The organism is Streptomyces sp. NBC_00370 (assembly GCF_036084755.1).
GTDB lineage: Bacteria > Actinomycetota > Actinomycetes > Streptomycetales > Streptomycetaceae > Streptomyces.
In genome coordinates this window covers 6,899,076-6,956,746 of sequence record NZ_CP107968.1, presented here as the reverse complement: position 1 = coordinate 6,956,746, position 57,671 = coordinate 6,899,076, and the positions used below count along the sequence as shown (strand labels likewise).

The 57,671-nt window shown below is 70.7% G+C and carries 44 protein-coding genes (2 of these 44 cut by a window edge); 12 read left to right on the top strand and 32 right to left on the bottom strand.

Going from position 1 to position 57,671, the window contains the following annotated elements; genetic code table 11:
• The 3 genes from OHS57_RS31030 to sucC all read right to left on the bottom strand — a co-directional run.
• Window positions 1-1,409, bottom strand: the 5' portion of a protein-coding gene (locus OHS57_RS31030; RefSeq protein ID WP_328584038.1) for an aldehyde dehydrogenase family protein. It extends 163 nt beyond the left edge of the window; only the first 1,409 of its 1,572 coding nucleotides appear in the window; the start codon lies at window positions 1,407-1,409; its stop codon lies off the left edge, out of view.
• 145 nt (window positions 1,410-1,554) lie between these two features.
• The gene (gene sucD / locus OHS57_RS31025) at window positions 1,555-2,442 is read right to left on the bottom strand and encodes a succinate--CoA ligase subunit alpha (RefSeq protein WP_328584037.1); all 888 of its coding nucleotides are present in this window, start codon (window positions 2,440-2,442) and stop codon (window positions 1,555-1,557) included.
• A gap of 11 nt (window positions 2,443-2,453) precedes the next feature.
• A complete protein-coding gene (gene sucC, locus OHS57_RS31020; protein ID WP_328584036.1) occupies window positions 2,454-3,587 on the bottom strand; it encodes an ADP-forming succinate--CoA ligase subunit beta in 1,134 nt (377 codons plus the stop codon).
• Window positions 3,588-3,733: 146 nt separating this feature from the next.
• Between sucC and OHS57_RS31015 the strand changes: the two genes are divergently transcribed.
• The 4 genes from OHS57_RS31015 (at window position 3,734) to OHS57_RS31000 (ending at window position 10,302) form a co-directional block, all read left to right on the top strand.
• The gene (locus OHS57_RS31015; RefSeq protein ID WP_041992768.1) at window positions 3,734-5,416 is read left to right on the top strand and encodes a thiamine pyrophosphate-binding protein; all 1,683 of its coding nucleotides are present in this window, start codon (window positions 3,734-3,736) and stop codon (window positions 5,414-5,416) included.
• 12 nt (window positions 5,417-5,428) lie between these two features.
• A complete protein-coding gene (gene frc / locus OHS57_RS31010) occupies window positions 5,429-6,685 on the top strand; it encodes a formyl-CoA transferase (RefSeq protein WP_328584035.1) in 1,257 nt (418 codons plus the stop codon).
• The gene (locus OHS57_RS31005) at window positions 6,685-8,829 is read left to right on the top strand and encodes an acetate--CoA ligase family protein (protein WP_328584034.1); all 2,145 of its coding nucleotides are present in this window, start codon (window positions 6,685-6,687) and stop codon (window positions 8,827-8,829) included. The genes frc and OHS57_RS31005 overlap by 1 nt, the downstream gene beginning before the upstream one ends.
• Before the next feature lie 69 nt (window positions 8,830-8,898).
• Window positions 8,899-10,302, top strand: coding sequence for an OFA family MFS transporter (locus tag OHS57_RS31000; protein ID WP_041992764.1), 1,404 nt, complete (start codon window positions 8,899-8,901; stop codon window positions 10,300-10,302).
• Between the two features lie 91 nt (window positions 10,303-10,393).
• Here the strand turns inward: OHS57_RS31000 and OHS57_RS30995 are convergent, their stop codons facing one another.
• The 19 genes from OHS57_RS30995 to OHS57_RS30905 all read right to left on the bottom strand — a co-directional run bounded on the left by OHS57_RS30995 (window position 10,394) and on the right by OHS57_RS30905 (window position 33,475).
• A complete protein-coding gene (locus OHS57_RS30995; RefSeq protein WP_328584033.1) occupies window positions 10,394-11,440 on the bottom strand; it encodes a sugar phosphate isomerase/epimerase family protein in 1,047 nt (348 codons plus the stop codon).
• A gap of 19 nt (window positions 11,441-11,459) precedes the next feature.
• Window positions 11,460-12,863 carry a nucleotide pyrophosphatase/phosphodiesterase family protein gene (locus OHS57_RS30990; protein WP_328584032.1) on the bottom strand — a complete coding sequence of 468 codons (1,404 nt, stop codon included), beginning with the start codon at window positions 12,861-12,863 and terminating at the stop codon, window positions 11,460-11,462.
• Window positions 12,860-14,029: a metabolite traffic protein EboE gene (eboE, locus tag OHS57_RS30985; RefSeq protein ID WP_328584031.1), complete on the bottom strand. Its 1,170-nt coding sequence runs from the start codon at window positions 14,027-14,029 to the stop codon at window positions 12,860-12,862. Before eboE ends, OHS57_RS30990 begins: the two co-directional genes overlap by 4 nt.
• Window positions 14,030-14,033: 4 nt before the next feature.
• Window positions 14,034-14,882 carry a TatD family hydrolase gene (locus OHS57_RS30980; RefSeq protein ID WP_041992754.1) on the bottom strand — a complete coding sequence of 283 codons (849 nt, stop codon included), beginning with the start codon at window positions 14,880-14,882 and terminating at the stop codon, window positions 14,034-14,036.
• Window positions 14,882-15,481: an EboA domain-containing protein gene (locus OHS57_RS30975; protein WP_328584030.1), complete on the bottom strand. Its 600-nt coding sequence runs from the start codon at window positions 15,479-15,481 to the stop codon at window positions 14,882-14,884. The genes OHS57_RS30980 and OHS57_RS30975 overlap by 1 nt, the downstream gene beginning before the upstream one ends.
• On the bottom strand, window positions 15,478-16,332 hold the full coding sequence (locus OHS57_RS30970; RefSeq protein WP_041992748.1) for a sugar phosphate isomerase/epimerase family protein: 855 nt from the start codon (window positions 16,330-16,332) through the stop codon (window positions 15,478-15,480). Before OHS57_RS30970 ends, OHS57_RS30975 begins: the two co-directional genes overlap by 4 nt.
• Window positions 16,329-17,210, bottom strand: coding sequence for an SCO3242 family prenyltransferase (locus OHS57_RS30965; RefSeq protein WP_328584029.1), 882 nt, complete (start codon window positions 17,208-17,210; stop codon window positions 16,329-16,331). Before OHS57_RS30965 ends, OHS57_RS30970 begins: the two co-directional genes overlap by 4 nt.
• Window positions 17,207-18,334 carry an inositol-3-phosphate synthase gene (locus tag OHS57_RS30960; RefSeq protein ID WP_328584028.1) on the bottom strand — a complete coding sequence of 376 codons (1,128 nt, stop codon included), beginning with the start codon at window positions 18,332-18,334 and terminating at the stop codon, window positions 17,207-17,209. Before OHS57_RS30960 ends, OHS57_RS30965 begins: the two co-directional genes overlap by 4 nt.
• Window positions 18,335-18,450: 116 nt before the next feature.
• Complete coding sequence (locus OHS57_RS30955) at window positions 18,451-22,149, bottom strand: ThuA domain-containing protein (RefSeq protein ID WP_041992745.1); 3,699 nt, start codon at window positions 22,147-22,149, stop codon at window positions 18,451-18,453.
• 311 nt (window positions 22,150-22,460) lie between these two features.
• Window positions 22,461-23,465 (bottom strand): sugar phosphate isomerase/epimerase family protein, encoded by a 1,005-nt coding sequence (locus OHS57_RS30950; protein WP_041992742.1) that lies wholly within the window; start codon window positions 23,463-23,465, stop codon window positions 22,461-22,463.
• A 9-nt stretch (window positions 23,466-23,474) separates the two neighbouring features.
• On the bottom strand, window positions 23,475-24,701 hold the full coding sequence (locus OHS57_RS30945; RefSeq protein WP_041992739.1) for a Gfo/Idh/MocA family protein: 1,227 nt from the start codon (window positions 24,699-24,701) through the stop codon (window positions 23,475-23,477).
• A gap of 52 nt (window positions 24,702-24,753) precedes the next feature.
• The gene (locus tag OHS57_RS30940) at window positions 24,754-25,791 is read right to left on the bottom strand and encodes a substrate-binding domain-containing protein (RefSeq protein ID WP_041992736.1); all 1,038 of its coding nucleotides are present in this window, start codon (window positions 25,789-25,791) and stop codon (window positions 24,754-24,756) included.
• Between the two features lie 124 nt (window positions 25,792-25,915).
• Window positions 25,916-26,983: an ABC transporter permease gene (locus OHS57_RS30935; RefSeq protein ID WP_041992733.1), complete on the bottom strand. Its 1,068-nt coding sequence runs from the start codon at window positions 26,981-26,983 to the stop codon at window positions 25,916-25,918.
• A complete protein-coding gene (locus tag OHS57_RS30930) occupies window positions 26,980-28,512 on the bottom strand; it encodes a sugar ABC transporter ATP-binding protein (protein WP_041992731.1) in 1,533 nt (510 codons plus the stop codon). Before OHS57_RS30930 ends, OHS57_RS30935 begins: the two co-directional genes overlap by 4 nt.
• 243 nt (window positions 28,513-28,755) lie before the next feature.
• On the bottom strand, window positions 28,756-29,937 hold the full coding sequence (locus tag OHS57_RS30925) for an ROK family transcriptional regulator (protein ID WP_328584027.1): 1,182 nt from the start codon (window positions 29,935-29,937) through the stop codon (window positions 28,756-28,758).
• A 235-nt stretch (window positions 29,938-30,172) separates the two neighbouring features.
• A complete protein-coding gene (locus OHS57_RS30920; RefSeq protein WP_078863774.1) occupies window positions 30,173-30,850 on the bottom strand; it encodes a GntR family transcriptional regulator in 678 nt (225 codons plus the stop codon).
• Between the two features lie 99 nt (window positions 30,851-30,949).
• The gene (locus tag OHS57_RS30915; RefSeq protein WP_041992724.1) at window positions 30,950-31,897 is read right to left on the bottom strand and encodes a beta-ketoacyl-ACP synthase III; all 948 of its coding nucleotides are present in this window, start codon (window positions 31,895-31,897) and stop codon (window positions 30,950-30,952) included.
• Between the two features lie 113 nt (window positions 31,898-32,010).
• A complete protein-coding gene (locus tag OHS57_RS30910) occupies window positions 32,011-32,154 on the bottom strand; it encodes an MFS transporter small subunit (protein WP_198533340.1) in 144 nt (47 codons plus the stop codon).
• Window positions 32,120-33,475, bottom strand: a complete 1,356-nt coding sequence (locus tag OHS57_RS30905; RefSeq protein ID WP_328584026.1) for an OFA family MFS transporter — start codon at window positions 33,473-33,475, stop codon at window positions 32,120-32,122. The genes OHS57_RS30910 and OHS57_RS30905 overlap by 35 nt, the downstream gene beginning before the upstream one ends.
• 193 nt (window positions 33,476-33,668) lie before the next feature.
• Between OHS57_RS30905 and OHS57_RS30900 the strand changes: the two genes are divergently transcribed.
• Window positions 33,669-34,640 carry a 2-dehydropantoate 2-reductase gene (locus OHS57_RS30900; protein WP_328584025.1) on the top strand — a complete coding sequence of 324 codons (972 nt, stop codon included), beginning with the start codon at window positions 33,669-33,671 and terminating at the stop codon, window positions 34,638-34,640.
• 180 nt (window positions 34,641-34,820) lie between these two features.
• Window positions 34,821-35,660 (top strand): formate dehydrogenase accessory sulfurtransferase FdhD, encoded by an 840-nt coding sequence (gene fdhD, locus OHS57_RS30895; RefSeq protein WP_041992715.1) that lies wholly within the window; start codon window positions 34,821-34,823, stop codon window positions 35,658-35,660.
• Window positions 35,661-35,750: 90 nt separating this feature from the next.
• On the opposite strand, the gene OHS57_RS30890 is transcribed toward fdhD, so the two are convergent.
• Window positions 35,751-36,785 (bottom strand): bile acid:sodium symporter family protein, encoded by a 1,035-nt coding sequence (locus OHS57_RS30890; RefSeq protein WP_328585209.1) that lies wholly within the window; start codon window positions 36,783-36,785, stop codon window positions 35,751-35,753.
• Between the two features lie 125 nt (window positions 36,786-36,910).
• Here OHS57_RS30890 and OHS57_RS30885 point away from each other — a divergent pair, with 125 nt between their 5' ends.
• Complete coding sequence (locus tag OHS57_RS30885; RefSeq protein ID WP_443042996.1) at window positions 36,911-37,777, top strand: LysR substrate-binding domain-containing protein; 867 nt, start codon at window positions 36,911-36,913, stop codon at window positions 37,775-37,777.
• Between the two features lie 36 nt (window positions 37,778-37,813).
• On the opposite strand, the gene OHS57_RS30880 is transcribed toward OHS57_RS30885, so the two are convergent.
• Entirely contained in the window at window positions 37,814-38,803 is a 990-nt protein-coding gene (locus OHS57_RS30880) for an Lrp/AsnC family transcriptional regulator (protein ID WP_328584023.1), read from the bottom strand.
• Window positions 38,804-38,919: 116 nt separating this feature from the next.
• Between OHS57_RS30880 and OHS57_RS30875 the strand changes: the two genes are divergently transcribed.
• The 3 genes from OHS57_RS30875 to OHS57_RS30865 all read left to right on the top strand — a co-directional run bounded on the left by OHS57_RS30875 (window position 38,920) and on the right by OHS57_RS30865 (window position 43,402).
• Entirely contained in the window at window positions 38,920-40,410 is a 1,491-nt protein-coding gene (locus OHS57_RS30875; RefSeq protein ID WP_328584022.1) for an MFS transporter, read from the top strand.
• Between the two features lie 223 nt (window positions 40,411-40,633).
• Entirely contained in the window at window positions 40,634-42,460 is a 1,827-nt protein-coding gene (locus OHS57_RS30870) for an AMP-dependent synthetase/ligase (protein WP_328584021.1), read from the top strand.
• A 114-nt stretch (window positions 42,461-42,574) separates the two neighbouring features.
• The gene (locus OHS57_RS30865; RefSeq protein WP_328584020.1) at window positions 42,575-43,402 is read left to right on the top strand and encodes an aldo/keto reductase; all 828 of its coding nucleotides are present in this window, start codon (window positions 42,575-42,577) and stop codon (window positions 43,400-43,402) included.
• On the opposite strand, the gene OHS57_RS30860 is transcribed toward OHS57_RS30865, so the two are convergent.
• Window positions 43,395-44,360: an AraC family transcriptional regulator gene (locus OHS57_RS30860; protein ID WP_328584019.1), complete on the bottom strand. Its 966-nt coding sequence runs from the start codon at window positions 44,358-44,360 to the stop codon at window positions 43,395-43,397. The two genes, OHS57_RS30865 and OHS57_RS30860, sit on opposite strands and share 8 nt — an antisense overlap.
• Window positions 44,361-44,370: 10 nt before the next feature.
• Window positions 44,371-44,676: a 4a-hydroxytetrahydrobiopterin dehydratase gene (locus tag OHS57_RS30855; protein ID WP_041992694.1), complete on the bottom strand. Its 306-nt coding sequence runs from the start codon at window positions 44,674-44,676 to the stop codon at window positions 44,371-44,373.
• A gap of 137 nt (window positions 44,677-44,813) precedes the next feature.
• Here OHS57_RS30855 and OHS57_RS30850 point away from each other — a divergent pair, with 137 nt between their 5' ends.
• A complete protein-coding gene (locus OHS57_RS30850; RefSeq protein WP_328584018.1) occupies window positions 44,814-45,620 on the top strand; it encodes a helix-turn-helix domain-containing protein in 807 nt (268 codons plus the stop codon).
• Between the two features lie 41 nt (window positions 45,621-45,661).
• On the opposite strand, the gene OHS57_RS30845 is transcribed toward OHS57_RS30850, so the two are convergent.
• From OHS57_RS30845 to OHS57_RS30825, 5 genes are read right to left on the bottom strand one after another with little or no spacing between them, the layout of a single operon-like run.
• Window positions 45,662-48,757 carry an alpha-mannosidase gene (locus tag OHS57_RS30845; protein WP_328584017.1) on the bottom strand — a complete coding sequence of 1,032 codons (3,096 nt, stop codon included), beginning with the start codon at window positions 48,755-48,757 and terminating at the stop codon, window positions 45,662-45,664.
• On the bottom strand, window positions 48,750-50,732 hold the full coding sequence (locus OHS57_RS30840; RefSeq protein WP_328584016.1) for a DUF2264 domain-containing protein: 1,983 nt from the start codon (window positions 50,730-50,732) through the stop codon (window positions 48,750-48,752). The genes OHS57_RS30845 and OHS57_RS30840 overlap by 8 nt, the downstream gene beginning before the upstream one ends.
• The gene (locus OHS57_RS30835; protein WP_328584015.1) at window positions 50,729-52,348 is read right to left on the bottom strand and encodes an extracellular solute-binding protein; all 1,620 of its coding nucleotides are present in this window, start codon (window positions 52,346-52,348) and stop codon (window positions 50,729-50,731) included. Before OHS57_RS30835 ends, OHS57_RS30840 begins: the two co-directional genes overlap by 4 nt.
• A gap of 46 nt (window positions 52,349-52,394) precedes the next feature.
• Window positions 52,395-53,336: a carbohydrate ABC transporter permease gene (locus OHS57_RS30830; RefSeq protein ID WP_041992672.1), complete on the bottom strand. Its 942-nt coding sequence runs from the start codon at window positions 53,334-53,336 to the stop codon at window positions 52,395-52,397.
• The gene (locus OHS57_RS30825; RefSeq protein ID WP_078863773.1) at window positions 53,333-54,313 is read right to left on the bottom strand and encodes an ABC transporter permease; all 981 of its coding nucleotides are present in this window, start codon (window positions 54,311-54,313) and stop codon (window positions 53,333-53,335) included. The genes OHS57_RS30830 and OHS57_RS30825 overlap by 4 nt, the downstream gene beginning before the upstream one ends.
• 294 nt (window positions 54,314-54,607) lie before the next feature.
• Between OHS57_RS30825 and OHS57_RS30820 the strand changes: the two genes are divergently transcribed.
• Entirely contained in the window at window positions 54,608-56,851 is a 2,244-nt protein-coding gene (locus OHS57_RS30820) for an ROK family protein (RefSeq protein WP_328584014.1), read from the top strand.
• Between the two features lie 38 nt (window positions 56,852-56,889).
• Here the strand turns inward: OHS57_RS30820 and OHS57_RS30815 are convergent, their stop codons facing one another.
• Window positions 56,890-57,671 carry the 3' portion of a hydroxyacid dehydrogenase gene (locus OHS57_RS30815; RefSeq protein WP_328584013.1) on the bottom strand. 220 nt of this gene lie beyond the right edge of the window, so only the last 782 of its 1,002 coding nucleotides appear in the window; the start codon falls outside the window, past its right edge; the stop codon is at window positions 56,890-56,892.

Genomic DNA, 57,671 nt, shown 5'->3' with positions numbered 1-57,671 from the left:
CCGTGGCCGACCTTGAACGCCCGGATCTGGGGTGCCAGCCGGGCGTAGACCGCCGGGTCGTCGGTGGACAGGGTGGCCACGAGCGCGCCGTTCGACGCGTTCATCGCGGCCAGCAGCTCCGCCTCCGTGTCGACCAGGACGATGGTGTCGACCGGGCCGAAGGGTTCCGCGTGGTGCAGCGGCGACGAAGGGGGCGGTGCGAGCAGGGTGACCGGGGCCAGATAGGCGCTGGTGTCCTGGCCCGGCAGGAAGCGGCCCGCCGACAGCGTCCCCCGGTGCAGGGGTACGGCGCCGCGGTCGACGGCGTCGGCGACCTGGTCGCCGAGTTCCCTGGCCTTGGCCGCGTTGATGAGCGGGCCGAAGTCCAGTTCCGGCAGGGGGTCGTCGGGGTGTTCGACGGCGAGCGGGTGGCCGAGGCGTACGTCGCGTACGGCCGGCAGGTAGGCGGCGAGGAAGTCGGGGAACAGCGAGCGCTGCACGACGAAGCGCGGGTACGCGGTGCAGCGCTGTTTGCCGTAGTCGAAGAGCTTGGGGACGACGGCGGTCAGCGCCGGCCAGTCGGTGAAGTCCCAGATTCCCCAGGTGTTGAGTCCTTCCTGTTCGAGGACATGGCGCTTGCCGAGGTCGGCGACGGCGGTGGCGATGCCGGCGCCGGTGTCCCGGCCGCCGACGAAGGAGACACAGCCGATCTCCGGTGCGGCCACGAGCGGTTCGGACAGTTCCCTGCCGCTGCCGCTGACCAGGGTGACCGGCAGCCCTTCGCGGACGGCGAGCGCACAGGCCAGGGTCAGACAGGCCACTCCGCCGTCGGTCGGGGCTTTGGCGATGACCGCGTTGCCGGCCAGCGCCTGGACGAGCATGGCGTGGACGAGCACGGACATCGGGTAGTTCCAGCTGGCGATGTTGGAGACGGGCCCGGCGAGTGGAACGCGGCCCGCCAGCATCGGGTCGATCCCCTCGACGTACCAGCGGACGCCGTCGATCGCACGGTCGACGTCGGCCTGGGCGAGCCGCCACGGCTTGCCGATCTCCCAGACGAGGAGCAGGGCGAGCAGTTCGCGGTGTTCGGTGAGCGCGTCGAGGGTGGCGGCGACGCGCGCCGTGCGCTCCGGCAGCGGGACGTGCCGCCAGGCACGGTGCTGGTCAAGACCGGCGCGCACCGCCTGCTGGGCGGTGGGCGCGTCGATCCGGGGCGGTCCCGCGATGGGACTGCCGTCGACGGGGCTGGTCGCGGGCAGGGCGCGGCCTTCGCGCTGCCAGGTCGCCGCCCACAGGTTGCGTACGCGGTCGTCGTCGAACGCTTCGGGGGCGACGGCGAGGCAGCGCTGCCACGCGTCGGACCAGGACGTGCCTGGTTTGACCGCGAGGGCCGGGGTGGAGGTCGGGGTCGACAGGAGGGTGGGTGCCATTGAGGGTCTCCGCTCGGACTGGGCGGGAGGTGCGTGGCCCGGCAGGTGTCGGCCGGTGTGACGTGTGCGGTGCGGACCTGTCGTTCGGATCAGGCCGGACGAGGCACCAGACCCCGCGAGCCCGGCAAGATCCGAACGACAGCGCCTAGGTGCGCGCCGCCAGTTGGTCCAGGACCAGTCGGGCGGTCTCCGACGGTGTGGAGCCGACCCGTACGCCGACGGCTTCCAGCGCCCGCTTCTTGGCGTCGGCCGTGCCTGAGGATCCGGAGACGATGGCGCCCGCATGCCCCATCGTCCGGCCCTCGGGCGCGGTGAATCCGGCGATGTACCCGACGACCGGTTTGCTGACACGCTCGGCGATGTAGGCGGCGGCGCGCTCTTCGGCGTCCCCGCCTATCTCGCCTATCAGCACGATGAGTTCGGTGTCGGGGTCGCTCTCGAAGGCCGCGAGGCAGTCGATGTGGGTGGTGCCCACGACGGGGTCACCACCGATGCCGACCGCCGAGGAGAAGCCGATCTCCCGCAGCTCGTACATGAGTTGGTAGGTGAGGGTGCCGGACTTGGAAACGAGGCCGATCCTACCGGGCTTGGCCGCGATGTCCGCCGGAATGATCCCGGCGTTGGACTGGCCCGGGCTGATGAGTCCCGGGCAGTTGGGGCCGATGACGCGGGTGTGGTGGTTCCTGGCGTAGGCGTGGAAGGCGACCGCGTCGTGGACGGGGATGCCTTCGGTGATGACGACGGCGAGCGCGATGCCCGCGTCGACCGCCTCGACGACGGCGGCCTTGGCGAAGGGCGGCGGTACGAACAGGACGGTGACGTCGGCGTCCGTCGCCTCGATGCCCTCGGCGACCGAGCCGAAGACGGGCACGGCCCTGCCGTCGAAGTCGACGCTGCGGCCCGCCTTGCGCGGGTTGACGCCGCCGACCACGTCGGTGCCGGCCGCGAGCATGCGGCGGGTGTGCTTCATGCCCTCGGCGCCCGTCATGCCCTGGACGAGGACCTTGCTCTCCTTGGTCAGGAAGATGGCCATGGTGTCTCTCCTTATCGGGCGTTCGCCAGGTCGGCGGCCTGTCGGGCGGCGCCGTCCATCGTGGTGGCCTGCTGGACGAGGGGGTGCGCGCGCTCCTGGAGGATCGCCCGGCCACGGGCGGCGTTGTTGCCGTCGAGCCGTACGACGAGGGGTTTGGTCAGCCGCACCGACTCCAGGGCCTGGACGATGCCGCTCGCGACGGCGTCGCAGGCGGTGATCCCGCCGAAGACGTTGACGAAGACGGATCTGACGGCCGGGTCGGAGAGGATGACGGAGAGCCCGTCGGCCATCACCTGCGCCGACGCGCCGCCGCCGATGTCGAGGAAGTTGGCGGGCCGCGCGCCGCATCCGGCGACCACGTCGAGGGTGGACATGACCAGTCCGGCGCCGTTGCCGATGATGCCGACCTCGCCGTCGAGCTTCACGTAGTTGAGGCCCTTCGCCGCCGCCTCCGCCTCCAGCGGATCGGCGCCGGGGTCGGGTTCGGCCTCGCCCCAACGTGCCTGCCGGAAGCGGGCGTTGTCGTCGAGGGTGACCTTGCCGTCGATGGCGAGGATCCGTCCTTCGGTGGTGCGCACCAGCGGGTTGACCTCGACCAGCAGGGCGTCCTCGCGGATCAGCACCTGCCAGAGCGCCTGGAGGACGGGCGCGGTGTTGGCCGGCAGTCCGGCGGCCGATGCGATCTCGGCGGCCTTGGTGGCGGTGACGCCGACGGCCGGGTCGACAGGGATCCGGGCCACCGCGTCGGGCCGGCCGGCAGCGACCTCCTCGATCTCCATGCCGCCCTCGGCCGACGCGATGGCGAGGAAGGTCCCCGCCGCCCGGTCGAGGACGTAGCTGACGTAGAACTCGGCCTCGATGTCCACGGGTTGCGCGAGCATCACCGTGCGGACCGTGTGGCCCTTGATGTCCATCCCGAGGATCTGACGTGCGGTGAGTTCGGCCGCCGCCGGGTCGGCGGCGAGCTTCACCCCGCCCGCCTTGCCCCGGCCGCCGGTCTTCACCTGGGCCTTGACGACGACCCGGCCGCCGAGCCGTTCGGCGGCGTCACGGGCGTCGCTGGCGGCCGTCACCACCTCGGCTCCCGGTACCGGGATGCCGTGGTCCGCGAAGAGTTCCCTTGCTTCATGTTCGTACAGATCCATGCCGCTCCCTTTTGAGATAAGTGCCGCACGCCCCCTGGACACCGTCCGCCAGATGCGGGATAACAAGCTTCATACAGTATTCGTAGACTGTAGACAATATACCGGGAGCGCATTGGCGCTCACCTACGAAGGGACAGGTCTCGCTCATGCCCGACGACAGCCAGGAACTCATCTCCGGTGGTCATCTGGTCGCCAAGGCGCTGAAGGCGGAGGGTGTCGAGGTCATCTACACCCTCTGCGGCGGACACATCATCGACATCTACGACGGCTGCGTCGACGAGGGCATCGAAGTCGTCGACGTACGGCACGAACAGGTGGCCGCCCACGCGGCCGACGGCTACGCGCGGATCACCGGCAAGCCCGGCTGCGCCGTCGTCACGGCGGGTCCGGGGACGACGGACGCCGTCACCGGCGTCGCCAACGCGTTCCGCGCCGAGTCACCGATGCTGCTCATCGGCGGCCAAGGGGCCCTGAGCCAGCACAAGATGGGCTCGCTCCAGGACCTGCCGCACGTCGACATGATGACCCCGATCACCAAGTTCGCCGCGACCGTGCCCGGCACGGCGCGGGCGGCCGACATGGTCTCGATGGCCTTCCGCGAGTGCTACAACGGCGCGCCCGGGCCGTCGTTCCTGGAGATACCGCGCGACGTGCTGGACGCCAAGGTGCCGCTGTCCAGCGCCCGGATCCCGCAGGCCGGCGGCTACCGCGCGTCGACCCGCTCCCCCGGCGACCCGGCGGCGATCGAGAAGCTGGCCGATCTGCTCGTGCACGCCGAGAAGCCGGCGATCCTGCTCGGCAGCCAGGTCTGGACGACCCGGGCCACGGACTCCGCGATCGACCTGGTGCGGACGCTCAACGTGCCCGCGTACATGAACGGCGCCGGGCGCGGCACCCTGCCCCCCGGCGACCCGCACCACTTCCAGCTCTCGCGCCGCTACGCCTTCTCCAACGCCGACCTCATCATCATCGTCGGCACGCCCTTCGACTTCCGGATGGGCTACGGCAAGCGGCTCTCGCCGGACGCGACCGTCGTCCAGATCGACCTCGACTACCGCACGGTCGGCAAGAACCGCGACGTCGACCTCGGCATCGTCGGCGACGCCGGACTCGTCCTCGCTGCGGCGACCCAGGCGGCGAGCGGGCGTGTCAACGGCGGTTCCGCCAAGCGCAAGGCCTGGCTGGACGAGCTGCGGGCCGCCGAACAGAGCGCGATCGAGAAGCGGTTGCCCTCGCTGAAGTCGGACGCCTCCCCCATCCACCCGTACCGGCTGGTCAGTGAGATCAACGACTTCCTGACCGAGGACTCGATCTACATCGGCGACGGCGGCGACATCGTCACCTTCTCCGGGCAGGTCGTGCAGCCCAAGTCGCCGGGCCACTGGATGGACCCGGGCCCGCTCGGCACGCTCGGCGTCGGCGTCCCCTTCGTCCTCGCGGCGAAGAAGGCACGCCCCGACAAGGAGGTCGTCGCGCTGTTCGGCGACGGCGCGTTCTCGCTGACCGGCTGGGACTTCGAGACGCTGGTCCGCTACAACCTGCCGTTCGTCGGCATCGTCGGCAACAACTCGTCGATGAACCAGATCCGTTACGGCCAGAAGGCCAAGTACGGCGACGAACGCGAGCGGGTCGGCAACACCCTCGGCGACGTCCACTACGACAAGTTCGCCCAGATGCTGGGGGGTTACGGCGAGGAGGTACGCGACCCCGCCGACATCGCCCCCGCACTGCGGCGCGCCCGCGAGTCCGGGCTGCCGTCGCTGATCAACGTCTGGGTCGACCCCGACGCGTACGCCCCCGGAACGATGAACCAGACCATGTACAAGTAGAGGAGCCCTCACATGACCCAGGCTCTACAGGCCACGGAAACGACCAAGGCGCTGGCAGGCGTCCGCGTTCTCGACATGACCCATGTGCAGTCAGGTCCCTCCGCCACCCAGCTGCTCGCCTGGCTCGGTGCGGACGTGGTGAAGCTGGAGGCGCCGACCGGCGACATCACCCGCAAGCAGCTCCGCGACATCCCCGACGTCGACTCGCTCTACTTCACCATGCTCAACTGCAACAAGCGCTCGATCACACTCAACACCAAGACACCGCGCGGCAAGGAGATCCTGACCGAGCTGATCCGCCGCTCCGACGTGCTGGTGGAGAACTTCGGCCCCGGCGCCGTCGACCGGATGGGCTTCACCTGGGAGCGGATCCAGGAGATCAACCCGCGCATCGTCTACGCCTCCATCAAGGGCTTCGGCGAGGGCCCGTACACCAACTTCAAGGCGTACGAGGTCGTCGCGCAGGCGATGGGCGGTTCGATGACGTCGACCGGCTTCGAGGACGGTCCGCCGCTCGCGACCGGCGCGCAGATCGGCGACTCGGGCACCGGGGTGCACGCCGTCGCCGGCATCCTCGCCGCGCTCTTCCAGCGCGAGAGCACCGGGCGCGGCCAGCGGGTCAATGTCGCGATGCAGCACGCGGTGCTCAATCTGTGCCGGGTCAAACTGCGGGACCAGCAGCGGCTCGCGCACGGTCCGCTCGCCGAGTACCCCAACGAGGACTTCGGCGACGAGGTGCCCCGCAGCGGCAACGCCAGCGGCGGCGGGCAGCCGGGCTGGGCGGTCAAGTGCGCGCCCGGCGGACCCAACGACTACGTGTACGTCATCGTGCAGCCCGTCGGCTGGAAGCCCCTCACCGAGCTGATCGGCCGGCCCGAGCTGACCGAGGACGCCGACTGGGCGACCCCGGAGGCCCGGCTGCCGAAGCTCGGCAAGATGTTCCAGCTCATCGAGGAGTGGACGACCACCCTGCCCAAGTGGGCGGTGCTGGAGAAGCTCAACGCGCACAACATCCCGTGCGGCCCGATCCTCTCCACCAAGGAGATCATCGAGGACCCCTCGCTCGCGGCCAACGAGATGGTCGTCGAGGTCGCACACCCCCAGCGGGGCTCGTTCACCACGGTCGGCAGCCCGCTGAAGCTCTCCGACTCGCCGGTGGACGTGGTGAGTTCACCGCTGCTCGGCGAACACAACGAAGAGGTGTACGTCGGCGAGCTGGGTCTCGACGACGCGGAACTGCGCCTGCTCAAGACGAACGGAGTCATCTAGTGGCGGACCGTACGAAGACCGATCAGCAGGCGGTGCGCGAGGTGCTGCGGGCGGCGCTCGCGGACGGACGTACCGCACTGACCGCGCCCGAGGGCAAGGCGGTCACCGACGCCTACGGCATCCCGACCCCGGCCGAGGCGCTGGCCGAGAGCGCGGACGAGGCGGTCGCGCTCGCCGACCGGATGGGGTTCCCGGTCGCGATGAAGATCGTCTCACCGCAGATCCTGCACAAGACCGACGCGGGCGGGGTGCGGATCGGGGTGACGTCGGCCGCCGAGGTGCGGACCGTCTTCACCGAGATCGTCACCAACGCCAAGGCGTACGACGCGGACGCCCGCATCCTGGGCGTACAGGTCCAGCAGATGGTGCCGGCCGGCACCGAGGTGCTGATCGGCACGGTCACCGACCCGACCTTCGGCAAGATCGTGGCCTTCGGGCTCGGCGGTGTGCTGGTCGAGGTGCTGAAGGACGTCACGTTCCGGCTCGCGCCCGCGTCCAGGGACGACGCGCTGTCGATGCTCGACGGGATACGCGCCGCCGAGATCCTGCGCGGTGTGCGCGGCGCGCCGCCCGTCGACCGGGAGGCGCTCGCCGGCCTCGTCGTCAAGGTGTCCCAACTGGCTTCGGACTTTCCCGAGATCGCCGAGGTCGACCTCAACCCGGTGTTCGCGTCGCAGGACGGGGTGATGGCGGCGGACGTACGGATCCTGCTGGCCACCGAAGCCCCGGTGGAGCGGCGGAAGTTCGGCCGCGAGGAGATCCTCGTGTCGATGCGCAGGCTGATGAAGCCCGCCTCCGTCACGGTGATCGGCGCCTCCAACGAGCAGGGCAAGATCGGCAATTCGGTGATGCGCAATCTCATCGACGGAGGTTTTCCGGGCGAGATCCACCCGGTGAATCCCAGAGCCGATGACATTCTCGGCCGCAAGGCGTACAAGAGCGTGATGGACGTGCCAGGGGAGCCCGATGTGGCGGTCTTCGCGATCCCCGCGAAGTTCGTCCCCGCCGCGCTGGAAGAGGTCGGCCGCAAGGGCATTCCCAACGCCGTGCTGATCCCGTCCGGTTTCGCCGAGACCGGCGAGCACGAACTCCAGGCGAAGATCGTGGCGATAGCCGAGGAGTACGGCGTACGGATGCTCGGGCCGAACATCTACGGCTACTACTCCACCTGGCAGGATCTCTGCGCGACCTTCTGCACCCCGTACGACGTCAAGGGCGGCGTCGCGCTGACCTCCCAGTCGGGCGGCATCGGGATGGCGATCCTCGGGTTCGCCAGGACCACCAGGACGGGTGTGTCGGCGATCGTCGGGCTCGGCAACAAGTCGGACCTGGACGAGGACGATCTGCTGACCTGGTTCGGCGAGGACCCCAACACCAAGTGCATCGCGATGCACCTGGAGGACCTGAAGGACGGCAGGGCGTTCGTCGATGCGGCGCGGGCGACCGTGCCGAAGAAGCCGGTCGTGGTCCTCAAGGCGGGCCGCACGGCGGCCGGCGCCAGGGCGGCGGGCTCGCACACCGGCGCGCTGGCGGGTGACGACGCGGTGTACGACGACATCCTGCGCCAGGCGGGTGTGATCAGGGCGCCGGGGCTGAACGAGATGCTGGAGTACGCCAGGTCGCTGCCGGTGCTCCCCACGCCGAAGGGCGACAACGTCGTCATCATCACCGGGGCGGGCGGTTCGGGGGTGCTGCTGTCCGACGCCATCGTCGACAACGGCCTGTCCCTGATGGAGATCCCGCCGGACCTGGACGCGGCGTTCCGTGAGTTCATCCCGCCGTTCGGCGCGGCGGGCAACCCCGTGGACATCACCGGCGGCGAGCCGCCGTCCACGTACGAGAAGACCATCCGGCTGGGTCTTGAGGACCCCCGGATCCACGCGCTCGTGCTGGGCTACTGGCACACCATCGTCACTCCCCCCATGGTCTTCGCCGAACTGACGGCGCGGGTCGTGGCGGAGTTCCGGGAGCGCGGCATCGAAAAGCCCGTGGTGGCTTCCCTTGCGGGCGACACCGAGGTCGAAGAGGCGTGCGCGTACCTCTTCGAGCGCGGTGTTGTCGCCTATCCGTACACCACCGAGCGGCCCGTCGAGGCGCTGGGTGCGAAATACCGCTGGGCTCGGGCGGCGGGGCTGCTCACCTGACCCGCCTCCTCAGGAACGAAAGGTTTGGACAGGGGGCGCTGGCCAGTTCTTTCGAGACCAAGGGGAGACATGAGTACAGAGAACGAAGGGTCAGCGACCGCCGAGGCGGTCGCCTACCGGGAAGTGACGGACAGCAAGGGCCGGGTGTACCGGGTCGGTGAGAGCGACCGGCAGATCCTCGGCCACTCACGCAAGCTGATGGTGTACCTGCCGTGGCTCGCGATGATGGGCATCAGTGTTTTCGAGTACGCGTACGGTTCGGCGGAGGACGTCCTGTCGGACGCCCACGGCTGGACGCAGAGCAACACGTTCTGGATCCTCTCGGTGTGGACCTTCTTCCAGGCCGGGGTCTCGTTCCCGACCGGCTGGATGCGGGAGAAGGGCATCCTGTCGGCCCGCGCGGCGATGATGATCGGCTCGGTGCTGGCGCTGCTGGGCTTCCTGTCGATCTCCCACTTCGACAGTGTGTGGCTGGCCATCATCGGCTTCGGTGTGCTGGGCGGGGTCGGGTCCGGCTTCGTCTACTCCACCTGTATCAACATGGTGGGCAAGTGGTTCCCCGAGAAGCGCGGCGGCAAGACGGGGTTCGTCAACGGCGGCTTCGCCTACGGCGCCGTTCCGTTCATCTTCATCTTCAACTTCGCCTTCGACACCAGCAACTTCCACACGGTGCTCGACCTGATCGGGGTGTGGGTGCTGGTCGCGGTGGCGATCAGCGGCTGGTTCTTCAAGGACCCGCCGAAGAACTGGTGGCCGGACACCGTCGACCCGCTGAAGGCACGGGTCGGCAAGTCGGCGCGCAGCCTGATCAAGAACCCGCCGGCGATCAAGCAGTACCGGCCGATGGAGGCCATCAGGACCGGTCAACTGCCGCTGATATGGCTGTTGTTGGTGATCACTGCCGGTGTCTCCATCTTCGGCATCTCCTTCCAGGTGCCGTTCGCCAAGGAGGTCGGCTTCGGTCCGCTGGTGGCCGCCAACTCGGCCGGCATCCTGTCGGTGGTCAACGGGGTGGGACGCGGCGTCGTCGGCTGGCTCTCCGACCTGTGGGGCCGTAAGAACGCGCTGATCTTCGTCATCCTGGTGCTGGGGTTCTCCCAGTTCGGTGTGTTGTGGGCGGGCAACGCCAACAACGAGGTGATGTTCCTGGTGTTCGCGTTCTTCTCCGGATTCGGCGGTGGCGCGTTCTATCCGATGTTCGCCTCGATCACACCGGACTACTTCGGGGAGAACTACAACGCCACCAACTACGGCATCGCCTACAGCGGCAAGGTGATCAGCGGACTGTTCGGCGGCGGGCTCGGCTCCGAGGCGGTGGACGCCTGGGGCTACGACGGTGCCTATGTGATCGCCGGTGTGCTCTCGCTGGTCGCTGCCGGGCTGGCGCTGTTCCTGCGACATCCGGGGCTGCCGCGCGGCCGCAAGGGCGGGATCGAACCCAATCCCCAGCCGGTCAGCAGGGAGGCCGTCTGACCGGCGGCATCCTGCCCCACGGCGCGGGAAGGCGGCCCCCGGTACGGCTCATGACGAGCCGTACCGGGGGCCGCCCGGTGTGCGGGGTGGGTCAGCCCTTCTTCTTCTCGGTCAGCGCGTGCAGGTGGTCGGCCGACTTGCGGGCGAACGCGATGGAGTCGACCGGCTGGTCGTGCTCCACCTGCCAGTGGTGGTACGTGCGGCCCTTGTTGGTCTTGTTGACCTTCTGGATGAAGGTCTTGTAGTCGATGTCGCCGTCCCCGACGTCCGTCATGTCGTACCCGTCACGGGAGTCCGGGTCGTGCACGCCGTCCTTGACGTGGAACAGCGGGTAGCGGTGCGGCTGCTGCACCACGTAGTCGATCGGCTCGAACGGCCGGGGCTTGCCCTCCGGGGTGACACTGAAGCGGAACTGCCCGGTGTAGGCCCAGTAGATGTCCATCTCCAGGAAGACGAACTTCGGGTCGGTCTCCTCCAGCAGCACGTCGTAGAGGCGCACGTTCGGGTTGTCCGTCGCGAAGGCGAACTCGTCCCCGTGGTTGTGCTGGTAGAACTTCATCCCGCGGGCCCTGGCCGCTTCGCCGTAGGTGTTGAACTCCTCGGCCGCGCGCTTGTACGCGTCGACGGTGTTGCCGTAGCGCGCGGGGCTCGAAGCGGTGCCGATGTGTTCGAGACCCAGGGCCTCGGCGTCGTCGAGCACCTGCTCCAGCTTGGTCGCGAAGCTGTACCCGTCCGGGTTGCTGTCGGCGTAGTTGACATGGCTGCCGATGCCGTTGAGCCCGTAGCTCTTGGCGAGCCTGGCGAGCTGCTTCACGCTGATGTTGCCGATGCCCTGGGTGTAACCCGCGTACTCGATCTCGTCGTACCCGAAGCTCTCCAGCTCCTTGAAGACGGCGGCGAAACCGATCTCGGCGATCTTGTCGCGCAGCGAGTAGAGCTGGATGCCGAGGCGGTTCGGGGGCAGGACCGGCTGGGTCGCGCCGGCGCCCTTCCCCTGGGCCGCGCTCCCGACCGCTCCCGCGGTACCGGCCGAGAGGCCGAGCAGGGCCGCGGCGCCGGCTCCCGCCGTGACGCCGAGCATGTTGCGTCTGCTGAGGCGGTGGGAGAGCTCGGGGTCGACGGACTTCTTGCGGCTCATATGCGGAACTCCTTCGGTGTCAGTGCAGTCCTGCGAGGGTCAGCAGCAGGGACTTCACATCGGTGGCCGCGACACGGTCACCGACGGCGTGGGGGGCCGAGCACAGGATGAGCGGACCTTCTTCGTCGCTCGCCGGAAGGCGGCCGTGGCTGCCCCGGATGGGGGCGGGGTCGAGCGGTACGACGGCGAGGCGGTAGCGCATGCCCAGCTTCTTGCGGGCGATGGCCGTGGCCGCCTTGACCTTGACGTACGGGTCGAGGGGGTCCATGAACAGTTCGACGGGGTCGTAGCCCGGCTTGCGGTGGATCTCGACGAGCTGGGCGAAGTCGGGGGCCCGGTCGTCGTCGAGCCAGTAGTAGTACGTGAACCAGGCGTCCGGTTCGGCGACGGCCACCAGCTCGCCCGAGCGCGGGTGGTCGAGGCCGTAGCGCTTCTTGCCCTCGTCGTCGAGCAGTTCCTCGATCCCCGCGAGGTCCTTCAAGGCCTCGCGCGTGGCGTCCATGTCCTCCGGGCGCCGTACGTAGACGTGCGAGATCTGGTGGTCGGAGACGGCGAAGGCGCGGGAGGCCATCGGGTCGAGGTACTCCATACCGTCCTGGGTGTGCACCTCCAGCAGACCGGCCCTGCGCAGCGCCCGGTTGATGTCGACCGGGCGGGAGACCCGGGTGATGCCGTACTCGGACAGTGCGACGACGACCCGGCCCTCGGCCTTCGCGTCGTCCAGCAACGGCGCGAGCGCGGCGTCGAGTTCGGCGGCGGCCCGCAGCGAGCGCGGGTCGTCGGGCCCGAAGCGCTGGAGGTCGTAGTCGAGGTGCGGTACGTAGCACAGCGCCAGGTCGGGGGTGCGGGTGCGGATGATGTGCCGGGTCGCGTCGATGATCCACTGCGACGAGACGAGGTCGGCGCCGGGGCCCCAGAAGTGGAACAGCGGGAACGTGCCCAGTTCGGCTTCGAGTTCGTCGTGCAGCTCCGGCGGCCGGGTGTAGCAGTCGGGCTCCTTGCGGCCGTCGGCGTAGTACACCGGACGGGGCGTGACGGTGTAGTCGGTGTCTGCGCCCATCGCGTACCACCAGCACACGTTGGCGACGGTGTAGCCGGGGTGGGCGCGGCGGGCCGCGTCCCACAGCTTGTCGCCGGAGACCAGACCGTTGTGCTGGCGCCAGAGCAGCACGTCGCCGAGTTCGCGGAAGTACCAGCCGTTGCCGACGATGCCGTGCTCGGCGGGGAGGGTGCCGGTGAGGAAGGTCGACTGGGCGCTGCAGGTGACGGCGGGCAGCACCGTGGTCAGCGGGGCCTGTGAGCCGGCTCCGGCGAGCTTCTTCAAATGCGGCATGTGGTCGAGCAGTTGGGGGGTGAGTCCGACGACGTCCAGCACCAGCAGCGGGGTGGGCGAGGCCGGTGCGGTGGGCCCGGTGTCGGTCATGGCAGCTCCTTCAGGCCGAGGTCGACCAGCAGGTCGCGGGCCAGGGTGAGTTCGGCGGCGATGCCGTCGGCGAGCTGCCCGCGGCTGCGGGGGCGCAGTTCGGCCGGCAGCGCCTGCCAGGTGTAGGTCTCGACCTCAAGGTGGCGGGTGCGCGGTTCGGCGACGCCGACGAGGCGGGCGAGGGTGTCCTGGAGCACCGGCAGGGTCGAGGTGAGCGGTGGCGCGGGCGGTGCGTGCAGCGGGACGTGGAAGTGCGAGCGCCAGGGCGCGCCGTCCGGGAGTGTGCCGCCGCCCAGCGCCTCGTCCAGGTCGTCGGTGCCGCGCAGTCCCGCCGCCGTGCGGGTGCGGGTCTGGTGCAGGAAGCGGGGTTCGGCGAAGGCGCCGAGGGCTTCGCGCACCTCGGGCAGATGCGGGTCTTCGGCGTGCAGGGCGGCGGAGAGCTGCGCCTTGGGGATGACGATGTGCGCGGCTTCCAGTGCGGCGAGCGCGGTCGCCGGGTCCTCGAAGGAGGTGGCGAGGTGGCAGGTGTCGACGCAGATGCCGATCCGGTCGCTCGCGATGTCGGTGAGCGGGCCGATCGCGTCGCCCGTGGTCTCGACGGTGCAGCCGGGTTCGGGCTCCAGCGCGATCCTGATGGATTTGCCGGTCAGTTCCTCCAGCGCGTCGAGCCGTTCGGACAGGGTGCGCAGCGCGGTCCGCGCGGTGTCGGCGGCTGCCTCGTCGAAGGTGGTGCGCCAGGCGAGCGGCAGGGTGGAGACGGAGCCCTCGGTGACGTCGTCGGGCAGCAGGGCCGCCAGCAGCCGGGCCAGGTCGCTGGTGTGCGAGAGCCGTTCGGGATCGGCCCAGTCGGGCTTGTAGACCCGGTACTTGACCTCCTCGGCGCCGAATCCCTCGTAGGGGAATCCGTTGAGGGTGACGACTTCGAGGCCGCGCCGGTCCAGTTCGGCCCGCAGGCCGCGCAGTTGGGCCGGGTCGTTGATCAGGGCCTGGGCCGCGCCCTTGGCGAGCCACAGTCCGATGCCGAGCCGGTCGCGGCCGAGCCGCTTGCGTACCGGCTCGCAGTGGTCGCGCAGTTGGCCGAGCACGCCTTCCAGGTTCTCGGCGGGGTGCACGTTGGTGCAGTAGGAGAGATGGACGGTGGAGCCGTCGGGGTGGCGGAAGCGCATGGGCTCACTCCCCGCCGCGGAGAATGGAGTTGCCCTCGTGCAGGGCCTCCGGGGCGGGCACGTCCAGCTGGAGTCTGCCGCTGAGTCCGTAGAACGCGACGGGGTTGCGCCAAAGCACCTGGTCGACGTCGTCCTCGGTGAAGCCGGCGGCGAGCATCGCGTCGGCGACCTTGCGGGTCTTGAGCGGGTCGCTCTTGCCCCAGTCGGCAGCGGAGTTGACCAGGACCTTCTCCGTGCCGTGCGCCTTGAGCACGGCGACCATCCGGTCCTCGTCCATCTTGGTGTCGGGATAGATGGAGAAGCCGAGCCAGCTGCCGCTCTCGGCGGCGTCCTTGACGGTCGTCTCGTTGAGGTGGTCGAGCAGCACCCGGTCGGGGGCGAGGACGGACTCCCGGATCACGTCGACGGTGCGGCGCAGACCGGCGAGCTTGTCCCGGTGCGGGGTGTGCACGAGCGCCGGCAGCCCGTGGTCGGCAGCCAGCTGCAACTGCGCGGCGAGCGCCAGGTCTTCGGCCGGGGTCATCGAGTCGTAGCCCAGCTCGCCGACGGCGACGACGCCGTCCTTGACGAGATAGCGGGGCAGCTCCTCCAGGACGGGCAGACAGCGCGGGTCGTTGGCCTCTTTGGGGTTGAGACCGAGGGTGCAGTGGTGGGCGATGCCGTACTGCGCGGCGCGGAACGGCTCCCAGCCGAGCAGCGCGTCGAAGTAGTCGTAGAAGCTGGCGGGTGAGGTACGGGGCTGGCCGAGCCAGAAGGACGGCTCGACCAGGGCGCGGACACCGGAGGCGTACATCGCCTGGTAGTCGTCCGTGGTGCGGGAGGTCATGTGGATGTGGGGGTCGAAGATGCGCATCAGGACTCCAGTCCCGTCAGGGTCAGTACGCGGTGCAGGTCTGCCGGTACCTCCCGGCCGGCCGCTGTGCGCTCGGCGGCGAAGTCGCCCAGCATCCTGGCCAGTTCGGCGTCCCCTGCGGCCCGTTCGACGAGTCGGTCGACGGCGTCGACGGGGACTCCGGTGAACAGGCACTTGAGGATGGCGTGCCGCCAGCCGTGGGCGTCGAGGTGCGCCGCCGCGTACGGTCCGACGGCCGCTGCGACGAGCCGGGTGTCGTTGGTGCGCAGGGCGTCCTCGGTGAGCGGCAGCGCGTCGGGTCCTGGCACGCGGTAGGGCAGGGAGAGCAGGACGGCGCGCCGCTCGGCCGCGTTGCCCTGGTGGTAGAGCCTGTTCAGGGTGTCGACTCCCGCGCCGGCCCGCTGGAGCAGCAGGGTACGTACGTCGTCGGCGTTGTCCTGGCCGCAGTGCCGGCCGGCGGCGGCGAAGCGCAGCTCCCAGGGGGCGAAGGCAACGTTGTCGGGGGCGGCCTCCGCTTCGGTGAGCGCGCCGTCGAGCCAGGCGCGCGCGTCCGGGCCGAGCCGGGCGGCCAGCGTGTCGCGGGTGAGGGGCGGGGTCATGCCGGTACTCCCTTCGTGACGATGCCGCGCAGGAACTCCAGGGAGGTGCGGGCCATTTCGGGTCCCGCGTGGGAGTGCCGCGGCAGCTCCACGACGGTCAGCCCCTGGTAGTCGGCCTCCGCGAGCGCTTCGAGCAGCGGCGGGAAGTCCATCTCGCCGTCGCCGAACGGCAGATGCTCGTGCACACCGCGCCGCATGTCCTCGATCTGCACATGCCGCAGCCAGGGCGCGGCGGCGCGCACGCAGTCGGCGGGCGGCAGCGGCTCCAGGCACTGGCAGTGGCCCAGGTCGAGGGTGAGGCCGAGCAGTCCGGGATCGCCGAGTCTGCGCCGGAGTTCGTGGAACCCCGCGAGGTCGCCGACGAGATGCCCCGGCTCCGGCTCGACGGCGAGCGGGACCCCCGCCGCCTCGGCGGCCGCCAGCACCGGCGCCATGGTCTCTTCGAGACGTTCGAAGGCGGTGTCCGTGCCGGTGCCCGGCGGGGTGATCCCGCTGAAGCAGTGCACGGCGTGCGCGCCGAGGTCGGCCGCCACCCGCACGGCCGTGACCAGCAGCCCGACCCGGGCGGCGCGTCCCTCGGGGTCCGGGTCCAGCAGGGAGGGGCCGTGTTTGCGGCGCGGGTCGAGCACGTAGCGGGCGCCGGTCTCGACGGTGACGCCGAGCCCCAGTTCGCCGAGTCTGCGCCCGACCTGCCGGGTGCGGGCCGCGAGGTCGTCGGCGAGCGGGTCGAGGTGCATGTGGTCGAGGGTCAGCCCGACCCCTTCGTACCCGAGGTCGGCGAGCAGCCCGAGGGCGTCGTCGAGCCGCAGGTCGGTGAGTCCGTTGGTGCCGTATCCGAGGCGCAGGCTCATGTGACGCTCACCTTCCGGCCGAAGACGCGGGCGAGCGGTACGAGCCCCATGACGGCGAGGGCGCTGCCGAGGGCGCCGCCGCGCGCTGCGAGGGCGGCCTGGAGCGGGATCATGGCCCGGATGCCGCCGCCGACCGCGCGCTGGGTGAGCGGCGGTGACGGGTTGAGGACGGCGTGCGCGAGGGGCCTGGCCGCGGTCGCGACATAGGCGGCGCCCAGCGCGGGCGTCGTCCTGCCCGCCGGGGTCGGCGCCGGCCGGCGGGCCACCGTGGCACCGAGGGCCACGGTCGCGGCGAGCGCGGCGAGCGGCGCCGCCGCCGAGCCGCCCTGCGCCTCGTGCCGGGAGACGGTCGTGACGGCGACGGTGTGCGCGCCGAGCAGCGCCGCTGACGGCAGGCTCCGGGCGGCCGCGGATCCGCCGCCGCCCCGGGCCGCCGCCGTGGCGACGGCGCCGAGCACCAGGTCGAGTGAGCGGGCGGCGCCCATGGCGACGGGGCCCGCCACCGTGTGCTTCAGCCGCAGGTCGTACGCCCAGACCGTGGCGGCGAGCGCGGAGGACACCGCCAGTGAGGCGCGCCCCGCGCGGGCGGACAGCGCGAGGCCCGCCGCCGTCAGGGCCCCGGCCGCCGTCAGGGCGGCGGCCGGGGAGATACGGCCCGACGGGATGGGCCGGTGCGGACGCTCGATCGCGTCCTCCTCGCGGTCCGCCCAGTCGTTGAGCGCCATGCCCGCCTCGTACAGACACAGCGCGGCGCCGACCGAGAGCGCCGTGCCGCGGTTCGGCCGCAGGCCGGTCGCCGCCGCGCCGGCCAGGGCGTCGCCCGGGACGGTGAACAGGGCGGAGACCCGCAGCAGTTCGGCCCAGGCGCGCAGGCTCACCTGGTCTCCTTCAGCCGGTCGGCGAAGGCCAGCAGTATCTCGAACTGCTCGGAGAGACCGGCGGGGCCGGAGTCCGGGTCCTTGAAGTAGAAGCCCAGCTCGGGCAGGGGTCCGCTGAGGCCCAGCTCGTGGGCGCGGGCGACCAGCCGGGCCAGGTCGAGGACCAGCGGAGCGGCGAGCGCCGAGTCGCAGCCCTGCCAGATGGTCTGGAGGATCATCCGCGAGCCGAGGAAGCCGTCGAAGGCGATGTGGTCCCAGGCGGTCTTCCAGTCGCCGAGCGCGGGGACGTCGTCGATGTGCACCTCGCCCTCGGGGGCCGCGCCCAGGGTGTCGGCGAGCACCCGCTCCTTGCCGGCGTTCTTGGCGGCTGCCGCCGCCGGGTCGGCCAGCGCCGCCCCGTCCCCGCCGCCCAGCAGATTGGTGCCCGACCAGGCCCGTACCGTCAGGGCGCGCTGGACGAACATCGGGGCGAGCACGGCACGGAGCAGCGTCTGGCCTGTCTTGCCGTCGCGGCCGGCGTGGGGAAGCCCGCCTGCCGAAGCGGCGTCGGTGAGGGCGGCGGTGCGCAGCCCGGTGGACGGGGTGAAGTTGACGTAGCCGCAGCCGGCCCGGACGGCCGCCGCCGCGTACAGCGAACTGGCGGGCAGCCGTGGGTCGTCGGGGCCCGGCTGGGGTTCGGTGGACGAGACGTTGACGACGACGACCCGGGCGACGCCGGTGCGGCGCCGGAAGCCGGCGATGTCCTCGGCGAAGGCGGCGATCAGCTCGTCGTCGTCGCGGGTGTCGCCGGCCTGCGGACCGCCGGGGCGTATCTCCTCGTCGGCGGCGGCGAGTTCGGCCCCGACCGCGGCGGGCAGGCCGTGCGGCAGGACGCCGGCGGCGGTCAGCTCCTCGGCGCGCTTGGGCAGCGGGCAGCTGGCCGTGTCGTGTCCGCCGAAGACGAGGGTGGACAGGGCGGGGAGGCCGGCTGCCGCGAACGGCGGGGTCTCGGTGACCATGCCGGTCGGCGGGTGGAGCCCGGCGGTGACCGCCGCGCATCCCGCGACGGCGGTCGTGGCGACGGAGCCGCGCGCTCCGACGAACCAGACTCCGGTACGTGCTGCAGTCGATTCGGTGATGGTCACGGGCTGCCTCCCTGCCGTTGATGTGCCTGTCGTGCTGTGGTTGTTGGTGGGCGGCGGGCGGGGGGTACGGCGCCTCCCCGCCCGCCGCCGGCTAGCGGCTGCCCGTCCTGGATTTCCTAGGAGGGCAGTTCCCTGAGCTGGATGTTCCGGAAGGCGGCCTGGTCGTCGGCACCGTGGTTCTGGATGCCGAGGTAGCCGTCCTTCAGGCTCCGCGCAGGGTCGGTGTTGGTGAAGTCGTTGATCTTCACTCCGTTGAGGAAGACCTGCAGACGCTCACCCTGGACCTTGATCTCGTAGCTGTTCCACTGGCCGGGCGGCCGCAGCACCCGGTCTCTGGCCTTGATGTCGGCCGCCTTGAAGGTGTAGATCGAGCCGGTGGTGCGGTCCGGCGCGTCGGTCGCGTCGATCTGCACCTCGTACCCGTTGTCCACCGCCGACCAGGGGTCGTCGGACTCGGGGAAGCCCACGAACACACCGGAGTTGTCGTCCCCGTCGAGCTTCCAGTCGAGCTTCAGCGAGTAGGAGCCGAGCTGCTTGGGCTGGTACCAGAGCATGCCCAGGCCGCCCTCGCTGCGCAGTTCACCGTCGGCGATGTTGAACTTGCCGGGGCCCGCCTGCTTCCAGCCCTCCAGTGTCTGCCCGTTGAAGATGGTCCGGTAACCCGTCTTCGGCGCGCAGTCGGCCTTGACCTGTCCTGCCGCGTACCGCAGTCCGCCGAGCAGGTGCTGACGGAAGTCGGGGTCGGCGTAGGACTCCTTGGTGTGGCCGAGTCCGGTGTAGAAGGACCGGCCGCCCTCGTAGGACTGGCACCAGGCGATCGGGTGGTCGCCGCGCATCGTGCCGCCCTGGTACGTGGTTTCGTCGAGGGTGGCCAGCACGCGGACCTTGGAGCGCGGGTTGGTGCGGTAGTTGTACAGCTCGTCGGTGTGCGCCCAGGTGTCACCGAAGTGCGCGGTGGCCGGGTTGGTGTGGTCCTCGACGCGTACCGTGGCCGGCTGGATCTGCGGGTGGCCCTGGAAGTAGGCGCCGACCAGGCCGCCGTAGAACGGCCAGTCGTACTCGGTGTCGGCCGCCGCGTGGACGCCGAGATAGCCGCCGCCGGTGGAGATGAAGTTCTCGAAGGCGGCCTGCTGGGCCCCGTCGAGCACGTCGCCGGTGGTGGACATGAAGACCACCGCGTCGTAGCGGGCGAGGTTGTTGGTGGTGAACTGGGCCGCGGTCTCGGTGGTGTCGACCGTGATGTTGTTGTCCTTGCCCAGTTCCTTCAGGGCCGCGATGCCCTCGGGGATCGCGTCGTGCCGGAAGCCGCCGGTCTTGGAGAAGACCAGCACCCGCTTCTGGATCTTGCCGGGCGCCTGGTCGCTGATCTGGAAGTCGTCCAGGTCGTAGAGCGCGCCCGTGCCGCCCTTGAAGACGAGGAACAGTTCCGTGGACTTCTTCGGTACGGCCCGCAGCGGGACGTCGACGTCCTGGAAGGTGTCCCAGCTGCCGGTGACCGGGATGGGGGCCGAGCCGAGCAGGTTGCCGTCGGGCGATCCGGTGCGCACTTCGAGGAAGCCGCCGGCGCCGGCGGAGGAGATCCGCGCGGTCAGTGTCTTCGAGCCGGTCAGGTTGTACGGCGCGAACGAGATCCAGTCGTCGTTGTCGATGTCGCCGACCGTCTTGCCGCCGTTGGCGCTCGTCTTGGCCGGGGTGCTGATCCCGGACGAGTTCGTGAAGTGCTCGGCCTGCCGGTGACGGGGCTGGAGCTGCGCCTCGTCGTGGCTGGTGAGTGCCGCCTGGCCGCCGCCTCCGCCGTCGGTGTACTCGGCGTCGATCACACCGAAGATGTTGGCGTTGGGATCGTGGTCGGCGTCCGCGGGCGCCGTGATGGTGCCTTCGCAGCCGTTGGCCGAGGTGATCGGATGGCCGTGGTTGTCATGGCCGAGGATGTAGCGGACGGTGACCTTGGCGCAGTCGATCGCCGTGCCGTCCTCGGGGTCGGTGACGGTGACCTTGAAGGGGATCGCGTCGCCGAAGCTGAACAGCGCTCCGTCGGCCGGTAGTTGCAGGGTCACCTTGGGCGCGGTGTTGCCGACGACCACCCGTACGGACGCGGTGCCGGTGTGGCCTGCCGGGTCGGTCGCGGTGAGGGTCGCGGTGTAGGTGCCGTTCTTCTTGTACGGGTGGGCCGGGTTCGGCTCGGTCGAGGTGGTTCCGTCGCCGAAGTCCCACGCGTAGGTCAGCTCGTCGCCGTCCGGGTCCTGGGTACCGGCGGAGGAGAAGTTGACCCGCAGGGTCGCGGTGCCCGAGGTCTTGTTGGCCGAGGCGACCGCGACAGGGGAACGTCCGCCGGTGATGTTCTCGATGCGGTAGACGGCGGAGTTGTCGTCGCCGCCGAACCAGGAGAGCCCGTAGTCGAGTACGTAGAGCGCGCCGTCGGGGCCGAACTCCATGTCCATGACCTGGGTACCGGTCCACGGGAAGTCGTTGATCTTGGAGACCGTACCGTCGGCGCCCTGCTCGATCCGCTTGATCCACTGCCGGCCGAACTCACCGGCGAAGAAGTCGCCGTCGTACTCCTCGGGGAACTTCACCGCGGAGTCGGATTCGGCGTCGTAGCGGTAGACGGGTCCGCCCATCGGGGACTCGGAGCCGCTGCCGAACTCCGGGACGCTGCCGCCGTCGTAGGGGATCCAGGCCGCCTGGGCCGGCGGCAGGTCGGTGAGACCCGTGTTGTGCGGCGAGGTGTTCTTCGGCGCTGCGCAGTCGAAGGCGGCGCCCGACGTCCCGGTCGCGAAGTCGTAGTCCAGATACGGGTCGTTGTTGCCCGTGCAGTACGGCCAGCCGAAGTTGCCCGCCTCGGTGATCCGGGCGAACTCGACCTGGCCGCCGGGACCGCGGGTCGGCGAGGCCGCCCCCGCGTCGGGGCCGTAGTCGCCCACGTAGACGACGCCGGTCTTCTTGTCGACCGACAGCCGGAACGGGTTGCGGAAGCCCATCGCGTAGATCTCGGGGCGGGTCTTGTCCGTGCCGGGAGCGAAGAGGTTGCCCTCGGGGATCGTGTACGAGCCGTCGTCGGCGACCTTGACGCGCAGCACCTTGCCGCGCAGGTCGTTGGAGTTTCCGGCGCTCCGCCGCGCGTCGAACGCCGGGTTGCGGTCCGGGCGTTCGTCGATGGGCGTGTAGCCGTCGGAGGCGAAGGGGTTGGTGTCGTCGCCGGTCGACAGGTACAGGTTTCCTTCGCCGTCGAACGCGATGTCGCCGCCGACGTGGCAGCAGGTTCCGCGTGACGTCGCGACGTCGAGGACCTTCTTCTCGCTCGCCTTGTCGAGGGTGCCGTCCGCGTTCAGTGTGAAGCGCGAGAGGCGGTTGTACCCGTCGAAGGGTGCGAAGTCGGCGGCGGTGCCGTTCTCGGGGGCGTCGCCGTCGGGGGTGTTCAGCTTGGGCGCGTAGTACAGGTAGATCGCGCGGTTCTGCGCGAAGCCGGGGTCGACGCCGACGCCCTGCAGACCTTCCTCGTCGTGGCTGTAGACCTCCAGCGTGCCGGCGACCTTGGTGGTGCCCGCCGCGTCGGTGATCCGCAGTGTGCCGTCACGCGAGGTGTGCAGCACCTGCCGGTCCGGCAGGACCGCGAGCGACATCGGCTCGCCCACCTCGTCGGCGCCCTTCGCGAGGGTCACCTGCTGGAAGCTGGGGTCGGCGGCCGGCTCTTCCTCGTGGCGGGTGGTCGGGTCCGCCGCGACGGCGGGGACGGCGCTGAGGCTGCCGACGGCGAGCAGCGCGCCGGTGAGCAGTGCGAGGAGTGGTCTGGCTCTGAGACGTTTTCTGTGCACGAAAGTCCTCCAGAAGTGGGCTGTTCGTACCTGCGGGTCACCGAGGAGCGCGAGGCGCTCTCTTGGCACCGGCGTGCGCCGTCACACCGGGGACCATCTGTGTACCGGGGACCATCTGTGTCCTGTACACCTCAGGGACGGTAGCCGGGTTCGTCCGGGACGGAAAGACCTTGCGCAGAGGTGAAGTTGCACTTTTTCCCGCATCAGGACAAAGAGAGTCGCGGGCATGCCGGACCGCCCGGCGGCGGTGTGCACCACCGGGCTGTCCGTGCGGGCGCGGCCGGGGAGGCCCGGCCCGGGCCTGCCTGTTCCTACTCGCCGCCGCCGAAGGCGGCGTCGAAGGACGCGGTGGGCGGGTCGAAGTCGAAGCGCTTCAGGTCCCTGAGCGCCTCGGGTGCCCCGGCCAGCCGGTCCATGCCCGCGTCCTCCCACTCGACGGAGACGGGGCCCTCGTAGCCGATCGACCGCAGCATCCGGAAGACGTCCTCCCACGGCACGTCCCCGTGCCCGGCGGAGACGAAGTCCCAGCCGCGCCTGGGATCGCCCCAGGGCAGGTGCGAGCCGAGCCGGCCGTTGCGGCCGTCGAGCCGCTTACGGGCCTCCTTGCAGTCCACGTGGTAGATCCGGTCCCGGAAGTCGTAGAGGAAGTTGACCGGGTCCAGGTCCTGCCACACGAAGTGGCTCGGGTCGAAGTTCAGCCCGAACGCGGGCCGGTGGTCGACCGCTTCGAGCGCCTGCTTGGTGGTCCAGTAGTCGTACGCGATCTCGCTCGGGTGCACCTCGTGGGCGAAGCGCACCCCCTCGGCGTCGAAGACGTCCAGGATCGGGTTCCAGCGCTCGGCGAAGTCCTCGTAACCCCGCTCGATCATCCCGGCCGGCACCGGCGGGAACATCGCCACCAGATGCCAGATGGAGGATCCGGTGAAGCCGATGACCGTGTTGACGCCGAAGGCCGCCGCGGCCCGCGCGGTGTCCTTGATCTCGGCGGCGGCGCGCTGCCTGACGCCCTCGGGCTCCCCGTCGCCCCAGATACGGCCGGGCAGGATGCCCTGGTGGCGCTCGTCGATGATGCTGTCGCAGACCGCCTGGCCCACCAGGTGGTTGGAGATCGCCCAGCACTTGAGCCCGTACTTGTCGAGCAGTTGGTGGCGGCTGTCCAGGTATCCCGGGTCGGCCAGGGCCTTGTCGACCTCGAAGTGGTCACCCCAGGTGGCGAGTTCCAGGCCGTCGTAACCGAAGTCACGGGCGAGCCTGCAGACCTCTTCCAGGGGCAGATCGGCCCACTGGCCGGTGAACAGTGTGAACGGACGTGGCATTCGGACCTCCTAGGCGGGTGTCCCCGGCGGGGGCGGCACGGGTGTGTAGACGGCGTTCTTCGCCGCGCTCTCCTCGACGGCTGCGAGCACCCGCTGGACCTGCAGTCCGTCGGCGAACGACGGCACGGGGTCGGTTCCGGCGGCGATGGCCTCGACCAGATCGCGGGCCTGGTGGATGAAGGTGTGCTCGTAGCCGAGGGCGTGGCCCGGCGGCCACCACGCCTCCAGGTACGGGTGTTCCGGCTCGGTGACCAGGATCCGGCGGAAGCCGGACGAGGGCGCCGGTTCGGTGTGGTCGTGGAACTGCAGCTCGTTCAGCCGCTCCAGGTCGAAGGCGAGCGAACCGCGCTCGCCGTTGATCTCCAGCTTCAGCGCGTTCTTGCGGCCCGAGGCGAACCGGGTCGCCTCGAACGAGGCCAGCGCGCCCGAGGCGAGCCGGCCGGTGAACACGGCGGCGTCGTCCACGGTCACCGGACCGTGCTCGGCACCGCCCGACGCCGAGAGACCTGCCGAGGCCCCCGCCAGCACCGGACGCTCCTTGACGAAGGTCTCCGACAGCGCGGAGACCCCCGCCAGCGGCTCGCCCGTCAGGAACTGGGCGAGGTCGATGATGTGCGCCCCCAGGTCACCGAGCGCCCCGGACCCGGCGTGCTCCTGCTGGAGCCGCCAGGTGAGCGGGAACTCCGGGTCGACCAGCCAGTCCTGGAGATAGGTGACACGCAGATGCCGCAGTGTGCCCAGCCTGCCCTCGGCGATGAGCCGACGGGCGTACGCGACAGCCGGCACCCGGCGGTAGTTGAACCCCACCATCGCCAGCTGTCCGCGCGACCTGGCCGCCTCGGCGGCCCTGACCATCTCCTCCGCCTCGGCGACCGAGTTGGCGAGCGGCTTCTCGCACAACACGTGCTTGCCCGCCTCCAGCGCGGCGATGGCGATCTCCGCGTGGCTGTCCCCCGGTGTGCAGATGTCGACCAACTGCACATCGTCCCGGGCGATGAGGTCCCGCCAGTTCGTCTCGGCGGCGGCCCAGCCGTGTTTGGCCGCCGCCGCGCGCACGGAGTCGGCGTCACGTCCGCAGATCGCGGCGAGCGCCGGCCGCATCGGCAGGTCGAAGACGTGTCCTGCGGTGCGCCACCCCTGTGAGTGGGCGGCGCCCATGAACGCGTATCCGACCATGCCGACACCGAGTGTCGGCGGCGCACCGGCCTCTTTCTCCGACGCTTCCCTGGGGGTCATACGGGACACTCCTCGTCTCTCATTCAGTGGGGGACGGACGCACCAGGGCCGGTCAGCTGAAGCCCGACGGCAGGTACTGATCGATGTTCGTCTTGTCTACCACGGCGGAGAAGACGGTGATCTGGGTGGGTATCTCCGTTTCCGAGATCCCGCTGATGCCCTTGGACTGGGCGAGCGCGCGCGCCAGGTCGATGGCGGAGGCGGCCATCGTGGGCGGGTAGAGGACGGTCGCCTTCAGCACACTGTTGTCCGCCTTGATGGCGTCCATCGCCGACTTGGCGCCCGCGCCGCCGACCATCAGGAAGCCGTCACGGCCGGCCTGGTCGATGGCGCGCAGGGCGCCCACGCCCTGGTCGTCGTCGTGGTTCCAGATGGCGTCGAAGCTGGGCTGGGCCTGGAGCAGCTGCGCCATCTTGGCCTGGCCCGACTCGACGGTGAACTCGGCGGCCTGCCGGGCGACCTTCTTGATGTTGGGGAAGTTCTTCAGGGCGTCGTCGAAGCCCTTGGTGCGCTGGGTGGTCAGTTCGAGACCGTCGATGCCGGCCAGTTCGATGACCTTGGCGTTGGCCTTGCCCTTGAGCTTCTCGCCGATGTAGTTGCCGGCGTTGAGGCCCATGCCGTAGTTGTCGCCGCCGATCCAGCAGCGGTACGCCTGCGGGGTGGCGAAGATCCGGTCCAGGTTGATGACCGGGATACCGGCCCGCATGGCCTTGAGGCCGGCTTGGGTGAGGGCCTTGCCGTCGCCCGGCAGGACCACCAGTACGTCGACCTTCTTGTTGATCAGTGTGTCGACCTGGCCGATCTGGGCAGCCGTGTCGTTGGAGCCCTCGGTGGCCTCCAGTGTCACGTCGGAGTACGTGGCGGCGCGTGCCTTGGCCTGCTCGTTGATGGCGTTGAGCCAGCCGTGGTCGGCCTGCGGTCCCGCGAAGCCGATGGTGACGTGCTTGCCCGGCTTGTCGGTCGTGGCCGGCTTGGTGTCGGCCGCCGCTTCCTTCTTGTCGGGCTCGTTGCTGGTGCAGGCGGTGAGGAAGGCACCCGCCGAGACGGCGGCGGTGCCGAAGAGCAGTCCTCTGCGGCTGGTTTCTGGCATGGCGGTTGAACCCTTCGGATAGGGCGTTCTTCGGACCGGGCTGTGGGGCTTGGCGGGTGCCGTCGTCACCACACCTGGCAGGTGCCATGAAGACGACAGGACGGCTGCGGGAGCGGGAGCGAGGTCAGCCCTCGCCACCCCGCGCTGTGCGCCGCTGGACCAGGACCGCGGCGACGATGATGACGCCCTTGGCGATCTGCTGGACGTCGCTCTGCAGGTTGTTGAGGGCGAAGATGTTGGTGATCGTGGTGAACACCAGGACACCGAGTACGGAGCCGACGATGGTGCCGCGGCCGCCGCTGAGCAGGGTGCCACCGATGATCGCGGCGGCGATGGCGTCGAGTTCGTAGAGGTTTCCGTTGGTGTTCTGACCCGAACCGGCCAGCACCACCAGCAGGAAGGCGGCGATGCCGCAGCAGAGGCCGGAGAGCAGGTACAGGTACAGCCGCTGCCTGCGGACGTCGATGCCGGCGAGCCGCGCGGCCTCCGGGTTGCCGCCGACCGCCACCGTGCGCCGGCCGAAGGTGGTGCGGTTGAGCACCAGCCAGCCGACGACCGTCACGGCGGCGAACACGATCACGAGCGGCGGTATGCCGAGAACGTAGGAGTCCCGGCCGCCGAGGTCGAGCACCGACTGGACGGTGACGATCTGGGTCTTGCCGTCGGTGAGTTGGAGAGCGAGACCACGGGCGGACGCCAGCATCGCGAGGGTCGCGATGAAGGGCACCATCCCGCCGTACGCGATCAGCACACCGTTGACCAGGCCGCAGGCGAGACCCACCACCATGGCGGTGAACAGGATGCCCCAGAAGCCGAACTCCTGGGTGGCGACCGTCGTCGCCCACACCGACGCCAGCGCCACGATCGCCCCGACGGACAGGTCGATCCCGCCGCTGGTGATGACGAAGGTCGCGCCGACCGTGACCACACCGATGACCGAGGCCTGGGTGAGCACGAGTTGGAGGTTGTTGACGTCGAGGAACTGCTCGGGCTTGGTGATGCCCCCGACGATGATCAGTGCGACCAGCACACCGAGCAGCGAGAGGTTACGGACGTCGAGCCGCAGCCCGAGACCGGGCTTGCCGCCCTTCTGCGGACCTGACTTGGCGGTGCTGACAGCGGACGTCGGCTGCTCGGGTGCGGCCGCGGCGTCCGGCCCGCCCTGCTGCGCCTCAGAGGCAGGCTGCTTCATGGCGTCGGGCTCCCTTCCATCACAAGGTCGAGTACACGGTGTTCGTCGAGCTCCTCGGCCGGCGCCCGGTGGACGACCTGGCCTTCACGGAGCACCAGCACCCGGTCGGCGAGGCCCAGGACTTCGGGGACCTCGCTGGAGACGAGCAGTACGGCGAGGCCGTCGTCGGCCAGCCGGCGGATCACGGAGTAGAGCTCGGCGCGCGCGCCGACGTCCACACCGCGGGTGGGTTCGTCGAGGAGCAGGACCCGGCAGCCGCGCAGCAGCCAGCGGGCGAGTACCGCCTTCTGCTGGTTGCCGCCGGAGAGGGTACGGATCCGGGCGTCCGGGTTGTCGGGGCGCAGGGACAGTTCCCTGGTGGCCGCCTGGGCCGCCGAGCGCTCGGCCGACCGGTCGAGCCAGCCGGCCCGCGAGAAGCGGGAGAGGGTCGAGACCGACACGTTGCGGGTGACGGATTCGAGCATCAGCAGGCCCTGGGCCTTGCGTTCCTCGGGCGCGAGCCCGATGCCGGCCCGTACGGCTGCGCGCACACTGCCGGGGCGCAGTGGTTTGCCCGCGACGAAGACCTGACCGGTGCTCGGCTTGCGGGCACCGTAGATGGTCTCCAGGATCTCGGAGCGCCCGGAGCCGACGAGTCCGGCGAGGCCGACGATCTCGCCGGGCCGCAGTTCGAGGTCGACGGGGGCGAACTCGCCCTCCCTGGACAGGCCTTCGACCCGCAGGACGGGCTCGGTCGTCGCGGCCGGGGGCGCCGCCTGGTGCTCGGGGAAGACGTACTCGACGTTCCGTCCGGTCATCAGGGCGACGATCTCGCGGGTCGGGGTCTCCTTGGCCGGCAGCCCCACGGCGACGGTCTTGCCGTCCTTGAGCACGGTGACCCGGTCGCCGATGCGGCGGATCTCCTCCAGCCGGTGGGAGATGTAGACGACGGCGACCCCGTCGGCGATCAAAGTGGCCACGATCCGGAACAGGTTGTCGACTTCGTCCGGGTCGAGGGCCGCTGACGGTTCGTCCATGACGATGAGGCGTACGTCGTGGGAGAGCGCGCGTGCCATGGAGACGATCTGCTGCTGGGCCGCGGAGAGCGAGCCCACGGTGCGGTGGGCCTGGATCTCCGGGTGGCCGAGCCGCTTCAGCAGCGCCTCGGCGTTCTTCCTGGCCTCCCGGCCCCTGACGACGAACCCGGCGCTGGTGGGTTCATGGCCGAGGAAGATGTTCTCGGCGACCGAAAGCCCTTCCACCAGGTCGAGTTCCTGGTAGATGGTGGCGATGCCGAGCCGCATGGCGGCGATGGGTGACTTGAGCGCGACCGCTTCGCCGCGCCAGGTGATCACACCGTCGTTGGGCTGGTGGGCACCGGCCAGCACCTTGATGAGTGTGGACTTGCCTGCGCCGTTCTGGCCCAGCAGACAGTGCACCTCGCCGGCCCTGACCTCCAGGTCCACACCGTCGAGGGCGCGAACTCCGGGGAAGGACTTGGTGATGCCGGACATGGTGAGCAGTACGGATTCGGGTGGTGCTGGTGCCATGGCGTATCCCCTCGGCGGAACCGGCCGCCCCGCGGGCAGGGCAGGTCAAGGGCAGGGTGGAGCACGGTGCGGCTCTTGCGTGTGTGCGGCTCTTGCGTGTGCGGTGCTGGTGCTGTGCCGTGGTGCCGTTGCGTGCCGTGGTGCTGGGCCGTGGTGCTGTGCCGTGTTGTGCGGTGTTGTTCTCTGTTGTGCGGTGTTGCTTTGTTGTGCGGTGCGGTGTGCTTACGGTGATGCGCGCCGGCGTCAGGCCGGCGAGAACAGGTGGTCGCTGATGAGCCGGGCCGCGCCGGTGACACCGGCGACGGGGCCCAACTCCCCCAGGACGATGGGGAGGTTGCCGGTGGCCAGCGGCAGGGACTGCCGGTAGACCTGGGTACGGACCGAGGCCAGCAGGGTGTGGCCGAGGCCGGTCACACCGCCGCCGATCACCACGAGTCCGGGGTTGAAGAAGCTGACGAGCCCGGCGATGACCTGGCCGACCCGGTTGCCGCCGTCGCGGATGAGATCGAGTGCGGCGGTGTCGCCGGCCGCTGCGGCCGCCGCGACATCGACGGCCGTCAGTGTGCCGCCGGCGGCGAGCCGGGCGGCGAGTTCGGGTGAGCGGCCGTCGCGGGCCGCGTCGTCGGCGTCGCGGGCGAGCGCGGCGCCGCTGAAGTGGGCTTCCAGGCAGCCCCTGTTGCCGCACGCGCAGGCACGTCCGTCGGGCTCGACCTGGATATGACCGATGTCGCCCGCGCTGCCCGTCGTACCGCGGTAGACCTCGCCGCCGACGACGATGCCGCAGCCGATACCGGTACCGATCTTGACGCAGAGGAAGTCACCGACGGAGCGTGCGACGCCCGCGTGCTGCTCCCCCATCGCCATCAGGTTCACGTCGTTGTCGACCATGACGGGGCAGCCCAGTTCCTGGCTGAGCGCCTCACGGACCGGGAAGCCGTCCCAGCCGGGCATGATCGGCGGTGCTACGGGCACACCCTCGGGGAAGCGGACAGGACCGGGGACCCCGATGCCGGCGCCGTCGAACTCGTCGGCGAGACCGGACACCTTGAGCTTGCCGGCCATCGTGAGCACCTGCTCGAAGACGGCGACCGGGCCCTCGCGGACGTCCATCGGGTGGTTGAGATGCCCGAGCACCTCCAGCTCCGCGTTGGTGACGGCCACGTCGATCGAGGTGGCGCCGATGTCCACGCCGAGGAAGCGCAGGGCGGGCGCCAGCCGGATGTTGTGGGAGCGGCGTCCGCCGCGCGATGCGGCGAGTCCGTCGGCGACGACGAGTCCGGTCTCCAGCAGCCGGTCGACCTCGACGGCCAGCTTGGACCGCGAGAGGTCGACCTGATCACCGAGCTGGGCACGGGAGTTGGGGCCACCGTCACGCAACAGCCTGAGCAGTCGCGCCTGGTGCGCGTTCGCGGGTCGTGCGGTCATTCGTCTCACGCGCCCCTCCCCGCCTTGTCGGCTACGTGCCTTGTCGGCTCTGTTTCTTGTGCTTTCGAGGGGAACGTAGCAGCGCTTGCCCGCAGGGGGAAGAAGTTGCGCGTGAATCCGTCATAACTTTCTCCACACCGAAGACAAAGCGATGGCGAGATTGGACCGGAGACTGGCGCGAAGACGGGTCGACGGCGCAGTATGGGGCGCGATCCGACCTCAAATGACGGCTGGATCAGGCCTGTTCACGGTCGTGGTAGGTGGTACGGGTGTGCTCGGTGTGCGCCCGCATGACTTCCGTGGCGCGCCGCTCGTCCCGGTCGGCGATGGCGGCGATCAGCGCGCGGTGCTCGATCCAGGACTGCTTGCCGCGCTGCCGGGCGACCGGCGTGTAGTACCAGCGGACCCGCCGGTCCACCTGCGCCGCCAGCTCGGCCAGGACGACATTGCCGGCCAGCTCCATCACCTTGGCGTGGAAGGCCGCGTTGGTGGCGACCGTCAGATCCACGTCGTCGTCGGCGACCGACTGCTCGCCCCTGGCGCACAGCTCCTCCAGGGCCGCGATCCCCGCCGTGCCGGAATTGGCGGCGGCGAGCCGGGCCGCCTCCGCTTCGAGGAGGGTGCGCACGGACAGCAGCTGGTCCGCCTCGTCCTCGGTCGGCTCGTGCACGAACGCGCCCTGGGCCGGGCGCAGATCGATCCACCCCTCGGTGTTCAGCCGCTGCAGGGCCTCCCGTACCGGCTGCCTGGACACGCCCAGGTGGCCCGCGAGTTCACTCTCGACCAGATGCTGCCCCGGGCGCAGCGCGCGCGTCGTGATCAGCTCCAGCAGCGCCTCGTAGACCCGCTCACGCAGCGGACCCTGTCGTTCGAGCCTGGGCACGGCCCCCTGCGGCAGTCCTGGCGACAACATTGCGCTCCCCCTTCTGGCGTGCGGTGACGACGACCGTGCCGATCGGTGAACGCCTCGGCACATTGGTTATCGTCTACAGTCTACCGAAGGGCACCGCGTTCATGGACATCGGATGACCTGGCCCGCGTAAGAGAGATTTCCGCCAAAGCCGAACAGCAGCGCGGGCGCTCCGGAGGCGACTTCACCGCGGTCGACCAGTTTGGACAGCGCCATCGGGATCGACGCGGCCGAGGTGTTGCCCGAGTCGACCACGTCACGGGCGACCACCGCGTTGACGGCCCCGATCTTGCGCGCGAGGGGCTCGATGATCCGCAGGTTCGCCTGGTGCAGTACGACGGCGCCGAGCTCCTCCAGCCCGACACCCGCCCGCAGACAGACCTCGCGCGCGAGCGGCGGGAGTTGGGTGATGGCCCAGCGGTAGACGGCCTGGCCCTCCTGGGCGAAGACCGGCGGGCTGCCCTCGATACGTACCGCGTGGCCCATCTCGGGCACGGAGCCCCACAGCACGGGACCGATCCCCGGCTCCTCGCCGGGCCCGGTCGCCTCGACGACGGCGGCGCCCGCCCCGTCCCCCACCAGTACGCAGGTGGAGCGGTCGGTCCAGTCGGTGACGCCGGCCATCTTGTCGGCGCCGATGACCAGGACCCGGGAGGCGGCCCCGGCCCGTACGGTGTGGTCGGCGGTGGCGAGCGCGTGGGTGAAACCCGCGCAGACCACGTTGAGGTCCATCACGGCCGGTGAGCCCATGGACAGCCGGGCGGCGACCCGGGCCGCCGTGTTCGGCGAGCGGTCGATCGCCGTGGACGTGGCGACCAGGACCATGTCGATGTCGGCGGGGACGAGACCGGCCGCGGCCAGCGCCTTCGCCCCGGCGTGCGCGGCCAGCTCGTCCACCGGTTCGTCGGGGCCCGCGACATGCCGGGTCTTGATCCCGACCCGGCTGCTGATCCACTCGTCACTGGTGTCGACCAACGCCGCGAGGTCGTCGTTGGTGAGCACCTTGGCGGGCTGGTAATGGCCGAGCGCGGTGATACGAGTGCCGGTCATACCGGGGACCCCCTCTGCTTCGACGTCAGGCGTCCTCCAGTCTCGTCAGCGACCGGCCGGTACGAAGACAGGTGAACCAACAGGATTCGCCCGCGCCGCTTGGAGAGTCCGCATCATCCGGTGAACAGCTGTCGGGCCTTGAGGACAAGCTCGTACACACCGTACGCCAACGGAATCCCCACCCAGAGCCAGGCGAAGACGATCAGCCCGGTGCGCCGGGACTCAGGTGCCGTGCTGCTCGGTGACGGCGTGGTCATCGGCTGCCTCCCTCGGGGCCGGGATGTGGTGGTGACGCGGGTCGACGGGCCTGATCAGCTCGTTCGCGACGAAGCCGACGGCCAGCAGACAGATCATGATGACGAACGACACCCCGTAGAGCGAGGGGCCGCTCTTGCCGGCGTCCGCCTGGCTGTCGGCGACCCGGTTGACGATCAGCGGGCCGAGGACGCCGGCGACGGACCACGCGGTCAGCAGCCGGCCGTGGATCGCGCCGACCTGGTACGTGCCGAACAGGTCCTTGAGATAGGCGGGCAGCGTGGCGAAGCCGCCGCCGTAGAACGACAGGATGACCATCGCACAGATCACGAACAGCGGTTTGGCGGAGTCACCGGTCAGGAAGATCAGCACGTACATGACGATTCCGACGAGCAGGTAGAACCGGTAGATGTTCTTGCGGCCGATCACGTCCGAGAGGGACGACCAGCCGATCCGGCCCGCCATGTTGGCCGCGGAGAGCAGCGCGACGAAGCCGGCGGCCGCCGAGACCGAGACCGGGGCCGAGGTGTCGGAGAAGAAGTCGGTGATCATCGGCGCCGCGCGCTCCAGCACCCCGATGCCCGCGGTCACGTTCATGCACAGCACGACCCACAGACACCAGAACTGCGGGGTGCGCAGGGCGGATCCGGCCGACACCTGGACGCCGGAGACCGCCTCGGCCGCCACGACGGGTGCCCCGGCCCTGCCGGGCCGCTCGCCCGGCCGCGGCACCCGGATCAGCAGCACGCCGAGCGACATGAACACGGCGTAGACCAGGCCGTGCACCAGGAAGGCGAGCGCGATGCCCCCGCTGTCGCTGCCGAACGACTTCAGCATCTGCGCCGACCACGGCGAGGCGATCAGCGCGCCGCCGCCGAAGCCCATGATGGCGATGCCGGTCGCCATCCCCGGCCGGTCGGGGAACCACTTGATCAGCGTGGAGACGGGCGAGATGTAGCCGATGCCCAGACCGATGCCGCCGACGAACCCGTAGCCGAAGACGATCAGCCAGTACTGCTCGGTCGCCGCGCCGAGCGCGGCGAGCAGGAAGCCGGAGGAGAAGCAGGACAGCGCGACGGTCATCGCCCAGCGCGGACCGTTGCGTTCGACGAGGGTGCCGCCGAAGGCGGCCGACAGGCCGAGCATCACGATGCCGAGCTGGAAGGGGAGGGCGCTGGCCGTCCCCGACAGGTCGAGCGCGGATTCCAGTGGGGGCTTGAAGACGCTCCAGGCGTAGGCCTGGCCGATCGACAGATGGACCGCGAGCGCGGCGGGCGGCACCAGCCAGCGGCTCCAGCCTGCCGGCGCGATGGGTGGGGTCATGCTCGCGAACTCTAGGAACCTGTCGGCCGGTTGGGAAGATCCTTCACCGAATCTGTCGACAGTATGCGGTGACAGAAGCCTTGTCGACCGGAACTCCATACTGTAGACAATATATCGTCGACACTGACAGGGAGCATGCTTCCGCTCCCCCGGCCCTCTCGGTCTCCCTCAAAACCGAACGGAGAGCCTCACGGTGAAAGTCGCAGTTGTCGGCGCCGGAGCGATCGGCGCCTATGTCGGAGCCGCGCTCGACCGAGCCGGCGCCGACGTCCATCTCATCGCCCGTGGACCGCATCTCGCGGCCATGCGGCAGCACGGAGTCCGGGTGTACAGCCCGCGCGGCGATTTCACCGCGCGGGTGCACGCCACCGACCGACCGGACGAGATCGGCCCGGTCGACTATGTGTTCCTGGGGCTCAAGGCCAACTCCTACGCGGCGTGCGGTCCGCTGGTGACGCCCCTGCTCAAGGACACCACGGCGGTCGTCGCCGCCCAGAACGGCATCCCCTGGTGGTACTTCCACGGCCTGGGCGGCCCGTACGACGGCAGACGGATCGAGAGCGTCGACCCCGGCGGCTCGGTCAGTGCGGTGCTGCCGCCCGAGCGAGCCGTCGGATGTGTCGTCTACGCGGCGACGGAACTGGCGGGACCCGGCATCGTCCGGCATCTGGAAGGGACCCGCTTCTCGATCGGCGAACCCGACCGCTCGATGTCGCGGCGGTGCCTCGACCTCAGCGCGGCCATGCGGAGCGGCGGGCTCAAATGTCCCGTCGAGACCGAGCTGCGCGACGACATCTGGATCAAGCTGCTCGGCAACATCTCGTTCAACCCGATCAGCGCCCTCACCCGCGCCACCATGCGGGAGATGTGTCAGCACCGCAGCACACGCGAGGTCATCGAGCTGATGATGGCGGAGACCCTGCGCGTCGCCGAGGCGCTGGGCTGCCGCCCCGACATCTCCGTCGAGCGGCGCATCGCAGGCGCCGAACGCGTCGGGGACCACCGGACGTCCACCCTCCAGGACCTGGAGAAGGGCAAACCGCTGGAACTCGACGTGCTGCTCGCCGCCGTCGTCGAACTCGCCGACGTCACCGGCGTACCGGTACCGACGCTCCGTACGGTCGGCGCCATCTCCGATCTGCTGGCTCGCGGCGCCGCCGCCTGATCTCCCCGTCCGCCCGCGCCGGCGGCCACGACAAATAACGGTCCACGGGGTTCCCCTGGGCCATCGCAGACAGAATACTGTATGCGATGAGTCGTGGCCGCCGGCCAATGGCATCGTGGAGCGCGAGGGCCGGCACCGGCTCCACAGGCACAGCGGTACTGGACGGGTAGGACGGATCACATGGGACGGGTCACCGAGCGCCGGCGCACCATCCGGATCAGGGACGGGCAGATCACCACCCGCCCCGACACACTGGTGGCCGAGGAGCCGCTGGAGATCCGGCTGAACGGCAAACCGCTCGCCATCACGATGCGCACCCCGGGCGACGACTTCGCGCTCGCGGCCGGGTTCCTGGTCAGCGAAGGCGTGCTGGCCGCCGCCTCCGACGTGCAGTCGATCGTGTACTGCGCCGGGGCCAAGGACGACGGCACCAACACGTACAACATCGTCGACGTACGCCTCGCGCCCGGTGTCCCGATGCCCGACATCAGCCTGGAGCGCAACGTCTACACGACCTCGTCGTGCGGACTGTGCGGCAAGGCGAGCCTGGACGCCGTACGCACCACGGCCCGCTTCCCGATCTCCGACACTCCCCCGGTCCTGGTCGAGCCCGCGCTGCTGTCCGGCCTCCCCGACCGGTTGCGGGCGGCGCAGCAGGTCTTCGACAGGACCGGGGGCCTGCACGCCGCCGCGCTGTTCTCCGAGACCGGCGAGATGTACGACATCCGCGAGGACGTCGGCCGGCACAACGCGGTCGACAAGCTCGTCGGCCGGGCGCTGCGGGAGGATCTGCTGCCGCTGTCCCGCTCGATCCTGCTGGTGTCGGGCCGCGCGTCGTTCGAGCTGGCCCAGAAGGCCGTGATGGCGGGCATCCCGATGCTCGCGGCGGTCTCGGCGCCGTCGTCGCTGGCGGTCGACCTGGCGGCGGAGGCCGGGCTCACCCTGGTCGGTTTTCTCCGCGGCACCTCCATGAACGTGTACGCGGGCGATGAGCGGATCGCCCTGCACACCGGGGTATGACCCGCCCCGCTGCACGGGACGGGACCCGGCCGGCGGGGAGCGCCCCCTGCGCCGGCCGGGTTCGCCGTCCGCCGCCGGCGGACGCCCCGGCTACGAACGCACCGGGTCACCCGGTGCGGCGGCGGGTACGGGCGCGGCCTCGGCCGCTCGCGGCTGCGGGTCGCCCGCGCGGCGCTTCGCGATGACCGCGCACACCATCAGCTGCATCTGGTGGAAGAGCATCAGCGGCAGCACGGCGAGGCTCGCGTGCGCGCCGAACAGGACGCTCGCCATCGGCAGCCCGGCCGCCAGGCTCTTCTTCGACCCGGCGAACTGGATCGCGATCCGGTCGCCCCGTACGAAGCCGAGCCGCTTCGCCCCGTACCAGCTGACCGCCAGCATCGCGGCGAGCAGCACCGCCTCCACCGCCAGCAGCCCGGCGAGGCGCGCCACGGTCACCTGGTGCCAGATCCCGGCGACCATGCCCTCGCTGAACGCCGTGTAGACCACCAGCAGGATCGAGCCGCGGTCGACGAGGCTCAGCAGCTTCTTGTGCCGGGTCAGGAAGCCGCCGACCCAGCGGCGCAGCAACTGGCCCGCGACGAAGGGCAGCAGCAGCTGCGCGACGATCTTGAGCAGGGAGTCGGCCGAGAAGCCCACGGCGCCGCCGCCGATCAGCGAGGCGGCCAGCAGCGGGGTGACCACGATCCCCACGATGCTGGAGAACGATCCGGCGCAGATCGCGGCCGGTACGTTGCCGCGCGCGATGGACGTGAAGGCGATGGACGACTGGATGGTGGAGGGCACCAGGCACAGGAACAGCAGGCCGTCGTAGAGCTGGGGCGTCAGCACGAACGGCACGAGCCCCCTGGCGGCGAGGCCCAGCAGCGGGAAGAGCACGAACGTACAGCCGAGGACGGTGACATGCAGCCGCCAGTGCCGCAGCCCGTCGAGCGCCTCCTGCGTCGACAGTCGCGCTCCGTAAAGGAAGAACAGCAGCGCCACGGCGCCGGTCGAGGCCCCGCCCGCCACCTCGGCGGCCCCTCCGGAGGCGGGCAGCAGCGCCGCGAGGGCCACGGTCCCGACGAGCGCGAGGATGAACGGGTCGATCGGAAGCCAGGACGGAAGGGTGACGCGGCGGTTCATGTGCTCCACTCGGACTCGGTACGGGGCGTGCCGCCCCATCGTCCCGCTGATCAGGGCAATCGGGAATCCCGTACGCCGCTCTGACTGTGATCGCGATTCGCGATGGCCGGGTAATCTTGGGGTTTGTGTACGACCCAGGACAGCTGCGTACGTTTCTCACCGTGGCCCAGACGCTCAGTTTCACCCGGGCCGCCGGGCGGCTCGGAGTGCGCCAGTCGACCGTGAGCCAGCATGTGCGCAGGCTCGAACAGGCCGCCGGCCAACCGCTGTTCAGCCGCGACACACACAGTGTGGAGCTCACGGAGAGTGGCGAGGCGATGCTGGGCTTCGCCCGGACGATCCTGGCGGCCCACGAGCGCGCGTCGGCGTTCTTCGGCGGCACCCGGCTGCGCGGCAGGCTGCGGTTCGGGGTCTCCGAGGACTTCGTCCTCACCCGGCTCCCCGAGATCCTCCGGTCGTTCCGGCAGGAGCATCCGGAGGTCGATCTGGAGCTGACGGTCGAGCTGTCCGGCACACTGCACGAACAGCTGGCGGCGGGGCTGCTCGATCTCGTCCTGGCCAAGCGGCGCGCCGGCGACATCCACGGCGCGCTGGTGTGGCGGTCGTCGCTGGCCTGGATCGGCGCGCCACGGCTGCGGGTCGATCCGGACCGTCCCGTGCCGCTGATCCTCTACCCGCCCCCGGCGATCACCCGGTCAAGGGCGTTGGACGCGCTCGGGGCGCAGGGCAGGGCCTGGCGGGTGGCGTGCACCAGCTCCAGCCTGAGCGGTCTGACGGCGGCGGCCCACGCGGGTCTCGGCGTGATGGCACATACCCGGGGTCTGGTCCCGCAGGGCCTGGTGCCGGTGACGGCGCGGGCCGGGCTGCCGGAGCTGGGCGAGGTGGACTTCGTGCTGGTGCACGGCCGCAGGCCGGCGGGCGCCCACGAGGCGGCGGACGCGCTGGCCGACGCGATCCTGACGGGCGGCGACCGGCTGCAACGCCCGGCCTAGGGACACGGCTCAGGGACGGCCGCTCAGGAACGCGGCTCAGGGGCGGCGGCGCTCCTCGTAGGTGAGCTGTTTGACCGTACGCAGCACCGGCGCGCATTCGACGTGCTGGACGCCGTCGAGGCGCCCCACGCCCTCGCTGAGATAGCGGTAGACCGAGGCGGTGTCGCTGCACACGATCACCGCGACCAGATTGCAGTGGCCCGCCGTCGCCGAGGCGAACGCCACCTCGGGGTGGGTGGCGAGCGCGCGGCCGACGGAGTCGAGGGCGGCGGGCGCCGCGGTGATCCAGAGGATCGCTCTCAACTCGTACCCGAACACACCCTGGTTGAAGGTGACGTCGATGAAGAGCGCCCCCGAAGCCAGCAGTTGGTCGAGCCTGCGGCGTACCGCCGACTCGGAACGCCCGGTGGCCCGCTGGAGTTCGGCGAAGGTCGCCCGGCCGTCACGTTCGAGCGCGGCGACCAGGGGTTCGTCCTCGGCGGTGAGGACGGCGGACGACCGCGGCTCGCGCGGCTCGTCGGGGACAGGACCGCGCAGCGCCGCCACCTGCTCGTCGGTCAGCGACCTGCTCTTCGCGAGCCAGCCCGAAGGGCCGCCGTAGAAGCGGTGCAGCAGCTGGTGGGCCCTGATCTCGGCGACGGCCGGGGTGCGCGGGAGCCGGCCGAGCAGCAGCTCCTCCTGCTCGCCCTTGCTGCGCGCCCGGGTCGTGCAGACGACTTCGGTGCCGCCCGAAGTGAGCCCGATCCAGGCGGTGTCGGGCCGGCGGGCGAGCGCGCGGGCCAGCGGGTCGGCGGCGTCGGGGGTGCAGCGCAGCCGCAGCATCCAGCTGTCGTGGCCGAGCCGGGCGGCGTCGCGTACCCCGACGACCCGGACCCCCATGTCGGTGATCAGCCGCCGGTAGCGGCGGGCGACGGTCTGGTCGGAGACGCCGAGCACCTCGGCGATCCGGCTGAAGGGGGCGCGCGCGTCGGTCTCCAGCGCGTGCAACAGCTGCCAGTCGAGGTGGTCGTACGGGTCGCTTTCCATCGGCTGATTCCCGGATCGTGTCGGATTCCGGCGCTTTCGATGTTCTGGCTGCCGGATATCGGGGTCGTTGCCTGATCGTACGGGAGGAAAGAGAACCGTTCGATGGGGAGAACATCATGCGTAAGTGGGGGCCGCTCGTCGCGGTCTGTCTGGGCACCTTCATGCTGCTGCTGGACGTGACCATCGTGATCGTGGCGCTGCCCGCCATGGCGGGCGGGCTCGACGCCTCGCTCAGCGAGCTCCAGTGGGTCATCGACATCTACGCGCTGGTGCTGGCCGCGCTGCTGCTGGGGGCCGGCGCCGCGGCCGACGTGCTGGGCAGGCGGCGGGTGTACGCGGTGGGCACCGGGCTTTTCGCGCTGGCCTCGCTGGGCAGCGGCCTCGCGCAGAACGCCGGGGAGCTGATCGCGCTGCGCGGATTGCAGGGCGTGGGCGCCGCCGCGATGTTCGCGACGACGCTGTCCATACTCGGCGCGGCCTACCAGGGCCGTGACCGGTCGTTCGCGCTGGGCATCTGGGGCGCGGTGAGCGGGGCGGCCGCCGCGCTCGGCCCGGTGCTCGGCGGGGTGCTGACCGAGGGGCTCGACTGGCGCTGGATCTTCTTCATCAACCTGCCGGTGAGCGTGCTGGCGATCTGGCTGACGCTGCGCGCCGTGCACGAGGGGCGCGGCGAGCAGGGCCGCCGGATCGACTGGGCGGGCACGGGCTGCTTCGCGCTGTTCGCGGGCGCCCTGACCTTCGCCGTGGTGCGGGCGGGCACCGAGGGCTGGACGTCGGCGCAGACGGGCGTCGCCCTCGCGGTGGCCGTCGTGGCGCTGGTCGCGTTCGTGGTGGTGGAGCGCCGGGCCGCGCAGCCGCTGCTGGATCTGTCGCTGTTCCGCGGTGCCTCGTTCGTCGCGGTGATGGTGGCGGCGCTGGCGTTCAACGCGGCGGCGTTCGGTGTGCTGCCGTACACGGAGATCTGGCTCCAGACGCTGCTCGGCATGAGTCCGGTCGAGGCGGGTCTGGCCCTGCTGCCGCTTGCGGTGCTGTCGTTCGTCGTCGCCGCCCTGACGGGCCGGCTGCTGCACGGGGTGCAGCCGCGGCTGCTGCTCGGCGGCGGGCTGCTGCTGGTCGGGATCGGGGCGCTGGCGCAGTCCGTGCTGGACGCGGGATCCGGCTGGGCGGCGCTCAGCCCGGGGCTCGCCGTCGCGGGGGCCGGCGTGGGCCTGGTCTCGCCGAGCCTGGCGGGCGCAGCGCTGTCGTCCGTACCGCAGCGGGACGCGGGCATGGCGGGGGGCGCCGTCAACACGTTCCGGCAGCTGGGGTTCGCGCTCGGGGTGGCCGTCTTCGGCACGCTGGTGACGAGCCGGATGACGGACTCGCTGCGCGGTGCGACACCCGATCCGGTGGGCGCCTCGCACCTGCTGGCCGGCGGCGGTGCGGGAGCACTCCACGGCCGGGTGAGCGCTCATGAGCTGCACAGCGCGTTCGCCTCGGGGCTGAACACGGCCACACTGGTGGCGGGTGCGGCGGGGATCGTCGCGGGTGCGGCGGTGCTGATCTGGGTACGGACGCCGAAGGCGCCCACCGCGGGGACCCCGGTGAAGGTGCTGTCCGAGGCGTAGTCGCGCGGGGGGCGTGACAGCGTCGTACGGATTCGGTGGAGATTCCCCCGCGCCGTACTTACTCTTCAGTCAGAAGTGTGTCCGTGCCCTGCCGGTCTGGCCGTATTTCAGCCGCTGACCTGTGGTGATATGGCTTGGTTCCGGCTTGCGCACGGGCTCCCGCGCGGGCTTCTTGTGGGGTAGCGTCGCGGCGCTGTGCGGAGCGCCACAAGGAGCCAAGTCATTGCGCGAGTTCACTTCCCCCCCTCTCGCGGCAGCGCCGCCCCACTCCGGTGGGCTCGCGGACGCCGTGTACGACCACGCCGAGGCCGCCCCCGACCGGGTGGCACTCGGCCGCAAGGACGCGGAAGGACACTGGCAGGACGTCACATCGGCGGAGTTCCGCGACCAGGTGCTGGCCCTGGCCAAGGGGCTGCTCGCCGAGGGGCTGCGGTTCGGTGACCGGGTCGCGATCATGTCCCGTACCCGCTACGAGTGGACCCTGTTCGACTTCGCCCTCTGGTCGATCGGCGTCCAGTCGGTGCCCGTCTACTCCACGTCGTCGGCCGAGCAGATCTGGTGGATGCTGTACGACGCCGAGGTCGTCGCCTGCGTCGTGGAGCACGAGGACCACGCGATGAGCGTCGGCTCGGTGATCGACCGGCTGCCCCTGCTCAAGCGGCTCTGGCAGCTGGACGCCGGCGCCGTGGACGAGCTGGTCGCCGCCGGTGCCGGGATCGAGGACGCGGCCGTGCACCGCAACCGCGCTGCCGTACGGCCCGACGGGATCGCCACGATCATCTACACGTCGGGCACCACGGGCCGGCCCAAAGGGTGCGTGATCACCCACGGCAACTTCATGTACGAGGCCGACACGGTCATCCACCGCTGGGAGCCGGTCTTCCACTCGCGCCCCGGCGACCAGGCGTCCACGCTGCTGTTCCTGCCCCTCGCGCACGTCTTCGGGCGGATGGTGGAGATCGCAGCGATCCGGGGCCGGGTGAAGCTGGGGCACCAGCCGGAGCTGCGCGCGAGCGCCCTGCTGCCGGACCTCGTCGCGTTCCGGCCGTCGTTCATCCTCGCGGTGCCCTACATCTTCGAGAAGGTCTACAGCGCGGCGCGGCGCAAGGCGGAGCGCGACGGCAAGCTCGGTCCGTTCGAGAAGGCCATCGATGTGGCGGTGCGCTACGCGGAGGCCATGGAGCACCGGGCGTTCGGCATCGGCCCCGGGCCTTCGGCGTCCCTGCGGGTGCAGCACCAGTTCTTCGAGAAGGCCGTCTACAGCAAGGTGCGCGCGGCGATGGGCGGCCGGGTGCGGCACGCCTTCTCCGGCGGTTCGGCGATGGACCGGCGGCTCGGTCTGTTCTTCGAGGGCGCGGGCGTCACCGTCTTCGAGGGGTACGGGCTGACCGAGTCGTGCGCGGCCGCGACGGTCAACCCGCCCGAGCGCGCCCGGTACGGCACGGTCGGCCAGCCGATTCCCGGCAGTTCGGTCTACATCGCCCCGGACGGCGAGGTGTGGCTGCACGGCGGCATGGTGTTCTCCGGCTACCTGGGCGACCCGAAGGCGTCGGACGCCGTGCTGCACGACGGGTGGCTGGCGACCGGCGATCTGGGGGCGCTCGACGAGGACGGCTATCTGACCATCACCGGCCGCAAGAAGGAGATCCTGGTCACCTCGGGCGGCAAAAGCGTCTCGCCGACGGCGCTGGAGGAACGGGTCCGCGCGCATCCGCTGGTGGCGCAGTGCATCGTGGTCGGCAACGACCGGCCGTACATCGCCGCGCTCGTCACGGTGGACCAGGAGTCCGTCGACCACTGGCTGAACGTGCAGGGCAAACCGCCGCTGAAATCCGCCGACCTGGTGCGCGACCCGGATCTGGAGATGGAGGTCAGACGCGCCGTGGTGGCGGCCAACACGGCTGTCTCGCAGGCCGAGTCGATCCGTACGTTCCGGATCCTGGCGCACCCGTTCAGCGAGGAGCACGGCCTGCTGACCCCGTCGCTGAAGCTCAAGCGCAAGGCGATCGAGGCGGCGTACACCCGCGAGGTCGAGGCGCTGTACCGCTGAGCCTCCGGTTACGGGAATTCGGCCAGGTCCGGGGACGTTGGTCTTCCGGGAGCGCACTCCAGGACGACAGGCGCACTCCCGGAAGACAACCGACGACGTAAGGATCGACCGCTCGTGAGCAAGGTCCCCTCCCTCACCCTCAACAACGGCATCACGATGCCCCAGCTCGGCTTCGGTGTCTGGCAGGTGCCGTCCGACGAGGCGGCGCAGACCGTCGGCACGGCGCTGGAGGCCGGCTACCGCAGCATCGACACGGCGGCCGCCTACGGCAACGAAGAGGGCACGGGCAAGGCCATCGCCGCCTCCGGGATCGCCCGGGACGAGCTGTTCGTCACCACGAAGCTGGCCAACGGCGACCAGGGGTACGACTCGGCCCTGCGCGCCTTCGACACCTCGCTGGCCAAGCTGGGCCTCGACCACGTCGACCTGTATCTGATCCACTGGCCGATGCCGGCCAAGGACACCTTTGTCGACTCCTACCGGGCGTTCGAGAAGATCCTCGCCGACGGCAGGGCCCGGGCCATCGGCGTCTCCAACTTCCTTCCCGACCACCTGGAGCGGCTGACCGGCGAGACCTCCGTGGTGCCCGCCGTCAACCAGATCGAGCTGCATCCCCAGCTCCAGCAGGCCGAGTCGCGCGCGTTCCACGCGAGCCGTGGCATCGTCACCGAGGCGTGGTCCCCGCTGGGCTCGGGCCGGGGGCTCCTTGAGGTCCCGACCGTGGCGGCTGTCGCCCACAAGCACGGCAGGACCCCCGCCCAGGTGGTGCTGCGCTGGCACCTCCAGCTGGGGCACGTGGTGATTCCCAAGTCCGTGACGCCGTCCCGGATCACCGAGAACATCGAGGTCTTCGACTTCGAGCTGGACGACGACGACCTGGCCGCGTTCGCCGCCCTCGACGAGGGCAAGCGGCTCGGCAGCCACCCGGCGGACGTCAACTGACGCGATCGGACGGCCGGTCCGCGGGGGCGCCGCCCGTGCGGTACTCCTGCGGGCTGACGCCCCGTACGCGTTTGAAGGCGGCGCTGAGCGCGAACGAACCGCCGTAGCCGACCTTCCTGGCCACCGCCTCGACCGTCGCCTCGCTCCCCCGCAGCAGATCGGCGGCGAGCGCGAGCCGCCAGCCCGTCAGATACGCCATCGGCGGCTCGCCGACCAGTTCGGTGAAGCGGCGCGCGAGCCCGGCGCGTGACACCCCGCAGGCGGTCGCCAGCGAGGCGACGGTCCACGGCGCCGCCGGGTCGTTCTGCAGCAGCCGCAGCGCCTGCCCGACGACCGGGTCGGCCATCGCCGCGTACCAGCCGGGCGCCGCCGCCTCGGGGCGGGAGAACCACGCTCTGACCACCGCGATCAGCAGCAGGTCGAGCACCCGGTCCAGGACCACGCTCTGGCCCGGCTCGTCGCGGGAGATCTCCTCGTCCAGGACCGGCAGCAGCGGCCCGCGCCATGCGGTCGCCTCCAGCTTCAGCAGCTCGGGCAGCGCGTCGAGCAGCCGTCTGCTGACCTCGCCCGCCATCTGGTAGGTGCCGATGAGCACGGTCGTGGTGCCGTCGGGCGCGTTGCCCCAGGTCCGTACGCCCAGCCGCATGGACTGCGCGAGCGGTTCGCCCTGGAGGGTGTGACAGGTGCCGCCGGGCCCGATCAGGGCATGCGGCTCGGTGCCGAGGCTGTCCGCCGCGCGGTACGGCTCCGGGCCACGGGCGATGGCGACATCACCGGGGCGCAGCAGCACCGGGTCGCCCTTGGCGGGGACGATCCACGCCTCGCCGCTGGTGACGCACATCAGACAGAGCGGCGCGCCGTCCTCGATCCGGACCGACCAGGGCGGTTCCATCACCATGCGCAGCAGGAAGGCGCCCCTGGCACGGGGCCCGTCGAGAAGTCCGGCGAGCGCGTCCACGGCCGGCGGCTCAGCTCGCCAGGTGGGTCGGGGCGACCGCCTCGATCCGGCGGGCCAGCTCGATGTCCCGCTCGGTGACGGCACCGCCCGCGTCGTGCGTGTGCAGGGCCAGCGAGACGGTGTCGTACCCGAGGGTCAGGTCGGAGTGGTGGTCCAGCTCTTCCTGGAGCTGCGCGATGTGGACGACCAGCGCCGTCGCGGCGAAGTGGCTGCCCAGCCGGTAGGAGCGGACGATCCGGTCGCCCGCGAGCGACCAGCCGGGCAGCTCCCGCAGCCGCTCCTCGACGGTCTCGGCCGGCAGCGGCTTCCTGGACATCGCAGGGGCTCCTTCAGGACGGGGCGGGTTTGACGGCTGCGGTGGGACGGGCACGGTGGGACGGGCGCGGTGGGCTCGCCCTGTTCGGCCGACGATACGCCGCCGGGTACCGGCCCGCCTTGTATTACCGTCCTGGTATGACTGCGCTCGCCTCTGATGTCGGAGTAGGACCGCTGCTGCGTGACTGGCGCCGCAGGCGCCGGATCAGCCAGCTGGAGCTGGCCCTCCAGGCCGATTCGTCCGCCCGGCACATCAGTTTCATCGAGACGGGCAGGTCCCGGCCCAGCGAGGTGATGGTCCTCAAGCTCGCCGAACACCTGGACGTCCCGGTACGGGAGCGCAACGCCCTGCTGCTGGCGGCCGGTTACGCGCCCCGGTTCACCGAGACGGCGCTGGACGACCCGGCGATGGGCGCGCTGCGCGAGGGCCTGGACCGGCTGCTGCTGGGCTACGAGCCGTATCCGGCGGTGGTGGTCGACGGTACGTACACGGTGCTGGCCGCCAACCGAGGCATCGCGATGCTCCTGGAGGGGCTGCCGGCGAAGCTCCTCACCCCGCCGACGAACGCCATGCGGATCACCCTGCACCCGGAGGGTCTCGCGCCGCGCATCCGCAACCTGCGGGAGTGGCGCGGCCATCTGCTCGCCCAGATGGAGCGCCAACTGGCGCTCAGCCGCTCGCCCGCGCTGCGCGAACTGTACGAGGAGGTCGCCGGCTATCCCGTGGCCGACCAACACCCCGACGACTCCGAGCGCGACGAACCGCCGTCCGCCGGGCCCAGCTTCGCGCTGCCGATGCGTATCGAGCACGACGGGCGGGTGCTGTCCTTCCTGTCGTCGATCTCGACGTTCAACACACCGATGGATGTGACCGTCGCCGAACTGGCCATCGAGACGTTCCTCCCGGCCGATCCGGCGACGGTCAGCTATCTCACCTCACGCTGACCGCGGTTGACCGCTGTTGACCGCGACTGACGGGGCGTCGGCTACGCCGCGCGCAGCCGCAGGGTGCGGATCTGGAACGGCCGCAGCCGCAGCTCGGCCGACGCGTCGTCGGCGCCGAGGGTCAGCTCGCGCTCCGGGGTCTCCAGCAGGTCGCAGTCGAAGACGCCGGCCAGCGGGAACGTGGCCGTGAGCGTCGCGCGGGCCGCGCCGCCGCACGCCTCGTAGAGCCGCACGATCACATCGCCGCTGCGGTCGTCGGCGAGCTTCACCGACTCGACGGCGATGTCCTGGTTGTCGACGGTGACCACCGGCGCGCCGCCCGAAGCCGCCGGTCGCAGCGGCAGGTTGAGCGCGTACCCGCCGGCCACCGCCTCCTCGATCCCGGCGCCGGCGACCAGCGCGTAGCTGAAGGTGTGCCGGCCGCGGTCGGCCTGCGGGTCGGGGCTGTGCGGTGCGCGGAGCAGCGAGAGCCGTACGGTCGTGGTCGTCCCGCCGTCGGGCCGGGTGTCGCGGCCGACGTCATGGCCGTACGTGGAGTCGTTGAGCACGGCGGCGCCCCAGTGCCGCTCGCCGACATGCACCCAGCGGTGCGCCCACAGCTCGAACCGGGCAGCGTCCCAGCTGGTGTTCTCGTGGGTGGGCCGCTGCACATGGCCGAACTGGATCTCGGAGCGCTCGTGCTCCGCGTGCACGTCCAGCGGCCAGGCCGCCTTCAGCACCGTGTCACGCTCCTGCCAGTCGATGTCCGTACGGACCGTCAGTTGCTTGCTCTCGGCGCCGAGTTCGAGGCGCTGGACGATCCGTGAGGCGCCGAAGGCGCGCTCGACACGTACGGACGCGAACAGCGGCCCGCTCTCGGCGAGTTCCACCGACTCCGCCGTGTCGAGGTCGGTGACGACATCGCGGTAGAACCGGTCGATGTTCCAGGCGCTCCACAGGTTCGGGTCGTCCGGGTGCAGTTGGAGCAGGTTGCCCGCCGCGCCCGGTGCGATCGACTCGCGCCCGGCGGTGTGGTCGTACACCGACCTGACCAGCCCTGCGTGGTCGATCCGTACGGTCAGCAGGCCGTTCTCCAGGACGATCCCGTCGGCCTCGGTCCGGGTGGTGACCGGGGTCGTCGGTTCGCCGACCGTGCCGCCAGCGCCCAGCGCCGGGGTGTCGGCGAGGACGGCGAGGCGCCCGTCGGACAGCCGCTGGGCGCCCGGCACTTCGGGTCCGCCGGCCGGCAGGAGCGCCACCTCGCGGCGGGCGTACGGGCCCGCGTTGAGCAGCCGCGGCCCTTCGGCCCCGGCCAGCGCGCCGGCCGCCTCGGCGATGATCTCCTCCAGCTCGGCGCGCACCTCGCCGTAGACCTGCTCGGCCTGCTGGTGCACCCAGGCGATGGACGAGCCGGGCAGGATGTCGTGGAACTGGTTGAGCAGCACCCGCTTCCAGACGGACTCGACGCGCTCGTACGGGTAGGCGGCGCCCGCCTGTACGGCGGCGGTCGCCGCCCACAACTCGGCCTCGCGCAGCAGGGCTTCGCTGCGGCGGTTGCCGCGCTTGGTACGGGCCTGGCTGGTGTAGGTGCCGCGGTGGTTCTCCAGATACATCTCGCCGCGCCACACGGGCAGGTCGGTGTACTCGGCGCGGGCGGCGGCGAAGAACTCGGTGGGCGGGCCGACCTCCACCTTGGGCGAGCCTTCCAGGTCGCGCAGCCGGCGCGCCTTCTCCAGCATGGAGCGGCTGGGGCCGCCGCCGCCGTCCCCGTAACCGAACGGGGCGAGTGACCGGGTCGCGGATCCCTTGTCCTTGAAGTTGCGCTCCGCGTAGGCCACTTCCCTGCCGGTGAGTTCCGCGTTGTAGCTGTCGACGGGCGGCAGATGGGTGAAGATGCGGGTGCCGTCGATGCCTTCCCAGTCGAAGGTGTGGTGCGGCAGCTTGTTGGTGTCGTTCCAGGAGAGCTTCTGGGTGAGGAACCACTTCGCCCCGGCGAGCCGGGCGAGTTGCGGGTAGGCCGCGGTGTAGCCGAACGAGTCGGGCAGCCACACCCCGTCCTGTTCGATGCCGAACTCCTCGGCGAAGAAGCGCCGTCCGTAGACGAGTTGGCGGGCCATCGCCTCGCCGCCCGGCAGATTGCCGTCGGCCTCGACCCACATGCCGCCGACCGGGACCCAGTTGCCCGCGGCTGCCGCCTTCTGCATCCGGCTGAAGATCTCCGGGCGCTGCTCCTTGATCCAGGCGTACTGCTGCGCCGACGAGCAGGCGAAGACCAGTTCCGGGTACTCCTGGGCGAGGGTGGTCATGTTGGTGAAGGTCCGCGCGCACTTGCGCATGGTCTCCCGTACGGGCCACAGCCACGCGGAGTCGATGTGGGCGTGCCCGACGGCCGTGATGGTGTGCGCCGAGGCGTGCGCGGGCCGGGACAGCACCTCGGTCAGCCGGTCACGCCCCGCCTGCGCGGTGTTCGCGACATCGGCGGGGTCGACGGCCTCCAGGGCGCGGTGCAGGGCGCGCAGGATCTGGTGGCGGCGGGTGGCGCCCTCGGGCAGCTCCCGCATCAGCTCGTCCAGCACCTCCATGTCGTGGATGAGGTGCCACACCGCCTCTTCCCGCACGGCGATCTCGGCGCTCTCCAGCACATACAGGTGTGCGTCGCCCGCCGTCTCCCTGGAGCCGAAGTGGGTTCCCCTGGCCTGGCTGCCGGAGATGTTGGGGTTGGCGGCCAGTTCGACCAGCAGATTGACGGCTTCGCCGCCGGTGGCGCTGTTCGACAGGAGCACACTGCGGTTGTACGGGTGCAGGCCCTGGAGCGGTGAGCCGTGCGCGTCGTGGACGAGGCCTTCGGCCTGGCCGCCGGGGCCCCGGGTCAGGTCGAAGCCGAGGTCGAATACGGCCTCGACGCGGCGTCCCGTCCACTCGGCGGGGATCTCGGCGGTGGCGCGCAGCCAGGTGGTCGACCAGGGGCCGCCCCAGCTCTCGCCGGTCTTCATCGGACGGTAGTCGGCGACCAGCGCGTCGGCGACGGGTACGGGTTCGCCGTCGACCTGCCAGGCGTCGAGGGTGAGGGAACGGGCGTCGCTGTAGAGGGCCGGGCGGAGCTGACGCTCCAGGAACTTGGCTATGCGACCCTCGACGAGTTCGCGGTCGTCATGCACGGTGCGGGTCCTTCCACAGGGCGTCGGCGCCGGTGGGCGCGGGCAGCCGGACGGCGTCCAGGGTGCCGTCGGGCCAGGTCACTTCGGCCACCACGTCGGGGCCTTCGAAGCGGGTGGTCAGCCGGGGCAGGTCGGCCTGCCGCAGCGCGTCGCCGCCGAGGTGCACCGCCGCCGCGTACGGCGTGGCGTAGGCGACGGGGCCTTGCGTCCACAGCACGGGGGTGGCGGAGCGGGCGCCGAGCGGGTTGCTGTCGGTGGCGTGGTGGATCTCGGCGGCGGCGAATCCGTCGAGGGCGACGACGGTGGACCGTACGCCGTTGTCACCGGTGACGGCGGCGCTCGGCCCGTCGCCGAGCGTGCCGGTGCCCGTCCCGGGTCCGGGCTCGGCGGGTACGGGCAGCGCCCAGCCGCCGGCCCGCAGCCGCCAGGGTCCTTCGCCGTCCTCCTCTGCCGCCGGGTCGACCCGGGCGATCCGGATCTCGACGGCGCCGCGCAGTACGGAGGCGACGGTGACCCAGGGCCCGGTGCGGTACGGGCAGTCGGGACCGCCGAAGGGGTCCCAGGTCTCCCGCTCCGGCCAGTGGGCGCGGCTGCGGGAGACCCCGGTGGCGCCCCGGACGGAGATCCGCCGCAGCGGGCGGCGGTGGGCCGCCCGGCCGTCGGCGTCCACGAGGGTGACCGTGGAGTCGACGGGGCCGCCGGTGGGGTCGGCCGGCATCTCGGGCGCGGCGTGGGTGGCGTAGCCGAGCCGTGCGTAACAGGGGTCGTCGGAGTGCGGCCGCGCCGGATCCGCGTGGTCGCCGCCGTGGTTGACGACGCGTACCACACCGTCCGACGCGGTGCCCGACAGCAGCCAGCCCGGCGCGGTCAGGGTGCGGGCGAAGTCGCCCTGCTCGACGGCGAGCGGGCGCTCCTCCTCGGTCCACACGGGGTGGTCGGGAGGGAGCAGCAGTCCCGCGAAGCCCTTGCTCGCCCAGTAGGGCGAGGCGGGTCCCGAGTAGACCTGGAGCAGGCCGCGGAAGGGCCGGTGCCAGCCGAGGGTGAGCACGCCCCGGTCGTCGGTCGCGCCGTGCGCGGTGAAGTGGTCGAGCATGTGCGACGCCAGCCTGCGGGTCTCACCGGGGGCGATGGGGGTCGCGTCGAAGAGCGCACCGGTCCACACCGGGGCCAGCGCGGCGAGGCGGTAGGTCATGGAGCGGCCTTGGATGAGCGGCGAGCCGTTGCCGCCTTCCAGCAGCCGCTGGTCGGCGAGGAAGCGGCGCAGCCGGTCGCGGTAGCGGTCGAGCAGTCCCGCGGGGGCGGCGTCGCCGGAGATCCGGCAGAACCACAGCGGGTACAGGTGCATGGCCCAGCCGTTGTAGTGGTCGAAGTTGCGGTGCTCGCCGCCGGTGAGCCCGTCGGAGTACCACCCTTCGTCCGCGTACCACTGGTCGGTGACCTCGACGGTGCGGTCGAGGTCTTCCTGGCGCCAGCTGCCGCCGGCGCCGCGGGCGAACGCCTCGGTGACGGCCTGGAACCAGACCCAGTTGTTGCCCGGCATGTCGGTGCCGACCATCAGCCCGAGCCAGTCGAGGACCTGCTGCTGGACCCGCCGGGAGAGCCGGTCCCAGATCCACGGTCGTGTCTCGTGCAGGGCGAGGGCGATCGAAGCGGCTTCCACCTTGGCCTGGTTGGACTCGGCGAAGGTGGGCCAGCGCTCCGGACTCGTCGGGTCGGTACCCGCGGCGAGCCCCGCCGCGTACCGCTCGGCGAACCCGTGCGGGTCGGCGCCGCCCGCCCCGGCCAGCCGGAAGCCGGCCAGCAGGAATGTGCGGGCGAATCCTTCGAGGCCGTCGCTCCAGACGCCGTTGGCGCTCGGGACGCCGGGCAGGTTCAGCAGCGCGTGCTGCTCGGTCGCGTACGGCCTTACGGACAGCAGCAGTTGGTCTGCCGTCCGCTCCCAGTGGGCGCGGTCGGCCGCGGGGGTACGGGTCATCGGTGGAGGTTCTCCCAAGCCTGCTCGTATTCGGCGCGAATCTTGTCCCCGGCGTCCTTGCGCCATTTCTTCATGATGCCGTCCCACTGACCGACCGGCAGCCGGCCCTGCATGATGCCCTTGCGCTGGTCGTCGAGGACGGTCTTGAGCGCGACGCCGATGGTGCCGTTGGTCGCCGAGTACAGCGGTTCGGCCGGGTTGGGCATCAGGACCGGGATCGCGGCCTTCTGGAACGCGTACTGCACGGGGACGATGTCCGGCTTGGCCGGGTAGTACAGCACCTGCGGCGCGTCGGTGGTGAAGATGGTGGGCAGGTTGACCTCGGACTGGCCCTTGGGGGTGAGGATCGGGTCCGGCCCGTGGAGGGTGTGGTCGTCGCCCTGGACACCGTATTTGCGCAGCAGGTATCCGTCGGTGCCGAACGGCGCGGCGAGCGCGTTCATGGCGCGCAGGATCTGCTTGATCCGCTGCTTGGGCGCCTTCTTGAGGATGAGCACGGCGTAGTTGGCCGAGCCCTGCCACTGCACACCGGGACCGCCGTCGAAGCCGGGCGCCATCATGTAGCCGAGTTCGAAGTCCTTGGTGCCGGCGGCGTAGGTGGTGTAGAAGTCGTTCCAGGCGGCGGGCGCGTCGGGGTTCAGCGCGATCTGGCCGTTGCCGAACCAGTCCTTGACCTTGCCCACGACGCTGTAGGCGTCGGGGTACATGACACCGGCCTTGGTGAGCCGGCGCACCGCGTCGAGCGTCTGCTTGGCCTCTTCGGTCTCGAAGTAGTAGGTGAACCTGCCGTCCTTCACCCCCCATTGGTTGGGCCCGTGCAGCATCTGCATCACGAAGTCGAAGGCCGTGATGGGGTCACCGAGCGCGTAGCGGCTCTTCTTGGGCTCCGTGAGGTCCTTGCAGAGCTGCATGAACTCCTTGAAGTTCTTGGGGTTCGGGTCGAGGTCCTTCTCCTTGAGCAGATCCATCCGGGTGTACATCGGCCCGCCGGAGAGCATGCGGGGCATCGGCAGCCCGTAGATGCCGCCGTTGTTGACGGTGGGCGCCCAGGAGGCGGTGGGGATGTTCGCCAGGTAGGGGTAGTCCCGGATGTTGTCGCCCGACAGATGCTCGGTCAGGTCCTGGAACAGTGCCGCCAGCATCTGCGGCCGCTGTGAGGCGCTCTGCAGCAGCATCAGCATGGCGTCCGGCAGGTCACCGCCCGCGATGGTGACGGCGAACTTGTTCGGGTAGTCGCCGACCGGCGTGATCTGGTAGTTCAGCTCGGTGCCGACGGACTTGTTGAGCTTGTCCCACATGACGTTGCGGTCCGCGGGCGGGGGCACCGGGTTGAAGATCAGCGTCATGATGTCGATGCCGGGCCCCTTGGCGGGCGGCCCATCGGGCAGCGACTTCACCGGGTTCGCCGGGTAGTGCAGATAGCCGGGGGTGATGCCGGCGTTGGAGCTGGGCATCGAGGTCGGCACGCCCTTGTACGGAATGTACGTGGGCAGTTCCACCTTCGCGTTGGACGCGGCGGGGATGTTGATGCCGTCCCCGCAGCCGGCCAGGGCCAGGCCCGCCGCCGCGCCGCCGACTCCGGTGAGGAAGCCCCGGCGGCTGAGTGCCGAGTTCACGGCAGTCTCCTCTCGTGTGGTGCTGGACGGGTGGGAGTGCGACTGGTCATCCCTTGACCGCCCCGACCATCACGCCCTTGTTCATGTGCCGCTGCAGGAAGGGGTAGACGATCACGATCGGCACGATGGAGAGCACGAGGATCGCCGCCTGGAGCGACTGGGTGGGGGGCAGCGGCGCACCGGCGGCGGCCGCGACCTCGCCCGCCCCGAGCTGGGAGTTGTTGACGACATACGTCCTGAGCACCATCTGCATGGGCCACTTCGACGCGTCGTTGATGTAGAGCAGCGCGTTGAAGAACGCGTTCCAGTACGTCACCGCGTAGAACAGGCCGATCACGGCGACGGACGCCTTGGACAGCGGCAGCACGATCCTGCGCAGGATGGTCAGTTCGGAGGCGCCGTCGATACGGGCCGCGTCGATGAGTTCCTTCGGCAGGTTCATGAAGAAGGACCGCAGCACGATCACGTTGAAGCCGTTGATCATGGTGGGCAGGATCAGTGACCAGTAGCTGTTGATCAGATGCAGCTGCTTGATCATCAGATAGCTGGGGATGATGCCGGGGGCGAAGAGCATCGACATCAGCAGCAGCATCAGCACGGGCTTGTGGCCGAAGCTGCCGGGCCGGCTCAGCCCGTAGGCCAGGGTGATGGAGCAGAGCAGCGCCAGCGCCGTGCCGACGACGGTGACGCCCACACTGACCAGCATCGCCTTGGAGACCAGACCGCCCTGGAGCAGCGCCTGGTAGGAGACGAACGAGGCGTGGTCGGGCCACAGGACGTAGCCGCCGGCGGCGTTGACCTGCTTGGCGTCGGCGAGCGACGTGGAGATGATGGCGAGGAAGGGCAGCAGCACCAGCACGACGCAGATCAGCAGGATCAGCGACTTGAAGGCGCGCCACGGCGGGGTGCCGGGGGTCTCGCCCGGGATGGCGCTGTACGCGCGCTTCGGCCTGCGGCTCACCGGCCGGGTGGGTGACAGCGTCGTCATGAGCGGTACACACCTTCCTCGCCGAAGAAATGGGCGATCTTGTTGGCGCCCAGGACGAGCACGACGCCGACGACTCCCTTGACCAGGCCGACGGCCGCGCTGATGCCCCACTGGCCCGCGATCAGGCCGTTGTTGTACACGTACGTGTCGAGCACTTCGCTGTTCTCCAGACCCACACCGCCCTGCTGGAGCAGGATCTGCTCGAAGCCGACGCTCAGCGCGTCGCCGAGCCGCAGGATGAGCAGCAGGATCACCAGGCCCTTGAGGGCCGGCAGTGTGACGTGCCAGGTCTGCCGCCAGCGGCTCGCGCCGTCCACCGCCGCCGCCTCGTACAGGTTCTGGTCGACGCGGGAGAGCGCGGCGAGGAAGAGGATCGTGCCCCAGCCGGTGTCCTTCCAGATGACCTCGGAGGTCAGCAGTGTCTTGAACAGCTCGGGGTTGCCGATGATGTTCCAGCTGCCCATCTCGTGGGCACGCAGGAACAGGTTGAGCAGACCTTCGTTGCCCAGCATCTGCTGGAAGAGCGAGACCACCACGACCCAGGACAGGAAGTGCGGCAGGTACAGGACGTTCTGCACCCACTTCTTGATCCGCTCACTGACCAGGCTGTTCAGCGCGAGGGCCAGCAGGATCGGTGCCGGGAAGACGAACACGACCTGGATCAGGGTCAGTTCGAGTGTGTTGACCAACGCGTGGACGAAGGCGGCGTCGCCGTTGAACAGCACCTTGAAGTTGTCGAAGCCTGACCACGTGCTGTGCATGATGCCGATGAACGGCTGGTAGTTCTGGAACGCGATGACGTTGCCGAGCAGCGGTATGTAGTGGAAGACGAGCAGCACCACCGCACCCGGTATGAGGAACCAGAACATCGCCATGTCGCGCTTGCGCCGGGGGTCGCGCCGCCCTGTGCGGCCCTCCCCGGTGGGCGGCGGCTCCGCCGCTTCCGGCCGTGCGGCCGGTTGATCGAGCGTGGTCATAGCATGAAAGCCCTTTCATCAAGGTACGGGCGTCTCCGGGCAGCACCAAGCCGGCGATGATTATGTAAATCCAATGGATTGCCTTACGTCAATGCTTCGAACAGGTAAATCCTGCCGGGCAGCGCATCGGCTCAACGTGCCAGGACCCTGCCGTGCCATCGTAGAAAGCGCATTCCGACACCGGGGTGTACGGTGTCGCCGAAGGAGGCGCAGGTCCGCGCGCAGGCGCCTCCCGGCCGGGCTGACGGCCAGTAAGTACTTTTACAAATGACGGCGCGCCTGTTGGATGGGGCCATGCATCGAGCAACTGACTTCTCCCTGACCGCCGATGAGCTGGACGAGCTGCGGTCGTGGGCGGAAGCACGCGAGGACAGATCCGTGCGGGTGCGCATAGTGCGGGACGCCGCCGCCGGTGTGTCGGTGTCGGACAGCGCCCGCGCGCTCGGCGTGTCCCGGCCCACGGTGACCGCCTGGCGCCGCCGTTACGCGGCGCGCGGCATCGCCGGGCTCGAACATCAGCCGCGCAGTGGGCGTCCGCCGAGGATCGACGAGGCGGACGTCATCGCGACCACACTGGCGGGGCCGCCGGCGCCGCAGCACACCTGGTCCGCCCGGTCGCTCGCCGACCACCTCGGGCTTTCGCACACCGCGCTCAGCAGGGTGTGGCACCGCTGGGCCACGTCGCAGGGCGTCCTCGACGGGCCCGTACAGCTGCCGACGGTCCCGCCGCTCGGCGCACACCGGCCCGAACTGCTCGCCGTGTGGACGCAGCCGGGCGGCGCGGCCGTCGTCGTCCTCGCGGAGAGCGACCGGGCGGGGCAGCGGCACACACCGCCGGCGCGGGCGGAGGAGCGCCAGTCGCGGTACGCGGCGCTGGCCGTCGGACTGCGCCAGATCCACCGGCGGAGCGGCGTCGAACCGGCGGACGGGGCCGGGGGCGTTGGCGTTGGCGTTGGCGTTGGCGGGGACGGCGGATCCGGGGGCGGTGTGGTTCCCGTCGCTCCGGCCGGACATCCACCGGTCGGCGAACGGCTGCGGGTGCTGGCGGAGACGTACCCCGGCCGCGCCCTGTCCGTGATCGCCTGGGGGGTCGACGGCGGGCAGCTCGGCACCGACCGGATCGCCCGGCTGCGGCCGAGCGCGTCCATGGGCTGGGCGGGGACGGTCGGTGTCATCGCCCAGCTGGAGCTGCTGCACCATCCGCACAAGGCGCGCCGGGTCCTCGACTCGCTGACCGAGTCCGCGCGGGTGTACTCCGCCACGGCCACCACCGAGCCGTTCTTCTGGCAGCGCCCCGGCGACGGCAATCCGCAGCCGCCCTCGACGCGCGTCGCGCACCGCGCCTTCGACCAGTTGGCGCTCGGCTCGTTCAACGAGAAGCTGGTGATCGAGTCCATCCGGGTCGCCGGCGCGCTCAGCCGGGTGGAGATAGCCGAACAGACCGGGCTCACCCCGCAGGCGGTCTCCCGCATCACCCGCAATCTGCTGACCGCGGGATTCCTCACCGAGGACGCGCGCCGCTCGGCGGGCAAGGGCAAACCACGGGTGCCGCTGCGGCTGCGCCCCGACGCCGCCTGTGCGATCGGGATCCATGTCGACCCGGAGATGATCACGCAGGTGGTGGTCGACCTGTGCGGTGGCGTACGGGACCGCAGACAGCTCGCGCTGACGAGCCGCCGCGACCCCGAGTGGTGCATCGCGCAGATGGTCCGGATGGCCACGGAAGCGGTGGAGGCCGTGCGGCCCGTCACCGCGAGCCTGCTCGGGGTGGGGGTCGCCGCGCCGGGCCCGCTCGACGTCAACGCGGGGCTGATCCTCGATCCGCCGCTCTTCGAGGGCTGGGGCGAGGTGCCGCTGCGCGCGGAGCTGAGCCGCGAACTGGGGCTGCCGGTACTGCTGGAGAAGGACGCCACGGCTGCGGCCGTCGGTGAGCGCTGGCTCGGCGCGGCCGAGCGCGCCGGCGACTTCGTCTATCTGTATCTGGGTGCGGGCGCGGGCAGTGGCGCCTTCCTGAACGGCGACATCTTCCGTGGCTCGTCAGGCAACGCGGGCGAGTTCGGCGAGCTGTGCGCGCTCACCCTCGGCAAGCTCACCCCGGAGGGCGGCCCGCAGATGATCCCGGAGTGCGCGCCCATCTCGGCCGTGATCGAGAAGGCAGCCGGCGCGGGACTCGTCGTCGAGGGGGACGGGGCGTACGAGGCCGTCTGCGCCGCCGCCGCGGGCGGCGACACACGCGCGGTCGACGCGGTGCGGGAAGTGGCGCGGGTGGTGGCGCGCGGCGCGGTCGGGATGACCGACCTGTACGACACCGATCTGCTGATCGTCGGCGGTCCCGCGGTGACCCCGGAGGTGGCGGACCTGTATCTGTCGGAGATCTCGGCGGCCGTGAACCGCTTCCCCGTGGCGCGGCGGGTACGCGAGGTGCGGGTCGCCTTCTCGACGCTCAACGACGCGGCGGCGGCCGTCGGTGCGGCGTCCAGCGTCTTCCACACCACCTTCGCGCCTCGGCTGCGCACCCACGCGCGGTTCGGTGGCTGACGGCCCCGCGCCGCCGTCAGCCACCCGCACGTCCCGGCTCAGGCCAGCCGGGGCATATCGGCCTTGCCCAGGCCGCCCCGGAGCGGTTCTCCCGCGAAGTACCGCTCCACCTCGGCGACGGCGTAGGCGCCGAGCCTGCGCACCTCGCTGCCCTGCGCCCCGGCGATGTGCGGGGTCACCAGCACGTTGGGCAGGGCGAGCAGCGGATGTCCGGCCGGAAGCGGCTCCGGGTGGGTGACGTCGAGGTAGGCGTCGAGCCGTCCTGAGGCGCATTCGCGGGCCAGCGCCTCGTTGTCGACGAGCGCGCCGCGCGCGGTGTTCACGACACTGCCGCCGTCCGGTATCAGCGCCAGCATCTCGGCGCTCACCATGCCCTCGGTCTCGGGGAGTTGCGGCGCGTGCACGCTCACGACGCTTGACCCGCGGCACAGTTCGGCCAGGTCGACCCGCTCCACACCGAGTGCGGCCGCTTCCGCGTCGGTGACGTACGGGTCGGTGAGCAGCAGCCGGTACCCGGCGTCCGAGGCGCGCAGCGCGGCGATGACGCGGCGGCCGATCCGGGAGGCTCCGACGATGCCCACGGTCCTGCCGTCGGCCCCGGCCCGCTCCTGGGTCGAGGGCCAGCCGCTCCCGTAGCCCGCGGCGGCGCTGAGGGTCCGCTTCGCGCCGAAGGTGATCGCCGCGAGGGTGAAGGCCACGACGGGACCCGCGTTGGCGTCCGCCGCCGACGAGACGACGATGCCGCGCTCCCAGAGGGCGTCGCTGACCACCGGCTTGACACTGCCCGCGGCGTGCACGACGGCCCGCAGCCGGGGCGCGA

What these genes read in the sequence shown, in the direction of transcription:
- OHS57_RS30980 (WP_041992754.1), bottom strand. Translation starts at nt 14,882, where the DNA reads ATGCGCATCTTCGACCCCCACATCCACATGACCTCCCGCACCACGGAC.
- OHS57_RS30925 (WP_328584027.1), bottom strand. Translation starts at nt 29,937, where the DNA reads ATGACCGCACGACCCGCGAACGCGCACCAGGCGCGACTGCTCAGGCTG.
- OHS57_RS30840 (WP_328584016.1), bottom strand. Translation starts at nt 50,732, where the DNA reads ATGACCCGTACCCCCGCGGCCGACCGCGCCCACTGGGAGCGGACGGCA.
- OHS57_RS30970 (WP_041992748.1), bottom strand. Translation starts at nt 16,332, where the DNA reads ATGAGCCTGCGCCTCGGATACGGCACCAACGGACTCACCGACCTGCGG.
- OHS57_RS30930 (WP_041992731.1), bottom strand. Translation starts at nt 28,512, where the DNA reads ATGGCACCAGCACCACCCGAATCCGTACTGCTCACCATGTCCGGCATC.
- OHS57_RS30915 (WP_041992724.1), bottom strand. Translation starts at nt 31,897, where the DNA reads ATGACCGGCACTCGTATCACCGCGCTCGGCCATTACCAGCCCGCCAAG.
- OHS57_RS30890 (WP_328585209.1), bottom strand. Translation starts at nt 36,785, where the DNA reads ATGAACCGCCGCGTCACCCTTCCGTCCTGGCTTCCGATCGACCCGTTC.
- frc (WP_328584035.1), top strand. Translation starts at nt 5,429, where the DNA reads ATGACCCAGGCTCTACAGGCCACGGAAACGACCAAGGCGCTGGCAGGC.
- OHS57_RS30935 (WP_041992733.1), bottom strand. Translation starts at nt 26,983, where the DNA reads ATGAAGCAGCCTGCCTCTGAGGCGCAGCAGGGCGGGCCGGACGCCGCG.
- sucD (WP_328584037.1), bottom strand. Translation starts at nt 2,442, where the DNA reads ATGGCCATCTTCCTGACCAAGGAGAGCAAGGTCCTCGTCCAGGGCATG.
- OHS57_RS30875 (WP_328584022.1), top strand. Translation starts at nt 38,920, where the DNA reads ATGCGTAAGTGGGGGCCGCTCGTCGCGGTCTGTCTGGGCACCTTCATG.
- OHS57_RS30850 (WP_328584018.1), top strand. Translation starts at nt 44,814, where the DNA reads ATGACTGCGCTCGCCTCTGATGTCGGAGTAGGACCGCTGCTGCGTGAC.
- OHS57_RS31000 (WP_041992764.1), top strand. Translation starts at nt 8,899, where the DNA reads ATGAGTACAGAGAACGAAGGGTCAGCGACCGCCGAGGCGGTCGCCTAC.
- OHS57_RS30905 (WP_328584026.1), bottom strand. Translation starts at nt 33,475, where the DNA reads ATGACCCCACCCATCGCGCCGGCAGGCTGGAGCCGCTGGCTGGTGCCG.
- OHS57_RS30820 (WP_328584014.1), top strand. Translation starts at nt 54,608, where the DNA reads ATGCATCGAGCAACTGACTTCTCCCTGACCGCCGATGAGCTGGACGAG.
- OHS57_RS30990 (WP_328584032.1), bottom strand. Translation starts at nt 12,863, where the DNA reads ATGACCGACACCGGGCCCACCGCACCGGCCTCGCCCACCCCGCTGCTG.
- OHS57_RS30855 (WP_041992694.1), bottom strand. Translation starts at nt 44,676, where the DNA reads ATGTCCAGGAAGCCGCTGCCGGCCGAGACCGTCGAGGAGCGGCTGCGG.
- OHS57_RS30830 (WP_041992672.1), bottom strand. Translation starts at nt 53,336, where the DNA reads ATGACGACGCTGTCACCCACCCGGCCGGTGAGCCGCAGGCCGAAGCGC.
- OHS57_RS30940 (WP_041992736.1), bottom strand. Translation starts at nt 25,791, where the DNA reads ATGCCAGAAACCAGCCGCAGAGGACTGCTCTTCGGCACCGCCGCCGTC.
- OHS57_RS31015 (WP_041992768.1), top strand. Translation starts at nt 3,734, where the DNA reads ATGCCCGACGACAGCCAGGAACTCATCTCCGGTGGTCATCTGGTCGCC.
- OHS57_RS30920 (WP_078863774.1), bottom strand. Translation starts at nt 30,850, where the DNA reads ATGTTGTCGCCAGGACTGCCGCAGGGGGCCGTGCCCAGGCTCGAACGA.
- sucC (WP_328584036.1), bottom strand. Translation starts at nt 3,587, where the DNA reads ATGGATCTGTACGAACATGAAGCAAGGGAACTCTTCGCGGACCACGGC.
- OHS57_RS30995 (WP_328584033.1), bottom strand. Translation starts at nt 11,440, where the DNA reads ATGAGCCGCAAGAAGTCCGTCGACCCCGAGCTCTCCCACCGCCTCAGC.
- fdhD (WP_041992715.1), top strand. Translation starts at nt 34,821, where the DNA reads ATGGGACGGGTCACCGAGCGCCGGCGCACCATCCGGATCAGGGACGGG.
- OHS57_RS30945 (WP_041992739.1), bottom strand. Translation starts at nt 24,701, where the DNA reads ATGACCCCCAGGGAAGCGTCGGAGAAAGAGGCCGGTGCGCCGCCGACA.
- OHS57_RS30975 (WP_328584030.1), bottom strand. Translation starts at nt 15,481, where the DNA reads ATGACCCCGCCCCTCACCCGCGACACGCTGGCCGCCCGGCTCGGCCCG.
- OHS57_RS30825 (WP_078863773.1), bottom strand. Translation starts at nt 54,313, where the DNA reads ATGACCACGCTCGATCAACCGGCCGCACGGCCGGAAGCGGCGGAGCCG.
- OHS57_RS30910 (WP_198533340.1), bottom strand. Translation starts at nt 32,154, where the DNA reads ATGACCACGCCGTCACCGAGCAGCACGGCACCTGAGTCCCGGCGCACC.
- OHS57_RS30950 (WP_041992742.1), bottom strand. Translation starts at nt 23,465, where the DNA reads ATGCCACGTCCGTTCACACTGTTCACCGGCCAGTGGGCCGATCTGCCC.
- eboE (WP_328584031.1), bottom strand. Translation starts at nt 14,029, where the DNA reads ATGCGCTTCCGCCACCCCGACGGCTCCACCGTCCATCTCTCCTACTGC.
- OHS57_RS30880 (WP_328584023.1), bottom strand. Translation starts at nt 38,803, where the DNA reads ATGGAAAGCGACCCGTACGACCACCTCGACTGGCAGCTGTTGCACGCG.